Raw genomic sequence first — 57142 nt, forward strand, 5'->3', positions numbered from 1 at the left:
TCATTTATAAATTTGATGTGGCAAAAAATTTAGCTAATGAGTTAAAAAAGCGCGGGGTTGCAAGCGTGCTTTGCGATGATGAGCAAATGCAGCTACGGCTTAAATTTTATGGTATAAACAAAGGTTTTGACGCCATAATAGAGGAAAAAAATGAAAGAAATTTCGATCAAAGTATTGATATTTATAAACTAGGCGTTCAAATTGCGAAATTTTATGTTAAAATATAGCGAATTTTTATGAAAGGTAAAAATTATGAGAAAAGGTTTCACATTAATTGAACTTATTTTTATTGTAGTTATAGTTGGGATACTTGCAGCGGTTGCAGTTCCCCAAACAGAGCGAAATGCCCTAGTCGAAGCGAGCGATCAGCTCGTATCACACATACGCTATACGCAACAATTAGCGATGTATGATAATAAATTTGACGCAAATGACGCTGATTGGTATAAAAGAGCATGGAGGATCCAGTTCCATAATGCTGCTGTGGCTGGTCATGCTACTGGGTGGAGATATACTATTTTTACAGATACTTCTGCTGCTGGTGCTGATGGTAGTTTGTCTGGTAATCCAAATTGTGGTGGTCCAGATTTTGTTTGTGTTGCCAGAGATCCGCAAAATCCAGCTAGACTTCTAACCTCTGGTTTTGCTAATCAAGCTTTTAATAGTAGAGGCGATTTGATGAATAATAAGCTAAATTTACAGGGCAAATACGGCATTACAAATATCGCTTTTGCTGGCGGTTGTGCTAATGTGCAAACAATTTCATTTGATCATATCGGACGCCCAATGGGGCAAGTAAGTAATTCTGCGACGCCGTATGATAGAGTGTTTGTTACTAATTGCACGATCACGCTTACAAACGATGCTGGCGATAGCTCTGTTATAACTATACGCCCAGAAACTGGCTATGTTTCATATCAGCTAGCCGAAGCTGGTTCGACGGCTCAATAGACAAATTAATCAAGGAAAAAGATGAAAAAATACATACTAACGCCTATTTATTATGTCAATGATGTCCCACATATCGGGCATGCTTATACTACGATTATCTGCGATACTATGGCTAGATTTTATCGCTTGCAAGGGCATGAAGTTATCTTCAAAACTGGCACCGACGAACATGGTCAAAAAATCGAAGAAGCTGCCGCAAAACGGGGCAAAACACCGCAACAATACGCAGATGAAATCAGTGCGAAATTCAGAGAATTATGGGATAAATTCGAAATTTCTTACGATATGTATTCAAGAACGACAGATAAAAACCACGAAATAGGCGTGCAAAATGTATTTCGCAAAATGTATGAAAACGGCGATATTTACAAGGGCGAATACGAGGGGAATTACTGCGTTAGTTGCGAGAGTTTTTTCCCGTCAAATCAGCTAATAGACGGCGAATACTGCCCTGATTGTGGCAAAAAAACTAGAATTTTAAAAGAAGAAAGCTATTTTTTCAAACTCAGCGCTTATGGCGATAGGCTCTTAAAATGGTATGAGAGCGATAAGTGTATTTTGCCTTTGGGTAAGAAAAATGAGGTTATAAGCTTCGTAAAAAGTGGCTTAAAAGACCTTTCTATCACACGCACAGGCTTTGATTGGGGAATTAAAATTCCAAGCGAGCTAAAAGATGATAAACATGTGATTTATGTTTGGTTGGACGCTTTAATGGATTATCTCACTTCCATAGGTTATGGTGTAGATAACGCTAAAATGGACTTTTGGGGCGACACGCTTCATATAGTCGGCAAGGATATTTTGAGATTTCACGCTGTGTATTGGCCGGCGTTTTTGATGAGCCTAAATTTGCCTATGCCACGCACTATCGCAGCGCACGGCTGGTGGACTAGGGACGGACGCAAAATGAGCAAAAGCTTAGGCAATGTCGTAAATCCTGCCGAGGTGGCTGAGGCTTATGGTTTGGAGCAGTTTAGATACTTTTTGCTCCGCGAAGTGCCGTTTGGTCAAGATGGCGATTTTTCGCAAAAAGCTATCATTAGTCGCATAAATTCAGAACTTGCAAACGAACTTGGAAATTTATTAAACCGCATTATCGGTATGAGCGCGAAGTATTCGGCAAATATCATAAATTCCAAAGATGTCTTAAAATACTACACAGACGAGATAAATGAGGCAAATGCTTTGATAAGCTCGGCGATTGCTCAACTTGAAGAAGTCGCGACAAATCGCTATTTAGAGGAGCTTTGGAAGGCTCTTGCGTTGGCAAATGGCGCGATTGCAAAATATGAGCCGTGGAATTTGATAAAAAATGGCGAGAGCGAAAAGGCAAATGCGCTTGTGGCGCTTGTAGCCAATATTTTGGCCAAAGTTGCTGTGCTTTTAAGCCCAGCTATGCCAAAAACTGCGGATAAAATCGCCTCTGCGCTGGGATTTAAAATTTCAACTGAAATTTACGAAAAACTCTGTCTTCGTGGCGAGTTATTGGATTATAGCGCGAGTGCGTGCGAGCCGCTGTTTGCGAAGGTAGAAAGCGAGCTTATGAGCAGACCAGAGGCAAGTGTCGGGCCTAAAAAAGATGAAAACGCTGAGGCGCAGATTAAAATCGATGATTTTGCAAAATGCGTGATTAAAGTAGGCAAGGTCTTGGAGTGCGAAAATATCGAGGGTAGCGATAAATTGCTAAGATTTATGATTGATTTAGGCGAGGAAGCTCCGCGCCAAATCATCAGCGGTATCGCTAAATTTTATAATCCAAAAGAAGTAATTGGCAAACAAGTCTGCGTCCTAGCAAACCTAAAACCAGCCAAAATTTTCGGCCACATTAGCCAAGGTATGATTTTAAGCGCGGAAGACGGCAAACTCACGCTTCTTGGCACACATGGCGAAGTAAAAAACGGCGCGCGAGTAGGGTAAGTTTGTGCTGTTTATCTCCCAAATTTCGGCACAAATTTTGCTAAAATTTAGCGCGAATTTACGCATTTTGGCGATTAAACAATGACAAATTTAGCCAATCTAGTCCGCATTGTAAATGGAAAAATGCTAAACCGCCCGAGTGTTTCGGCGGTGGAGAGTTTTTCTATTTGTGCGCATAAAATTCACAAAAAAGCAGCCTTCGTAGCGGTAAATGCGAGCGCAAAAGATGTCGAGACGGCTATTGCAAACGGCGCTTATGCTGTGATTTTTGATAGTGATTTTAAGGTTAGCAACGACGAGGTCGCCTTTATCAAGGTCGAAAATTTAAATGTCGCCTTGCTTAGAATGATTAAATTTTTAGGCGATATTTGGCGTCATCAATTCGTGCTAATTGATGAAATCCAAGCCTCGATTTTGCGCTTCATCAGCGTGCCAAAAAACCTGATTTTTGCCCCAAACACGCTTCACGAGCTTTTTATTCATCTAATCAGCCACGAGCAAAAGCACATTTATTTCACCAAAAATAGTGAATTTTTACAGCTTTTGGAGATTAGCTATCAAAAAATCGAAAAAGATGAAAATTTAAGCGAAACTTACAGCGGGTCGATATTTTATTCGAGTTTTATTTATGATGAAATTTATTATTCAAATTTAGTTTTTCCGCAAATTTTCCTGCCAGATTTGTGTGGAATTTTGAAATTTTTGGGGCGCAAAAATATCGAATTTAGACTTCAAAATTTCAGCGCTCTAAGCCATTTTGAGCCGATTTTCGTGGATAAATTTTTAAATATCACCCCTTTTGGCGAGAGTTACCGCGCCTTTATCATCGAAAGCGATAAAGAGCTTTTTGTGCGCGCGGCGCAGTATTTGCGGGCTAAATTTAGGGATAAAATTTTAATTTGCGCGAGCTGGGACGATGAGTTTGGCGAAACCGCAATCGATTTTAGATTTTCAAAACTAGAAATGCTAAAAACAATCCCAGAGTTTCACTATGCCCTGATTTACGGCAACCGCGCCGATATAGTGAGTTTTTTGAGCCAAAAACCGCGCGAGAAAAATCTGTTTTTTTAAATTTAGGAGGCGTGAATGAAAAGTGTAGAAAATATAGAAAATCTCATTACAAGCAATCCTTGGATTCACAAACTCCACAAGGCTGGGCTTTTGCGCATTATCGCTGAGCCTTGCGATATAGATTTAGAAATCGCTCATATCAGCTATATCGAGGTGAAAAAGCCAAATTCGCAAGCTCTGCTTTTTTTAAATCCGACAAATTCATCTGGGGCGAAATTTGCGCCGGTGCTGACAAATGTTTTTGGGAGTTTCGAGGCGCTAAATTTGATTTTAGGCCGTGAAGTAGAGGAAATCGCAGGCGAAATTGAAGCGCTTTTGAAGCCAAAAAAACCAAAGAATTTTAAAGAAAAAATAGATTTTCTCTCATATCTCGTTTCGCTTCGCAAGGTTTTTACAAAAAGAAAAAAAGTGCAGGGCGAGTGTCAGCAGGTCGTGCATACTGGCGCGGATGTCGATTTGAGCTCGCTTCCTATCCTAAAAACTTGGAAAAACGACGGCGGAGCGTTTATCACTATGGGGCAGGTTTATACGAAAGATTTAAACGGAGATACTCAAAATTTGGGCATGTATCGCTTGCAAGTCTATGATAAAAACCGCCTTGGCATGCACTGGCAAATCCACAAAGACGGCGCGCATTTATATCACGAATACGCGCGCGCTGGGCGCAAAATGCCAGTATCAGTGGCGATCGGTGGCGATCCGCTGTATATCTGGTGCGGTCAAGCGCCACTGCCAAAGGGCGTTTTCGAGCTTTTGCTTTATGGATTTATCCGCAAAGAGCCAGCCTGCCTAGTCAAGTCTATCACAAACGATATTTATGTCCCGCATGATGCGGATTTCGTGATAGAGGGCTTCGTGGAGCCTGGCGAGATGTGCGATGAGGGGCCATTTGGCGATCATACGGGCTTTTATACGCCGATTTTGCCGTTTCCGGTGATGAGAGTGGAGGCTATCACGCACAAGACAAATCCGATTTTTGCCGCCACGGTCGTGGGCAAACCGCCACTAGAAGATAAATTTATGGGATACGCCACGGAGCGCATTTTCTTGCCACTTTTTCGCACGAGCGCGCCTGATTTGATTGATTATCGTATGCCTGAAAATGGGGTTTTCCATAACCTAATTTTGGCTAAATTTCACTCTCGCTACCCAGCGCACGCTAAACAGCTTATGCACGCATTTTGGGGTGTGGGGCAGATGAGCTTCGTAAAACACGCGATTTTTGTGGGTGAAGATGCGCCAAATTTGGGCGATTACAGGGCGCTAACAAAATTTATCCTTGATAGGATTTCGCCTAGATCGCTCACATTTAGCGAGGGTGTGTGCGATCAGCTAGATCACGCTAGCCCAAATGCGTGCTTTGGCGGTAAGCTTGGCGTTGATGTTTCGCAGCCTAGCGCGAGTCCTGCGCCACAGGTGCTTAGCGATGAGGATTTGTTGGAGAGCTTTCATAGTATCAAAAAAGATGTAGTCTCCCTAGCGCAGCACTTTACCGAGTGCAAAAATCCCTTTGTGCTTGTGAATTTGAAAAAATCTTCGAGTGTGAGGGAGACCTTTGAACTGCTTTGCAAGGAAGCTGGGGCGAATTTTAAAATTTTGATTTTCACAGATGAGAAAAACGACCCAAACAACCTGTATATGAGCCTTTGGCGTGTGGTGAATAATATCGACGCTCTGCGCGATGTTTTTATAAATGGCGAGCATATCGGAATCGACGCTACTAGCAAGGGCGCACAGGACGGGTATGATAGGCAGTGGCCGGGCGAGACGCTGTGTTCGCGCGAAGTGCTAGAAACTCTGGTAGCTAGGGGGCTTATCGAGCGCGACGAAGAGTTTTGGCATAAATTTGAGATAGTTTAAATTTGGAGATTGGAAATGTTTGAGAGCATACAGGGATTTTTTAATTCACAGATTACTTCGCTTTTGTTAGAAGCGACGCGAGATACGCTGTATATGACCTTCGTATCGACATTTTTGGCGTTTTTGCTAGGTAGCGTGCTGGCTATCGTGCTGGTACTCACGCGCGCTGGCGGGCTATACGAAAACCGCTCGCTATACGCGGTGCTTGATATCGTGGTGAATATCTTGCGAAGTTTCCCGTTTATTATCCTGCTAATCGTGCTGTTTCCATTTACGAAAATGCTCGTAGGCACGAGTATCGGCACCACGGCGGCGATTGTGCCTCTAACAATCGGTTCTGCGCCATTTATCGCGCGTCTAATCGAAAATGCGTTAGTCGAGGTCGATCCCGGTGTAATCGAGGCTGCGAAGAGCTTCGGGGCGAGTAAGTCACAGATAATCTTCCGTGTGATGTTCGTCGAGGCACTGCCTGCGATAATAAACGCGATTACGCTTACTTTGATTGTGATTATCGGATTTACGGCTATGGCTGGCACGGTTGGTGGCGGCGGACTAGGCGATGTGGCGATTAGGTATGGATTTCAGCGTTTTCGCCCTGATATTATGGCTTATACGGTCGTGATTTTGATAGTAGTCGTGCAGATTATCCAAAGCGTGGGAAATCTGCTATATAAAATCACGAAAAAATAAGGAAATTGCGTTAAGTTTGCTTGTAGAATTTGAGTGAATTTGAAATTGTGAATTTGATTTGTGCTAAATTTGCCCGCAGAATTTGTATTTAAAATTTGCTCGTTGGATTTGAATTTGTGCGTAAATTTAGGTTGATTTGAGAGAAATTTGTGCTGTTTTCATACGCTGTCTTGGCGGGCTGTTCATTTCCGCGCCAAATTTCAAAATTTGATTTAAATTTTAGCTATTTAACTTAAAATTTGAAATTTAGCGCAAATTTGCTTTCAATTTTATCTAAAATTTATAATCCTTTGGGTAAAATCGTATTTCTTATTTTTTGTGGCCCATTCGTCTAGCGGTTAGGACACTGGCCTCTCACGCCGGTAACAGGAGTTCGAGTCTCCTATGGGTCACCAGTTTTAATTTTTAATCATTTCTTCATATTTATGATTAGTTCCTAAACAATAATATTCACGCACTTGTTCTTTTTGCTTTTATATTATAATCATTTTGTTAATTTACAAATTTAAATTTACTTGTTACATAGGTTTAAATTTGATATTTTAAAATATTGGGCAAAGAGAGATGCTTGATTATTTGGGTATAAATTTAGTTTGAAAGTAGTAGTATTTCAAATATTGATAAGGACAACTGTTTTGAAAAAACTAGATAATGAAAAAAATAATATCAGAGGCAAGTTTTTGATTAACTTTTTACTTGCTCATCCGGTGATTTCTGCAATGGTATTTTTTCTACCAAGCGATATTTTAAGTAAAAGTGAATTATGCGCTAATTTTGTGAGTTTTATGAAGCATATTTTTCCGAATATAGAAATATTTGCAAATGTTAGCAAAATGCCACAAGTTACAGAATTTTATGTAAGTGCATTATGGATATGGCTTATTGCATTTTCGCTTTATTTGTGTTCTATATTTTTTTCTATTAATTTAAAATCAGAGCGCATATCAAGCATGATTGAGCCAAAGGATATTTTTATTGTTTTAATAGGCTTAATTTTTGGTTATATGCTACTAAATATTTATTTTACGGCATGGGTTGCACAGGAGCCATTTGGAGTGAGAGATTATGTGTTGCAACTAAATTCTAAATTGAGTAACTATTTTTGGATAATGATTTTTTCGCTGTTTTTTCCTATTGGAATATTTTGTATTTTTATTGGTTTGTTTATGGGAATAATAATTCTATTAAATTTTAAAAATAGTAAAAATTTTAAGAAGTAGAGTATTGGCTATGGTTGTGTTGAAATCATTTCAAATTCACCCATTAACAAAATTAAACAAAAATCACATAAAAATCACATTTTTTCCAAATTTTAAGCAATATTATTTGTAAATATTACATAAATTCAAATTAAATTTATGTAACATTATATACAATTTTACAAACAATTTTTTTTGTTTTGAATTCTTTTTCGAGGAGGCAAAAATGCTTTGGTTTTTCTTTTGTGTAGCGCTTCTGATTGGAGCGTTTTTTACATACGGAAAATTCGTAGAAAGTGTTTTTGGTGCCAGTGCTGAGCGCAAAACTCCTGTGCATGACATGGCCGATGGCGTGGATTATGTCAAAATGTCAGATTGGAAAATCTATCTGATCCAAATCCTAAACATCGCCGGTCTTGGACCTGTATTTGGTCCGATTATGGGTGCGCTTTATGGTCCTGTGGCTATGCTATGGATCGTCATCGGAACGATTGTAGCAGGTGCTGTGCATGACTACTTTTCTGGTATGTTGAGCGTGCGCGCAAACGGTGCTTCTATCCCTACCGTCGTAGGTGTGCAGTTAGGAAACTGGGCGAAACATTTTATGAATATTTTCGCTCTTGTATTGCTCGTGCTCGTTGGTGTTGTTTTCACAACTGGTCCTGCTGGCCTTCTTAAAGGCATTACAGGTATGGAAGCTGGTATTTGGGTAATCATCATTTTTGCTTACTACTTTATCGCGACACTATTTTCAATCGATAAAATCATCGGTAGATTCTATCCGATATTCGGTGCTTTGCTGATTTTCATGTCAGTTGGTCTTACTGTCGGATTTATCGTTAGTGGCAGAAGCTTCTATCCAGAGGGTCTAAATTTCTTCGTAAATATGGATCCAAAAGACCTTCCACTATGGCCATTGCTTTTCGTTACTATTAGTTGTGGTGCGCTTTCAGGCTTCCACGCTACACAATCACCGCTTATGGCTAGATGTATCCAAAACGAAAAATCAGGTAGAATGGTTTTCTACGGCGCAATGATTGGCGAGGGTATTATTGGTCTTATTTGGTGCACACTTGGTCTAAGCTTCTATGAGACCAGAGAGGCTCTTGCAGCAGCTGGTAACCCAGCACAAGTAGTCCATGAGATCTCAAAAACACTTCTTGGACCTGTTGGTGGTATCATTGCGGTTCTTGGTGTCGTTATTTTGCCTATCACATCTGGCGATACTGCGTTCCGTGCGGCTCGTTTGATTATCGCTGATTTTTTCAAAATGCCACAAAGAGATATCGTAAAACGACTTTTCATTGCCGTTCCGCTATTTGCTATCGGTATCGGTCTATCTCAAATCGACTTTGGTATCATTTGGAGATATTTTGGTTGGGCGAACCAAACAACTGCGACTATCATGCTATGGGCAGCGTCAGCTTACCTATATCGCAGAGGTAAATTCTTCTGGGTTACTTTGATCCCAGCGATTTTTATGTCAAATGTCGTAATCGCTTACCTTGTAAATGCGAAAATCGGCTTTAACATGCCTATGACTATCGCGACAGCGGCTGGTATCATCGGCACTATCGTTATCTTGCTACTATTTTTCAGACTCAAAAAAGTTAGCGAAGAATAATCCATAAGGGGCAAATTTTGCCCCTTTTTTAAATTTTATCCATTTTTTAAAATTTGTTCTACTGCACGAGTGAAATCTGCCAAATCGAAGCTTTGCATTAAAATTTGAGCGTTTTTGTAGCTAAATAGTATCCTACCATACCCCCTACGGTCGAATACACTCTCGTAAGTCGTGGTAAAACGCTAATCCCAGCACTTGAATCGCTCTATCTCTGGGCGCAAGCGCAAATGAAGAGCGAGTGAAATTTAGGCTAAATTTACAAATTTAGCCTATCTAAATTTTTCCCAAATTTTAGATAATCCATAATTAATTTATCAAATTTATCCCTTGTTGATTTCGGCGAAAGTATTACAAAATCAGGAAACCAACGCCTTGCTAGTGGCATTAGCATATCATCGCTACTTATGGTAAATTCGACCACTCGCCATAAATTTTCCAAAATTTCATCGGTGATTTTTTGTGAAGCAAAAAATGTCTTTTTCTCGAAAAATTTAACCACTTTTGGCGAGATAGCCACTCGTGCCAAAAACGGCTCGGCTCTGTATCCGTCAAAAAATGTTTCTAAATTTTGTATAAAATTTTCTGTGTATTTGTCGGTATAAAAAGTGTTTTTAAGCAACCTAATCTCATCTATAAAATTTACTCTTAAAACCTCGAAACCGCTGTTTTTATCGCAATCCCTGAGCGTTGCGACAGACCAATTTCCCTTTGAATAAATAAGCTTTAAAATTTTTACATTTTTTAAAATTTCATTATCGTATTTTAAATTTGTATATTTTTTAAATTTAATCGCTTGTTGAAGTTTGGCAAAAATATCTAAATTCGGCGTTTTTTCGTGTGGCGAGCCTTTTATTAAAAAAATTTCGCTTAGCTCTTTTTCGAGTTTTTCATCGACTTTTTTGTGCGCTGAGGGCAAAAATTTACTAAATCCGGGATTTATGATATGGAGCAAATCTATGAGTTTTTCGCTTTCGTTTTGGTATTTGTTGGGGCTGATAAAGGTTTTGAAAAATTCTGTATTTTTGCAGATATAGCTTCCTTTGGCGAGTTTTGCGATAAATTCTTCGCCAAAAATCTCTCGCAGATCTTTTACATATCTTCTGGCTGTGCGGGTTGAAATGCCTGTTTGTAGGGCATAATCCTCGATGATTATCTCTTTTCCGCTAACGAAATCTTTAAGCAATTCCAAAATTTCAAAAACTTTTTTATTTGCCATGAAAAATCCAAATTTAAAAATTAAAAAGAGCGGAAAAATCCGCTCTTTTATTTTACCATAAACCTAGAACTTTCCACCAAATTCCGCCTATTACCGTCCAAATAAACAGATTTATTAGAGTTGTGATAAATCCTAGCCTCCACCACTCGTTTTGGGTGTTATAACCTGCACCAAAGATTATCGGTCCAGGAGCACCGCCGTAGTGGGTGATTGGCATCATGAGATTGCTTGCATAAGCAAACACAAGCGCTACGAAAACAGCAGGAGCTCCCGCTGCGATAGCAACTGCACCAAAAGCCGCATACATCGCAGTAATGTGTGCTGTTAAACTAGCAAATAAATAGTGCGAATAAACATAGATTAAAAGCAAAATTCCCATTATCAAAATCCAGTTTATATCGCCCATACCGCCTGCGACGGTGTCTGAAAACCACTTGATAAAGCCAAGTTTATTTAAACCGCCTGCAAGTGCGATTAGCGCACCCATCCACATTAGCGTATCCCATGCGCCTTTTTCGCCGATGACATCGTTCCACTCTAAAATTTTTAAAGCAACCATAACACAAACCGCTATCATACCGACATTGGTCGCATTTATACCTGTTAGGGTGCCGGTTGCCCATAAAAGCAATGAGCCGATAAAAACGCCTAGCATACATTTTTCACTTTTTTGCATAGGTCCGATTTTTGCAAGTTCGGCTTTTGCGATTTCCTTGCCTTGCGGAAACGCCTTTATTTCAGGCGGATAAATTTTATAAAGCACAAAGGGGATTATTATAAGCGAACAAATCGCAGGAACTATCGCACCAAGTGCCCACAATGTCCAGCTAATCTCCACACCAAATGAGCTTAACGCTAAGCTTGCAATCAGCGGGTTTCCTGCCATAGAGGTTAGAAACATACCATTTGTAATGGTGTTTCCTTGCCAAAGCGTTTGCATAAAATATGCTCCCGCCTTTTTTCTGCTTCCCTCATCAGGCTCAGAACCTAACGCCTTAGCTAATGAATTTACAATCGGAAATAAAATTCCACCAGCCCTAGCACCGCTACTTGGCATAGCAGGGCTGATAACCGCATCACTTATGACGATGGAGTAACCTAGCTTTAAGGTGCTATCTCCCAAAAGCGAGATGATTTTATAAGCAATGCGCCTACCAAGCCCTGTTTTAATAAATCCGCGCGCTATCATATACGCGCTTACGATCAACCAAATAGTCGAATTCCCAAAACCAGCCAATGCTTCTGCTGGTTTCATCGTTTTAGTTAAAATCGTAACCGTAACACCGATAAAGGCAACCGCTCCGATTGGAAGCGGTTGTAAGATAAGACCTAAAATTGTGGCAAAAACTATGGCAAAAAGATGCCATGCTTGATCGCTCACAGCCTCAGGGTGCGGACAAAACCATATAAGTATTCCGACGACAATGACTAGAATTCCTTTTGTAAGCTTATTCATAGCTTATCCTTTTTAATTTATCCGAAGTATTTTTTACTATCTTCGATAACTCTATCTACAAAAGTAGCACTCAATCCGACATATTTTTCAGGTTGCATGATTTCTTCTAAATCTGCTCTTGTGAAATATTTACTAACCTCTTCGCGCTCTAAAAGATCGTCGATTACTGGTTTGCCGTCTGTGAAGGCTTTCATACAAACTTCATAAACGATTTCGTGCGCAGTTAAACGACCAAGCTTTTCGCCTAGGTGTAGCATTACGGCTTCGCTTAGCATTGCGCCTTTTAGTGCATTAAGATTTCTTTTCATATTTTGTGGATAAACAAGTAAATTTTCTAAAATGTCGTTGATTTTTTCAAGCGCACCTGCGATTAAAATAGAGCTTTTTGGAATTGCGTCCCACTCGACCGCCTCGCAACCCCAGTCGCGCTCGTTTTCGCACTCCATAGCCTCTACCATTAAAGGAGCTTGTGCGCGGACAATTTTAGTTAGAGCGATTACGCCTTCGCAAACTTGCGGATTTCGTTTGTGTGGCATAGTAGAGCTTCCTACTTTTCCCATGAAAAACGGCTCTTCAACCTCGCAAATTTCAGTTCTTTGAAGACTTAAAATTTCTCTTGCGATGCGTCCGATTGTCCCTGCGATTATCGCTAGCGTAGATACATACTCAGCCATGTGATCTCTGCTTGGGTGCCATGAAATCACAGGGATATTTAAGCCCAAATCCTCCATCATAAGCTTTTGCATTTCTAAGCCTTTGCCCTCTTGGCTTGCCATAGTGCCGACTGCACCGCTTAATTGACCAACTAAAACTCTTGGAGTAATCTCTTTTAATCTATCAAGGCTTCTGCGAATTTCTTGCGCCCACATTGCAGTTTTAAAACCAAATGTAATAGGCAAAGCGTGTATTACATGCGTTCTACCAGCCATAACTGTGTTTTTGTGCTCGGCTGAAATTCTCAATGCCTCTTTGTAGGTTTTTTCCAAAAGTTTTTTGATAAGCGGCAAAGCTTCTTTGATTTGCAAAACCATACCATTATCCATAATATCTTGGCTTGTCGCACCCCAATGCACAAATTCGCCACTATCGTCATCAAAGACCTTTTTAAATTCTTTTAGCAAAGGAACGATTGTGATAGAGCTTTTGTAGTTTTCACCTATCGCGTCCAAATCTAAAAGCTCGGCTTTGGCAAATTTTGTGATTTGCTCGGCGCGTCTTGGCTCGATAATGCCTAGTTTTGCTTGCGCTCTTGCAAGAGCAGCTTCGGTATCTAGCCATTTTTGCGCTTTGTTTTCGTCGCTGAAAATCTTTCTCATCTCTTCGCTGACGAACATAACTCTAAAAACTCTACTATCTACTACACCTGATGCCATTTTGCACTCCTTAAAAAGAAATTTGTTTTTCTAATTTTCTTGGCAAAATTTTACTGAATAAAAATGTCAGAAATTGTCCGTTTGGATTTTAAAAAATTTGCGTTAGTGAAATTTTGATTTAAAAAAGTGCGCTGTTTTAGGAATTTTCTGAAATTTGGCTAAATTTGATTTATTTAAATTTAAGCCCAAATTTAGGGAATAATTTTAAAAATAGTGTCAAAATTCGTCCGTTTAAATTTAAAAAAAGCCAAATTTTGATTTGGCTAAATTTTAGCGAATTTTACCAGCTTTGGATTTGCGATTTTTTGGTAATCTTTCGCGTCTAAAATCACCGAGTGATCGAGCAAGCCTGCGTTAAATGCGATTTCGTCATATCGCGTAAAAAGCGCAGGGTCGCAGACTAAAACTAGCTTTTCGTGGAAGCTAAACGGCGGCACAGAGCCAAAAACGCAATCACTTAGCTCCAACCCCTCTGCTGGCGATACTAGGCTAGCGCGATTTCGCTCAAACGCCCTTGCTAGCGCACTTAAATCCGCTTGCATATCGGCTGGAAGCACGGCTAGGGCATAGATTTTTTCTCCGCCACCTTTTAGGGTGCAAATTAGAGCCTTTGCGCCCTGTCCAAGCTCGGTGCCTCTTGCTTTGGCAACCTCTGCGCTAGTGCCTACGCTATCGTGAGTTACTACGCGAAATTTCGCCCCGTTAGCCTCTAAAATTTCAACGATTTTATTAAAAATTTTCTCGCTCATTTTCAATCCTTTTTAAATTTTAAAAGCTCAATTTTACCAAAATTTCATAGAGTTTTTGATACTATCGCACGCAAAATTTTAAAGGAAAAATATGAATTATGATGTGATAGTTATAGGCGGCGGACACGCTGGAATCGAGGCTGCGCTAGCAAGCGCGAAAATGGGCGTGCGCACACTTTTGATTACGATTTTAGTCGAGCAATTAGGCGCTGCAAGCTGTAATCCTGCAATCGGAGGCCTAGCTAAGGGGCATTTGGTCAAAGAACTCGACGCTCTTGGGGGTCAAATGGGGCGCACCACCGATGAGTGCGGTATTCAATTTCGCATACTAAACGAGAGCAAAGGCCCAGCTGTGCGTGGTTCGCGCGCGCAAATCGATATGGATAAATACCGCATTTATATGCGAAATTTGCTTTTAAACACGCCAAATTTGGAGCTCACGCAAGAAATCGCAACCGAGATTTTAAGCGAAAATCGTGATGATGAAATCATCGTGCGAGGCGTGAAAACCCACCTTGGCAACGAATACACCGCCAAAAAGGTCGTTATCACCACTGGCACATTTTTAAACGGCCTTGTGCATGTGGGCGAAAGCACCATAGAAGCGGGGCGCGTGGGCGAATTACCATCGAAAAATCTCTCAAATTCGCTCAAATCTTTCGGGCTAAAAATGGGCAGGCTCAAAACCGGCACCTGCCCTAGAATTGATGCAAAAACAATTGATTTTAGCGTCTTGGAGCGTCAAGACGGCGACGAAAATCCAAAGCCATTTAGCTTCCGCACCGAAAATTTCGCGCCAAATCAGCTTCCATGCTACATCGCCTACACAAACGAAAAAACCCACGAGATAATCAGCTCAAATTTCGCCCGCGCGCCGATGTTTACTGGGCAAATTTCAAGCACGGGACCAAGGTATTGCCCTAGCATAGAAACCAAAATTTATGAATTCCCAGATAGAGAGCGCCACCATGTCTTCGTCGAGCCCCAGACTGCGCAGGCTAGCGAGTATTATGTCAATGGCCTTTCGACTTCGCTTCCTTATGATGTGCAAGTAGCATTTATCCGCTCGATTAAGGGCTTTGAAAATGCCAAAATCGTGCGCCCAGGATACGCTATCGAATACGATTATGTCGATCCTACCGAACTCAAACACTCTTTGGAGTGCAAAAAGGTCTCGGGGCTGTATCTTGGCGGACAGATTAATGGCACCACAGGCTACGAGGAGGCTGGGGCGCAGGGGCTTATGGCAGGCATTAATGCTGGTCTTGCTGTGCGCGCCAAAGAGCCGCTAATCTTGCGCCGTGATGAGGCCTACATCGGCGTGCTGATTGATGATTTGGTCACCAAAGGCACGAAAGAGCCATACCGCATGTTCACTTCGCGCGCCGAGTTTAGACTACTTTTGCGCGAGGATAACGCGATTTTGCGCCTTGGCAAATACGGGCATGAAATAGGGCTGATTGATGATGAAATTTATAGCAAAATTTGCAAGATTGAGGGCGAGACGAGGGCTGGCGTGGAGTTTTTAGAGGCCAAAGAACTCACACCAAACAAGGCAAATTTGGCGTTTTTAGCAGAACTTGGTGAAGAGCCGATAAGCCAAAATGTAAGCCTGCAAAAAATCGTAGCCAGAAAGAGCTTTACAAAAGAGAAATTAAAGTCGCTTGATCCGATTTTTGCGGGATTTTGCGATGAGAGTTTGGAGCAAATTTTAGTCGAGTGCAAATACAAACACTACATCGCCGAACAGCGCGCCAGTATCGATAAAATGAAGGATATGCTAAGTGTGAAAATCCCTGCGGACTTCGATTTTCGCGCGGTTAGCGGGCTTAGCAACGAAGTAGTCGAAAAGCTAGAAAAATTTGCTCCGCCGACGCTGTTTGCTGCAAGTGAGATTTCAGGTGTAACACCTGCCGCGATTGATATTTTGCACATTTATATCAAAATGCGTGGGAAAAAATAAAGGAAATGCGAAGCATTTCCGTAAAATAAAACCAGCTAAATTTAAAGCGAAGCTTTAAATTTAGCCACTTCTAAGGTTTTGCAGGGGTGGGGGTTGGTAAGGGGGAAGGGGAGCGACCTCGCAATTCAAGCCCCCTTCCCCCTTACAAAAAATTTCTAAATAAATTTTAAAATTTTAAAAATCGTTCAATGTCAAATTTAAGTAGAATTTTGAATTTAAATTTTACTGGATTGCTTCGAAAACTTCGTTTTCTCGCAATGACAGCAAATTTAGCGTAAGGAATTTTAAAGTCGTAGATTGCCACGAATTTTGCTAACGCAAAATTCTCGCAATGACATATTATACAAATTTTGCCTAATTTGTCATTGCGAGGAAAGGCGTAGCCTTGACGAAGCAATCTACGACTTTAAAATTTAAAGTGCGCAAATTTCGTGTCATTGCGAGTAAATTTCTGGGCAGTGTTTGGGGGTTGCGCTAGCGAAATGTGAAATTTTAAAATTTCAAATTTACCAAATTTAAAATTTATAAAATTTTTTGTGCTTAAATTCCGCGATTAAACAAATTTAAGGACAAAATTTTGAAACACTACAAAGGTTTTGGCAAGCAAATTTTGCTAATGATTATCTTTAACGCCGTTTATAGTGGCGCTGGAATCGCGATTTTGGCGTTTATCAACAAATATTTGCTAGGCGAGGGCGAGAAAACGACCTCGCTAATTTTTATGTTTTTTGGGCTTTTGGTGCTGTTTTTGGCTCTATCAGTCGCTTCGCGCGCCGTGCTTTGCGTGATTGAGAACAACTTCGTCTTCAACCTGCGCTCAAAGGTCATCAAACAGATAATCGATACCAAATTTGAACGCATAGAGGCCGCGTCAAAGGCGAATTTGCTGGCGTCGCTGAGCTCTGATATTTCGCGCCTGACTGACGGATTTATGCGCATTAGCGAGCTAATCCAGGGCGGTATGACGGTCGTGTTCGCTGGAATTTATACGATTTACATTTCGCCGAAAATGTTTTTGTTTTTGTTCGTGTGGATTGGCGCGCTGATGATTTTAAACCAGCTAATCATGCGCAAAGTAATGCAAAATTTCGACGCTTACCGCAAAAACGAGGACGAGCTTTACAAGAACTATTCTAAGGCAATCGAGGGGCACAAGGAGCTCTCGCTAAACATAAAAAAAGCGCGCTATCTTTACGAAAATGAGTTTATCCCAAACGCAAACAATCTGCGCCAAACCTCGCTAAAAGCGCAGGTTTATCAGGCGTTTGCGGGGAATTTTATGAGTGTGATGATGCTAGGCGCTGTGGGCGTGGTGCTGTTTTGGGGGCTAAACGGTGGCGCGCAAGCTCTCGCAAACGCCGTAACAATCGCACTTACGATATTATTTTTGCGCGCGCCACTGATGATGCTCGTTTTCTCTTTCCCGAGCATTTTGCGCGCCAAAATCGCTTACCAAAAAATCGAGGAATTAGGGCTAGATCCGCATGTGGCGGGATTTGAAATCCAAAATTTGCCTGCGTGGGAAAAACTCGAATTAAAAAATGTAAGCTTTACCTATAAAAACGGCAAATTTGGCGTGAAAAACCTAAATTTAGCCATAAATTCGGGCGAGGTCGTGTTTTTAGTCGGCGAAAACGGCAGCGGCAAATCGACGCTGTTTATGATTTTATCTGGGCTTTATGGCGCACAAAGTGGCGAAATACGCGCCGATGAGCGCGCTATATGCGCCGATGAGCTTCGCGCGTATAGCAACAACATAAGCGCGGTTTTTAGCGATTTTTATCTGTTTGATTATATCGTGGGCGATGAAAACACTGCGCGCGAGTGGTTAGAGATCATGGAAATTTCGCAAAAGGTCAGTATCGAAGGAGGCAAATTTAGCACCACAAATCTCTCCGCAGGTCAGCGCAAACGCCTAGCACTCGCGGCTGCGCTAAGCGAGGGGCGTAAATTTATTATGCTCGATGAGTGGGCAGCAGATCAAGACCCGCACTTTCGCGCGCACTTTTACGAGTGCATAATCCCAAGGCTCAAAGAGCGCGGATACACGATATTTGCGATAAGCCACGATGATAAATATTTCGGCGTGGCAGATAAAATTTATAAAATGAGCGGGGGCGAAATTTCGCAAATTCGCTGAAATTTCGCTATAAATTTTGTCGGATTAATTTTTCTTTGATAAAAATTTAATTTTAATTTACAAAATTTAGATTATACTTCACACGCAATTTAACTGAAAGGATCGAAAATGAAAAAAGTTTTCATCGCATGTGCTGCATTAGCGGCAATTAGTTCAAGTGCTTTTGCTGCTGACGGAGAGGCGCTATTCAAAAAATGCGCAGCATGCCACGGCGCAAACGCTGATAAACCTTACCTAGGCGGTAAAGTTCCAGCGCTAAACACACTTGCAAAAGACGATATTATCGCTAGTGTCAAAGGCTACAAAGAAGGCACTGTCGGCGACGGCGGTAAGGGCAAATACGGCATGGCTGGCGTAATGAAAGGCCAAGTCGCAACACTAGATGACGAGTCAATCGCAGCATTGGCTGATTTCATCGAAAGCAAAAAATAATCCCCCTTTTTAATCAATTCTAGCCTGGCGTGTCCCCCCGCGTCAGGCTTTTTTAATTTAATCAAATTTATAATCCTTGAAATTTCGAAATTTGGAGCTTTTATGAGCGATTTAAATTTTATAAACGAGATGAAAAACAAGGCTATCGCCGGTGAGTGTTTAAGCAAAAATGAAGCATTAAATTTAGCCAAAACTAGCGATTTGGACGCACTTTTGAGCGCGGCAAATGAGATTAGGCAAATTTGCTGTGGCGATGAATTTAATTTTTGCTCGATTATAAATGCGCGTTCTGGCAAATGCTCGGAAGATTGCAAATATTGCGCTCAGTCTGCGCATTTTAAAACAGGTTGCGAAATCTACTCGCTTTTGGACATGGCGCCCGTTTTGCAAATGGCAGGGCAAAACGAAAAGGCAAAAGTTCATCGCTTTTCGCTCGTTGCCAGTGGTCGCGGGATAAGCGAAAATGACAAAGATATGCCAAAAATCGAGCAAATTTATCGTGCGCTAAGAGAGCAGACGAATTTGCACCTTTGCGCTTCGTTTGGGCTTGCTTCAAAAGAAGCTTTGCAAAAGCTAAAAGATAGTGGCGTGAAAACCTATCATCATAATTTAGAGACTTCACGCAGGTTTTATCCGCGAATTTGCACCACGCACAGCTATGATGATAGAGTGCAAACTATCAAAAACTGCCACGCTGTCGGGCTTGATGTGTGTAGCGGCGGGATTTTTGGGCTTGGCGAGAGCGTGGAAGACCGCATAGATATGGCGTTTGAGTTGCGAGAACTTGGCGTAAGCTCCGTGCCGATAAACATTTTAATGCCGATTTTAGGCACTCCGCTTCAAAACTGCGCTCCGCTTAGCGAAGAAGAAATTTTACGCTCAATCGCCGTGTATCGCTTTATTTTACCACGCGTTTATCTGCGTTTTGCTGGCGGACGAGTAAAGCTAGGTAAAAGTATCGAAAAAGCGCTAAATTCCGGCGTAAATTCGGCGATTACGGGGGATTTTCTCACCACCACAGGGGACAGCATAAGTGGTGATATGGCGCTTGTTTCTGCGCTTGGATTTAGGATATAAATTTGCGAATTTAAGCTGTTTTTTGTAAAATTTCGCAAAAATTTTGGAGAAAAAATGTTTAACGGACTAATCAGAGAAATCGCCGAAGTTGCTAGTTTTAGCGGAAATTCGCTTCGAATTCGCGCTAAATTTCGCCCTGAGCATATCGGCGATAGTATCGCTATAAACGGTGCGTGTCTTAGCGTAACGCAAATTTTAGCTGACGGCTTTGTCGTGGAGATTTCAAGCGAAACCGCCGCACTCATCGCCACGCAAAATTTCAAAGGTAGAGTGCATATCGAACCTGCTATGCGACTTGGGGATCGCATTGACGGGCATTTGGTGCAAGGACACATCGACGGCGTGGGCGAAATCGCAAAAATCACAAAGCTAAAAAGCGGATATGATTTTTTTATAAATTTGCCAAAAAATTTAATGCCCTTTGTCGCAAACAAAGGCTCCGTGGCAATCGACGGCGTTAGCCTTACCATAAATGAAGTCTTGCCTAACGCAATTCGCCTAACAATAATCCCGCAAACTATGAAAGATACGCTATTTGGCGAGTTTAAAACGGGGCGAAAGGTAAATGTCGAAACCGATCTGCTCGCAAGATACGCAGCGCGAATTTTGGGCTTTGTGGGCGAGAAAAAAGAGAGTTTGTCGTGGGATCAGGTGAATTTGATTTCAAGCCTTTATTAAATGCCTTTAAATTCGGCTTTACCGATAAATTTGGTTTAGCTAACGCAATTTTTAAGGATACTGCGCCGAAAAATTTGAACGGCGAAAATTTGGGAAAATTTGGCAAATTTAACCTTGCTTTTCATGTTGGCGATGATTTTAAAAGTGTGCTAAAAAATCGCTTGAAACTGGCAAATTTGCTGGGTTTAGAGTTGCGAAATTTAATCTTTATGAACCAAATCCATAGCGATAAAATTTGCGTTGTAGATAAAAAATTTATGGCTGAATTTGGGGCGAAATTTGATAAATTTTTTGAACTTGGCAAATTTAAAAGTGAAAATTTGCAAAGCGAATTTGTGAAAATTTTCCCCGAGTGCGACGCAATGATTACAAATTTGCGTGGCGTGGGGCTGTGCGTTATGGTGGCGGATTGTTCGCCTGTTTTGCTGCTCGATGAAAAAAGCGGCGCAGTGGGCGTGGCACACGCCGGTAGAGCTGGGATTACGCAAAAAATCGTAACCAAAACAGCACATAAAATGAGTGAAATTTACGGCACGAAAATTTGCGATTTAAGCGTGATTGTGGGGGCAAATATCAGGGGCAGTTGCTACGAAGTGGGCGAAATGGACCTTGGCGAATTTAATGCCTTTAAGCGTGGCGATAAATTTGATATGAATTTGGCGTTGAAGTCTGAATTTAGCGAACTTTGCATAAAAAAATTCAAATTTAGCAAATTTTGCACTCATTGCGAAAATTCGCTTTACTCATACCGCAGAGAGAAGCAAACAGGGCGTTTTTGCGGGTTTGTGGTAGTGATTTAGTTAAAAGGAATTTAGTGGAAAATTTAGATAGTCAAAAAAGGCGTTATAAAATTCATAGAATTATCAGATATATCTTGTTTTTGCCTTTGGTTTTTGTATTTTCTTGGAGCATATCGGCGACCATAAAAGCGATTATTGGCAAAAATGAAATGTGGATAAATGCGATTTTGTTGATAATTTTTGGTTTGATTTTTGGAATTTGCTTTTGGTTGTTGTTTAAAAGATACAAAAAATTTGGATTTAGCAAGTTATTTTTAAAAAATCCAAATTTGAGTTTAATTCTTTTTGGGATTGAAAATTTATCTTTGTTTGTTGTGTATTTAGCTTTTTTATTTTGGGATTATTTGTATATAGGCTCTGTGGTTATTTGCTGGATTTGTTTGCCTATTTTTGTGGTTGCGTATTTATTTAACGAAAGGAAAAATGTCAGAATATCGTAGGGTGGGCATCCTTGCCCACCAAAAATTATGTGAATTTAAAAATTTAATCAAATTTGGTATCGAAATTATTCTTGTAAATTTAATTATTTTGCAAGTTGCTTTTTTAAGGGGGAAAGGGGCTGACTTGCGAAGCGCCCCTTTCCCCCTTAACAACCCCCATACCCTGCACGCTTTTATCGTGACAAATTTAAAAAAGCTTTCGCTTTTTTAAATTTGATTTTACGAAAAAATTTGCTTACGCAAATTTTTGGATTGAATTATTTTTGCAGATTTAAATTTGAGATTCTTCGCTACGCAAAGCTATGCTCAGAATGACGAAGTGGTGGCAATCTAAATTTGGTCGTGTTATGCCGACGATTTCGCACAAAATTTGCAAAAGATAAGACTTATTGCGTCTATCATTGCAAATTTGGCGTGAAAGCTAGGCTGAATTCCATTGCAAATTTACAAAGCAAAATACTAAAATTTATCTTAATTTCAGAATAATTTCAGTATAATCCACACTTCATTTCACACGCATTTATCCTTATTTAGTTGCAAATTTGGCAAGTTGTGAAAGCAAATTTCACGCCCAAAAAGCCCTAAATTTGCTAAAAAATGCGGAGGAAGAAACTAAATTTCGGGCTAGTCCCACAAGGAGAAAACTCATGGTTACAATGAGAGATTTATTAGAATGTGGCGTTCATTTTGGTCACCAAACACGCCGCTGGAACCCAAAAATGAAAAAATTCATTTTCGGCGAGAGAAAAGGTATCTATATCATAGATTTGCAAAAAACTATCCGCTACTTCCGCTACACTTACAATGTCGTTCGCGATGCAGCAGCTGAGGGCAAAACAGTGCTATTTGTCGGCACTAAAAAACAAGCAGGTGCGACTTTGCGTGAATACGCTGAAAAATGTGGAATGCCATTTGTAAATCATCGCTGGTTAGGTGGTATGCTAACAAATTTCAGCACTATCAAACAATCAATCCGCAAACTAGAAGTCATCGAAGCTATGGAAGAAGACGGTTCAATCAACCTTCTAACAAAAAAAGAAGCCCTAATGCTACGCCGCAAAAAAGAGAAATTAGAGCAATATCTAGGCGGAATTCGCAATATGAAAAGCTTGCCTGATATGATTTTTGTCATCGATGTAGTAAAAGAAAAAATCGCCGTAGCAGAAGCAAACAGACTAAAAATCCCTGTTGTAGCGCCACTAGATACAAACTGCGACCCTGATGTTGTAGATTTCCCAATTCCGGGTAATGATGACGCTATTCGTTCAGTTCAACTTTTCTGCCAAGAAATGGCTGAGGCTATCAATGAAGGAAAAGCGCTAAGAGATCAAGACGGCGAAGTAAGCGAAGAAAAAGCAGAAGTAAGCCAAGAAGAAAAAGATGAAATCGTAGAAGAAGCGATGAGCGAAGAAGATTTCGAAACAGCAGAGGATGCAGAATAATGGAAATTTCAGCACAAATGGTAAAAGAACTGCGCGAAAGCACTGGCGCAGGTATGATGGACTGCAAAAAAGCATTAGTTGAAACAAACGGCGATATGGAAAAAGCCGTAGATCTACTACGCGAAAAAGGTCTTGGCAAAGCTGCGAAAAAAGCAGATCGCCTAGCTAGCGAAGGTCTAGTATGTGTCGAAGTAAATGGCAACGCTGCAACAATCAGCGAGGTAAATTCAGAAACTGACTTCGTCGCAAGAAACCAAAATTTCATTGATTTGGTTAAAAATATCACTATTCATGTCCAAAAAAATAGCATTGAAACAGTAGAAGCGCTAAATGAGAGCGTGATTGACGGCGTAAAATTCGAAGATCACCTAAAAACTCAAATCGCAACAATCGGCGAAAATTTGGTTGTTCGCAGATTTGAAACCATCAAAGCTGGCGCAAACGGCGTAGTCCAAGGATACTTACACTCAAATAGCCGTGTTGGCGTCATCATCGCAGCAGCTTGCGATAGCGAAAAAACTGCCGAAGGCGCAAAAGATCTAATCCGCAACCTTTGCATGCACGCAGCAGCTATGAAACCAAGCGTGATTAGCTACAAAGATTTGGATAAAGAATTTATCGAAAAAGAATTCGCAGCACTTGTGGGCGAGTTAGAAAAAGACAATGAAGAGAGAGTAAGACTAGGCAAACCTTTGCACAAAATCCCAGTATATGGCTCACGCGCTCAAATCACTGATGAGGTTTTGGCAGCTGAGACTGAGAATTTAAAAGCAGAACTTAAAAAACAAAACAAACCTGAGCAAATTTGGGACAAAATTATCCCAGGTCAAATCGATAAATTTATCGCCGATAACACTCAAATCGATCAAAGACTTACGCTTATGGGACAATTTTTCGTAATGGACGATAAAAAAACTATCGAGCAAGTAGTGGCTGAGACAGCCGAGAAACTCGGTGGCAAAATCGAAATCGTAAAATATGTCCGCTTCGAAGTAGGCGAGGGCTTAGAGAAAAAAGTCGATGACTTCGCAGCAGAAGTCGCAGCGCAAATCGGCTAAAAATGACACTTTTAAAGGGCGTTAATCTTACTCATGCGTATGATTATACGCTCTTTAATGATATAAATATTACAATAAATTCAAACGAAAGTAGCGCAATACTCGGTGTTAGTGGGTGTGGCAAATCTACACTGCTTCATATTTTATGCACACTTTTAAAGCCAAATTCTGGCGAAGTTTATTATGAAAATACAAATTTATATTCGCTAAATGCCGATGAAAGGCTTAAAATTCGCAGGCATGATTTTGGCATAATTTTTCAATCACACTACCTTTTTAAGGGCTTTTCTGTGCGCGAAAATATCGAACTTGCTGCAAAACTTACAAACAACAAAATTGATTATGAAATTTTAGAAAAACTAAAAATTACTCAGACTTTATCCCAAAATATCGGCGAGCTTAGCGGTGGTCAGCAGCAGCGCGTCAGTATCGCTAGGGTGCTAAACAAACGCCCACGCATTATTTTTGCCGATGAACCAACTGGAAATTTGGACAAAAACACCGCTAATGAGGTCATGGAGGTGATATTTGATTATATCGCCAAAAATGACGGCGCACTCGTGCTTGTTACCCACGATGAAAGCTTAGCTGGCAAATGTTCGTCAATTTATCGCCTAAATAATCAAAATTTAGCTAAAATATAAGCAATCACTAACCAAAATTATCCTAAAATAGGGAAATTTTTTTTCAAAAAGGCTAAAAATGAAAATTTTACTTGATAGCACAAATGAACAAGTTGCAAAAGTAGTTAATATTTGTTGCGAACGCACACACTCTGATTTAGCGAATTACAGCATTGATGAACAAGATTATGATTTGGTGATAAAAGATTATAGCGAAGAGGATAGCATTTCTCATTTTGATGTCGATAAAACCCTGTTTTTGATCTCCAAAGACGATATTATCGTAGGCGCGACACACACGCTGACTAAGCCATTTGCGCCTGCTGAATTGATTAAATTTATTAGCGGATTTTCATCGGCAAAACCAAATCCTGAGATAAAATCAAAAATGGCACAAGAATTCGCCGATGTCAGCTCGATGATGAAAGAGATCGAGTCAATCGATGAAAATGGCGACAAGGGCGCTGATATGGGAATTGGCCTAGCGCCAATCAATGATAGCGCAGATGAGGAAATAAAAGCTGAAAACCCTGCGCCAAAACCAAAACCAGCCCTAAATATCGATGCTGGCGATACAATCTCTCTTGCTACTAGCGCAGAAGCTAGCGATGAGACGCAAAACGAAGTAAAATCTGAACCTGTAAAAAATGAGCCTTTTAATATCGAAATTCCTGATAATTTAGATGATTTGGTTTTAGAACTTGCTCCTAGCGAGCCAGAAGCTAAACCAAGCGATGAGAGTGTTAGCGAGCCTGCAAACGAGGCCGAAACTACCGCAGAAGCTAGCGTAGAGCCAGCTAGCGAGATAGCTTCTGAAAGCAGCGAAGCTAGCCAAAGCGAGGCTAACACGCAAAATTTCGAAAGTCTTTTAGATGATTTTTATAACTCTGACGATGATGTTCCGCTATCTGCATTAGCTGAAAATATCGATGATGATACGCCGCTTTCCGCTATGATAGATAGCGTAAATGACGATGTTCCGCTATCTGCATTGGCCGAAAATATCGATGATGATACGCCATTAAGTGAAATTTCGTTTGATGACCTTGATGATGATAAACCTTTAAGCGCATTAGCAGATGAAATTTCGCTAGATGATATCGATGATGACATGCCACTAAGTGCTGTTATGGATCAAATTTCAGACGATATGCCACTTAGTGAGATTGCGCAAAATAACGAGCCAGAAGAGGCACAAGAAGAGCAAAAAGAAGAAGTAAAAGAAAAAGCGCAAGAAGAGGCCAAAGAAGAGCCAAAAGAGCAGAGCGAAGATTCATCTGATAGTGATTTTGGGTCGATGTTTTCTTCTATGTTTGATAATGCTAGTGATGATGAGCCAGAGGATAAAGCAGAGGACGAAAAAGAGAGTGAAGCCCCAATCGCGCTAGCTAGCGACACAGAAATTCCTTTGGCAAATGTTTCGTTAGAGCCAGCATTTGAGAGTGTAGAGCACGGCGAGGACGAGGCAAAGGCTGAGCCAGAAGCCCAAATTTCACAAGATGAGATCCTAGATGAGGACGATGAAGAAACTGGCGATGATTTGCTTTTTGACAATATTTTAGCCCTTGAAAAAGATAAAAAAGTCGCTTCCGAGCCTGTTAAAGCGGCAGCGCAAGATGAGAAAAAAGATGAAAAACCAAATTTTGATGATTTGGATTTACCGCAAGTCGCAAGTGGCGTAGAGCTACCTGATATCAAACCAGCTGTCGATGTCAGTGTCGAGCCGACCGCTCAAAGTGAAGTTCCTGCACATGTCGCACCAAAAACTCACGATGAGGTTAATCGAATTTTAGAGCAAGAGCGCAGATTTTTGAGCGTCGATGAGTTAAAAGAGCAGTTACGCTACGATTTAGAGGCAAATATCGCTAGTGTGTTGGAGCAATTCTCTGGCGAGGAAAATATACAAGAAGCACTTAAAGACCTTAGAATCAATATCAATATCTCATTTGAGGATAAATAATTGCTAGGTAAAATTTTACTAGTTTCAGGTCCAAGCGGCAGCGGTAAGAGCACCCTTATAAAGAGGCTTATCGCTGAGTTTGGCACAGATGAGATATATTTTTCTATCAGTTCTACCACAAGAGATATGCGAGATGGCGAAAAAGACGGCGTGAATTACCATTTCATCAGCAAAGATGAATTTCGCCATGGCATAGAAAATGACGAATTTTTAGAGTGGGCGCTCGTGCATGGCAACTACTACGGCACATCGTTAAAAGCCGTGCGAGAGGCGCTAAATTTGGGCAAAATTGTGATTTTTGATATCGATGTGCAAGGTTTCGAAATCGTTCGCCAAAAAATAAGCAAAAACGAGCTTACCACGGTTTTCGTAACCACTCCGAGCCCAGCAGAGTTAGAAAGGCGTCTGCTAGCACGGGCAGATACAGCCTCTGGCGATATCGCCACTCGTTTGCAAAACGCAAAAGACGAGATAAAATATCTCGCGCAATATGATTATTTCGTGATCAACGACGAGCTAGAAAGCGCGTATTTAAATTTTAAATCAATCTACAAAACAATCAGATTAGAAACCGCTAGATGCGATATTTCAGCGGTTATGAAATCTTGGAAATAAGGAGAGACAATGGGCGTTAGCGTTCAACAATTGCTAATTATTTTGGCTATTATAGTGTTGCTTTTCGGAGCGAAAAAAATCCCTGAGCTTGCAAAAGGCGTAGGTAAGGGTATCAAGTCGTTTAAAAAAGAGATGGAAGACGACCCAAAGCTTGAAGAGAGTGTGAAAAAAGAGAGCGAAACTACCAAAGCCGATGAATCTCAAAAGGCTTAGTTTTTGAAAAATTTAGCTATAAACGAAATCTCTCGCGTCCTAGGGCGCGAGGTAATCATCGAAAAACCAAAAGACAAAACCCTAGCTCACTATGCTTCGCCTGTGGCTTTTTCGCTCGCAAAAGAGCTTAGAAAAGCCCCTAAAATCATCGCCCAGGAGCTAGCGGCTAAATTTAGCGATAACGAAATTTTATCAGCAAGTGCGATAAATGGGTATTTGAATTTTCATATAAAACCTAGTGTGCTTGGAAATTTAGCCCAAAATGCGCTAAATTTGGGCGAAAATTTTGCGAAAAATAGCGCAGAGCATAAAGGCGAAAAAATCTTGCTTGAATACATCAGCGCGAACCCAACCGGCCCGCTTCACATAGGCCATGTCAGGGGCGCAGTATATGGCGATACCTTTGCTAAGGTAGGAAACTACCTAGGCAGCGAGGTTTGCACAGAGTATTATATAAACGACGCCGGCAATCAAATCGAATTGCTTGGTATTTCAATGATACTACGCGCGAAGGAAATTTTCGGGCAGAGTGTCGAGTATCCTGAGAAATACTATCGCGGCGAGTATATCGATGAGCTGGTAAATTTAAGCGTAGAGAAATTTGGCAAAGAGATTTTTTATGATGAGGGTAGAGTTTTAGAGCTTGCAGAATTTGCCAAAGACGAGGTTTTGAAAATCATCAAAAAAGATTTGGCGGATTGTGGCATTTCTATACAAAACTGGGCTAGCGAAAAGAGCCTTTATGGCGAGCTTGACGCGACGATTGCCAAGCTTGAAAAAAGTGGCGAAATGTATAAAGAAGATGGCAAAGTCTGGATAAAATCAAGCGCAGTTGGCGATGAAAAAGACCGCGTCGTCATCCGCGAGGACGGCCGTCCGACATATCTAGCGGGCGATATTGTATATCACAATAACAAATTCGAGCGTGGATTTGAGCGATATGTCAATGTCTGGGGCGCAGATCACCACGGCTATATCGCGCGCTTAAAGGCGGCAATCCACTTCCTAGGATACGATGAAAATGCCTTAGAAATCGTGCTTATGCAAATGGTGAATTTGCTAAAAAACGGCGAAGCGTTTAAAATGAGCAAACGATCAGGTACTAGCGTGCTAATGAGCGATGTGCTAAGCGCGATTGGCAAGGATAATTTGCGCTTTATGTTTATTAGCAAAAAGGGCGAAACACCGCTAGAATTCGACATTGACGAGCTTGGCAAGGAAGATAGCTCAAACCCGATTTTTTATATCAATTACGCTCACGCTAGAATTTACCAAATTTTTGGCAAAGCTGGCAAAAATATGAGCGATAGCGAGGTTTTGGGCGCAGATTTTAGCACGCTTGACGAAGCTGGGCTAAATTTGGCTTTTGAGGCGATGACGCTAAATGAGGTTTTAAACGAAGCCTTTGCTAGCAGAGGGCTGCAAAAAATCCCTGATTTCCTTAAAATTTTAGCCGCAGATTTTCACAAATACTACAACGAAAACCGCGTAGTTGGCAGCGAAAACGAAAATGCCAAACTCAAACTTTTTGCCCTTGTCGCGCTTAGTATTCGCACGGCGTTTGGCTTAATGGGGCTAAGTGCGAAAGAGCGCATGTAAATTTTGCCGAATTTTCGGCAAAATTTCATTTCAAAATGAAAAATCCTATCAAAACTCTACTTTATAAAATCAAAAAACCGCTCCCGCCGGGTGCGCGCAAAATCAGCGGAATCATCAGCGATGTGCGTGCCTGCGAGGTGAGGGAGAATTTTTTTGTCGTGATTTTTCATGTAGGAGGGCTTAGGTTTAGCTCGATTTTTGCCAAATGGTGGGCGAAAAATGGCGATTTGATCGATGTGATTTACACCAGAGGCTGGCAGGAGGGCACTTATAGCGCGCTTAGTGTTACTAGCTATTCGACCACGGCTTATTGGGGAAATTGGAACTTGATAAAGCGATTTTGTGGCGTGGTATTTTCGCTACTTTTCGTCGCATTTATGAGCGCAGTCATCGTATCTGGCGTGGAAGAAATCGCGCGGATAGAGTATTTTTACGACAAGCTAGTTTATTTTCTTTTCTTTTGCATTGTCGCAATCGTCTATGGTATGGGCGTGGTAAATGCCTATGTCAAATTTAAAGTATTTTTTAGTTTTATTTACTACAAGCGCAAATCTGATAAATTTTTAAAAGCCCTAAATTTAAGATTTCCATTAAAATAAATTTTAAATTTCAGCCTAAATTTTGATTTTTCGCCTTAAAATAGCTTCCAATCTCGCTGATTAGCACACCTGCGATTATCAAAACAGCGCCTAAAATTTGCCAGCGATTTAGGATTTCTCCACCTACGAAAACCCCCATAATACCCGCAGTTACTGGTTCTAGCGTGAAAAACAGAGCGACTTTAATCGGCGTGGTGTAGCGCTGCATTAAAGCCTGCGCAAAAAACCCAAAAACCGTCCCCACAAGGCAGATAAAAATCATCGCGATGAAAAATTTCGTATCCAGCACAGGCGCGACACTCACGCCACTGACAAAGTAGCTAGCCAATGCGCAAAGTAGGCTAAGCGAGGCGATTTGGACATAGACCATGCCAAAAATTTCGCATTTGCGCACGAAATTCGCCGTCAGCACGATATGAAACGAATACGCGCTCGCGCAAACGAGTGCCAAAATTTCGCCCGCTCCAAAGCCAAGCTCGGTTTGGCAGATGAGATAAAGCCCCGCCACAGCGAAAGCGACGCCGATATAGGCGTATGAGTAGATTTTGTATCCAAACAAAATGCTGGCGATAAATGGCACGAGCGCGACATTTAGCCCCACGATAAAGGCCACCGACGAGCTAGCGGCAAATTTCATCGCAAAGGCTTGGCTTACAAACCCCGCGAACAAAAACAGGCTCAAAACCACGCCATATCGGATTTGCGTGCGCGAGATAGATTTGATTTTGCGCCAAAACAGAGCCGCGATAATCACGCTAGCGATAAAAAATCGCCAAAAAAGCAAGACAAAAACATCGTTGCTCTCTATCGCCCATGCTGTGGGCAAATACCCCAACCCAAAGGCAATCGCCACAAAAATCATGCCGATATCAGCTCTAAATTCCATGCTTAAATTTTTCATAAAGACCCTTTTTGTATTTGGCAAAAATTTAGCAAATTTGGCTTAAATTTGGAATTTTAAAATGTATTTAAATTTACAAAATAATCAAGAATTAATTATAAATTTTCCGCTTCGCAAGCCTGCAACCCTGCGCCGGAATTTGAATTTTGTGGTTGAAATTTTAAATTTCGCCAAATTTCAAGTTTTTGTAAAAATGCAAATTTGGCTAAATTTTGCAAAAAGCTAAATTTAGCCTTTTGCCTTTTCTTCGCAAGCTTTTATCGCTTCGATGATAGCTGTGGCAAAGCCCATTTTTTCGAGTGTTGCGACCATTTCTATGGTGGTGCCTCCCGGCGAGCAGACCTCGTCTTTGAGTGCGCGCGGGTGGGTTTTGGTGCGAGCGCATAGGCTAGCTGAGCCAAGCACGGCATTAGCGATGATATCGTGCGCCATTTCGCGCGTTATCCCACCGCGCACAGCCCCGTCACTAGCGGCTTCGATTAGGTTAAAAATCATCGCTGGCAAGCTTCCGCTAATGGCTGTGAAAATCGCAAATTTGCTCTCATCAATCTCGTAAGTCTGCCCAAATGCGCTAAAAATTTCCCTGATTTTGGCTTTTTCGTCCTCGCTAACTTTGCTAAAACACAGCGCAGTATTTCCAAGCGAAATTTTAGCGGGAGTATTTGGCATGGCACGAACGATTTTTTGCGCCCCGCAAAGCTCGCCAATGCGTGATATGCTAAAATTTGGCGCAAGCGAGATTAAAATTTTATCTTCCAAATTATATTTTATTTTTTCTAGGACGCTCTCATAAACGGCAGGTTTTATCGCCAAAATAATAATATCGGCAAAATTTGCAAGCACTGCCTCATTTTTAGCGGATTTTATGCCTAGTTTTGCGCAGAGCTTCTCGCCTTTTTCCCTGCCATAAACGCAAATTTTATCCTTTGCAAATTTCGCCCCCACGAGCGCCTCTATCATTGCCCCGCCCATATTTCCTGCGCCTATAAATCCTATTTTCATCGCATTTTCCTTATCTGATTTGTCCCTCGCCACGCACGATGTATTTCGTCGTAGTGAGTGCCTCCACGCCCATTGGACCGCGCGCGTGAAGCTTTTGTGTGCTTATGCCGATCTCGCCACCGAATCCAAACTCGCCTCCGTCGCTAAATCTAGTCGAAGCGTTGGCATAGACGACTGCGCTATTGATTTCGTTTAAAAATTTTTCGATATTGGCGGAATTCTGGCTTAAAATCGCTTCTGAGTGCGCACTGGAATTTTCGTTGATAAACTCAATCGCTTCGGCGGTGTTTTTTACGATTTTAACAGCCATTATTAGCGATAAAAACTCCGTCCCAAAGTCGCTAGAATCCGCTTTTTTGGTGTTTGCGAAATTTGTAAATTTCGCGTAAATTTTCTCGTCTAGGCGAAATTCTACTTCGTTCATTTCCTTTAATAAAATCGGTAAAATTTGCTTTGCGATATTTTCGTGCAAAACTAAGCATTCTAGGGCGTTGCAGACACTTGGGCGCTGGGTTTTTGCATTTTTGATAATCTCTACTGCCTTGCTTAAATTTGCACTTTCATCGACGAAGGTATGGCACACGCCAGCCCCTGTGATGATGACTGGGATTTGCGCATTTTGCGTGATGAAATCTTTGAGATTTTTGCCACCACGCGGGATTAGCACATCGATCCACTCTTTTAGCTGGATTAGTTTTAGCACATCTTCGCGCTCTTTGGATTTTATGAGTGATACTGCGCCGCTAGGCAGGCCAAATTTCTCTCCCACACGGCAAAAAATTTCGCTTAGGCAGATGTTTGAGGCAAGAGCGCTAGCTGAGCCTCGCAAGATTATCGCATTGCCCGCTTTTAGCGCGAGTGCGGCGGCGTCTATGCTGACATTTGGTCTGCTTTCATAAATCATAGCGATTACGCCAAGAGGCACGCGCACTTTGGCGATACTCATGCCGTTTTGGTGTCGCCAGCCTCCCACGATCTGCCCGATTGGATCAGGAAAATTGGCTAACTCTTTTAAAGCCACGCTCATTGCGCTAATCCTGCTATCATTTAGCGTGAGCCTATCAATGAGAGCCTCGGAGATACCATCTTCGCGCGCGTTTTTTATGTCGATTTGGTTTTGCTCTTTTATAAACTCTTTTTGAGCGATTAGCTCATCAGCCACGCCAAGCAAAATTTGATTTTTTTGCTTGCTACTTAGCTTTGCGACCTCGTTGCTTGCGCGTTTTGCGCGTTTTGCTAATTCTAAAATTTCCATAATCTATCCTAAGACAATATTGTTTGCATGCACGATATAATCATCGCTCACGCTAGGTAAAATTTTCTCATATTCGCTCGATTTTTTCCCCATAATCAGCGAAATTTCAGAGGCGCAGTAGTTTGCGATACCGCGCGCGATACGCTGTGAATCCGCGCCCAGTATTTCGATGACATCGCCTCTTTCAAATTCGCCACTCACGCCCACAATTCCCACACCTAGCACGCTTTTGCCGTTTTTTATGGCTTTGCATGCGCCCTCATCAAGGCTGATTGCGCCACGCACATTGGCACCATAAGCGAGCCAGTATTTTTTCGCACTAATGGATTTTTCCTCTTTGCAAAAAATCGTTCCGACCTCCTCGCCAGCGATGATTTTGGCTAAAATTTTACTCTCTTTCCCATTTGCGATTATCATATTTGCACCGATTTTATTAGCCATTTTAGCAGCACCAAGCTTCGTTGCCATACCACCAGTGCCAAATTTCGACCCCACATCGCCTGCCATTTTAAGGGTATTTTCGTCAATAAAATTTACGATTTTTATCAGTTTTGCGTCAGGGTTCGTGCTAGGGTTTTTATCATAAAGCCCGTCGATATCGCTTAAAAGCACGAGCAAATCAGCGTCGATTAGCCCGGTTACTAGCGCGCTCATTGTGTCATTATCGCCGATTTTGAGCTCATCGCCACTGACTGGGTCGTTTTCGTTGATGATAGGGATAATGCCTTGCGAAAGCAGGGTGGTAGCGACATTTCGCGCACTTAGATAGCGCGCGCGGTCGCTAAAATCAATGCGCGTCAGCAAAAGTTGCGCGATAATCTCATCATGCGCCCAAAAAAGCCTCTCATACAGGTGCATTAAAGCGACCTGTCCCACGGCGGCTAGGGCTTGTTTGGCGCTTAGCTCTTTTGGTTTTTGCTCGATTTTTAGTATGCCCATACCAGCCCCGACCGCGCCAGAGGTTACTAGCACGACCCCAAAGCCCTGTTTTTTGAGTTCGCAAATTTGAGCCACGAGCGATTTGATAAAGCCCTCATTTAGCGAGCCATCGCTGTGAGTTAGGGTGCTGGTGCCTACTTTGATGACGATTCGTTTGGTGTTTTTTAGTAGATTTTTTCTCATTTTTTGCCTTTTGAAATTTTGGTATTTTACCTAAATTTAGCCATTTTTCGCCAAAAATCGTTCTAAAATTATCATCGCTGCGACGCTGTCAAATTTCTCATTTACACCGCCTTTTTTCGTGCTTTTTAGCGCGAATTCCTTCGCCTCGACACTAGAAAAGCTCTCGTCTTGGTAGCAAATTTCGCCATTAAATTCTAAAAGCGAGACAAAATGCTTTATGCGACGCTCCATTTCTTCTTCGCTAGCACCGCCTTTGGGAAGGCCAACGACGAGCTTTTGAGCCCCTCTTGTGCGCAAAAACTCGCTAGCTTCCCTGGCTGCTTGGTTGCGGTTTTTGCGCAAAATAGGCTTGCTAGGAAGGGCTAGCGCGCCATTTGGGCTGATTGCTACGCCGATTCGTTTAAGTCCCACATCGAAAGCTACTATCAAATTTAATCCTTTTTTTGGGTTACGCAAGCGAAATTTTCGTCGCTTCTATTATGATTTTTCCCTCTAATTCGTATTCGTAAATGCGTTCGCCAAATTTCATCAATGCTTCATCTAAGCTCGAATTTAGCGCGACAAAATCCAAAATTTCGTCGCTGTGCGAAAAGAGATTTTTTGGTTTTTCTTTTCCGCTAAATTTAGCCACAAATTTATCCAAATCGCTAATTAGCGTGGCGTCTTTTTTAGCCAAAAGCTCGTTGGTGCCGATACTCTCGTCGATTCTGTGTGGCAGGACAAAGACAGGAATCCCAAGCTCTCTTGCGATACGCGCGCTTTGAAGCGAGCCTGATTTTGGCTCGGCTTGGGCTACGATTAGGGCTTGGCAGAGGGCTACAACTATGCGGTTGCGCTCTAAAAATTGAAAATTTCGCGCAGGCGTGCCGTCTTCGTATTCGCTCAGTGCAAGGGCATTAGCGTAAATTTTGCGTATCATATCCTCGTTTTGTTTGGGATAAATTTCATCTAGCCCGTTTGCAAAAACAGCAATCGTGCGCGAAAACGCGCCCTCATGCGCCGTGATATCGCAGCCAATTGCAGCCCCTGAGACCACGCAAATACCAGCGTTTGAGAGTTTTTGGGCTAATTTTGTGATTAAATTTTTGGTGTAAATGCTCATTTTGCGAGAGCCTACGATTGCGATTTTTGGCATATCTAAAAGCTCTAAATTTCCCTTGTAATACAGGGTTTTAGGCTCTGTTTTGCCAAGGCGAGATAGGGCGGGGATTTTGAAATTTAGCTCATTTGTAGTATTCATAAATTTCGCCTAGATAGATGACTTCGACGCCGTTTAAAATATCTGCGCTATTTTCAAGAGCGGTGAAGGTGGATTTTTTGGGGTGGCCGATAGCTATGGCAAAGCCCCTTTTCTGCGCGATTTGCACGGCTTTTTGTAGCATTTGGTGCACAGCTTTTACCTCGTCAGTGTTGTCGATAAAAACATCTCTATAAACATAGCGCAAATTTTGCCTTTTAAGCTCGTCGGGAGCCTTGGTCTGCGCGCTCGTGCGAGAATCAACGAAATAAAAATCGTATTTTTGCATGGCTTTGATTAAATTTCGCATCGAGGTCGAATTTGCCGTAAATTTCGAGCCTGTGTGGTTGTTGATAAATTTAGCGTGCGGGAAATCGGCTCTGATTTGCGCTAGAAAATTTTCGATTTCTTTGTAGCTATCGCCCACTTTTAGCGCCTTTACATCGTGAGCGAAGACTTCTGCCTCCATTGGCAGGTGAATTGCGAAATTTTGCAAATTCTTAGCCAGAGCCGGGGTGCTTTTGTAATTTTTCGCCGGCGGGAAAATCGATGGCGTAACCTTTATCGGCAGAGCCTTGATACGCGCTATTTGCGCACTTGTGGAGATATCGTCCATTATGATAGTTAGTTTTGGTTTTGAGCCTTTTGGCAGGGTTTTGGCTGGTTTATTGCTAGGGGCTGAAATTTTTGGCTCTGTTTTTTCCTGCGATTTTGGCGTGATTTTGCCTATACTTTGGGCTGCGATTTTGGCTAGTTCTTCCTCGATAATTTCTTCTTTTGTTTTTGAAATTTGGGTTAAATTTTGCTCTTTTATCTCAGGCAAAATTTGGGGCGCAGGTTTTGCCACGCTCAAATTTTTATCTTTTTGAATTATGGGTTTTGAAATTTCGCTTTTGTTCTCATCGCGTGGGAGTTTAAGCGCAATTTTTGGCTCGTCTTTGAAAAATTTATTTAGCACGGCATACGAAAGAGCGGCGCAGGTAAAGCAAAAAATTGCGATTAAAATGTATTTTATGAAATTTGGATTGAAATTTAATAAGGGCGCATTTTTGCGCCCTTTGGTGCGTTTTTTAGCCAAGATTAGTTTTTATCTTTGTCAATGATTTTGCCGCTTGCGATCCATGGCATCATACCACGAAGTCTTTCGCCTGTTTTGGTAATCAGCGCGTTTGCGGTCATATTGCGCTCTGCGTTCATTTTGACATAGCCGGCTTGGCGCTCTAAAATGAAGTTTTTCGCAAAAGTTCCGTCTTGGATCTCTTTTAGGATTTTTTTCATTTCGGCTTTTGATTGTTCGTTGATGACGCGTGGTCCGCTGACATAATCGCCAAATTCAGCTGTGTTTGAGATAGAGTATCTCATATCAGCCATACCGCCTTGATAGATCAAATCTACGATTAGTTTCATTTCGTGTAAGCACTCGAAATACGCCATTTCTGGGGCATATCCAGCCTCTACTAGGGTCTCAAAACCAGCATTTATGAGCGAGCATAGACCACCGCACAAAACTGCTTGTTCGCCAAATAGGTCTGTTTCGGTCTCGTCTTTAAATGTAGTCTCGATGATACCGCTTCTGCCGCCGCCAATCGCACTAGCATAGCTTAGAGCGATCTCTTTTGCCTTGCCAGAAGCATTTTGCTCTACTGCGATTAGATCAGGGATTCCACCGCCATTTACAAATTCATTGCGCACAGTGTGTCCTGGGGCTTTTGGCGCTATCATAATTACATCTATGTTTTTTGGAGCTTTGATTTGTCCGAAGTGGATATTAAATCCGTGAGCAAACGCGATCGCTGCGCCGTCTTTTAAATTTGGCTCGATTTCGTTTTTGTAAATTTCAGCTTGAAATTCATCTGGGGTTAGTATCATTATGACATCTGCCTCTTTTGTCGCATCAGCTACGCTTAATACTTTAAAACCCTTGTCCTCGGCCTTTTTCCAGCTTGCGCCACCTTTTTTTAGTCCGACTACTACTTCTACGCCACTATCGCGTAAATTTTCAGCGTGAGCGTGACCTTGTGATCCAAAGCCAATCATAGCCACTTTTTTTGAGCGAATTAAATTTAAATCGCAGTCTTTGTCGTAATACACAGTAATTGCCATGAGCCATCCTTTTCAAAAAAAATTTTGCGTGATTTTAGCGCAAAAATGCTTTTATGTAGCTTTTTTGTGATATTATAAACGCAAAATTTATGAACGGAAAATGTAGATATGCAAAGCTTTATTAGCGAAAAAATCGCTTCAATGCCTAAATTTAACGATAAAATTTTAAAAATTTTAAGCTCATTTGACAATGCTAGTAGCGATGATGAGATTATTTTTCAGATTATGAATAACCCAGAATTTGAGAGTAGGATACTAGACTACGCATTTAGCACTTTTGCGCAAATCAGCATGGAAAAAACCCTTCCAAACGCCTTTAAATTTTACGGACGAGAGGGGGTTAGGGCGCTATTTTTGTTTAGTATTTTTAAGGGTAAATTTGAGCTAAATTTCGAGTGTTATAAGACAGATCGCGCTAAATTTAATGAAATTTCGCTAAAAAGACATTTGTTTTTGAAAGAGTGGATTAAATTTTACCCAGAGATTTCGCCTGATATCCTATCTAGCGTGATTTTAATGGATTTTGGTAGGGTTTTTATCAGCGAGTATATCGCTAAGCACGATAAAAACAGCGAGTTTTATCTGCATATCAAAAACTGCCTTTTCCCGCAGGATTTCACCGATGTGGAAATGCGATTTACCGGTATGAGTAGAGAGAGCGTGGGAGAGGTTTTGTTTAAGCATTTTGGGCTAGAAAAAATCGCCAAAGACATATATTTTTCTGATTTAATCGATGAAGCGCCATTTGAGAGTGCGAGGCGATACGAAATGCTAAAAGTAGCCAAAACCGTAATGGGGATCTATCACTGCTTCGATGAGCGCAGTATCGATAATACGCTAAATTTGCTAGTGGAATTTGGTTTGGAGCAAGAAGCGTTTTTCGAAGCTAAAATAAGGGCTGGATTATGAAGGAATTTTTAAGCTCGCTTAGCCTTGGAGTGGTGGAAAAAAATCTAAATTCTGACCAAAAAGAGCTAGTGCGAAATTTGCTAAATTTAGGCGCATTGAGCTCTCACAAAGGCAAAATTTATCTAAATAATAGCTATGTTTTTGGCAGGCTCGATATCGCGCGCGATGGGACTGGGTATTTGCAAAGCTACGATGATAGATATAAAAAAGATTTGATAATCGAAAATAAATACCTAAATGGCGTGCATTTAGGCGACATAATCCTAGCAAAAATTATAAATTCTAAAAAATCTAGAATTCATGCAAAAGTGCTAATGTGCGTGAAACCTGCCTTTTCTTCAAGCGTGGTTTATACAAAGAATTTCGGGCGCGAAATTTTGGGCGTAAATGTCAAAACTTCTCTTGCAAACCCGCTCAAAGCCACGCAAAAATCGCTTAAAATGCTTCCACCTGGTACGCTTTTGAAAATTGATAATTTAAGCAATGAAATTTGCGAAGTTTTAGGGAATTTAGACGATCCGTGGGTCGATGAGAAAATTTCGCTTGCGATTTATAACAAAAACGACGAATTTAACGAAGCCTGCAAGGAACAAGCTCTTAGCTTTGGCTCGTTGGTCGATCCCACGCTTTACCCTGAGCGCGTGGATTTGCAAAATTTGAGCTTTTGCACGATTGATCCAATCGACGCCAAGGACTTTGACGACGCGATTTATTATGATAAAAAAAATCGCATAGTCTATGTCGCAATCGCCGATGTGAGCGAGTATGTCAGCGAATACTCGCCGATTGACAAGGAAGCGAAAGTGCGCGGGTTTTCGATATATTTCCCTCATAAATCCGTCCCAATGCTTCCGCGCGAGCTTAGCGAAAATATCTGCTCGCTAATGCCGAATTTACCGCGATTGGCATTTGTTTTTAAAATTTGCCTTGATGAAAATTTGAGCGTGATTAGCGAGGAGCTAATTTCAGGCATAATCAAATCAAAAAGGCGTTTTAACTACGATGAGGTCGATGAGATTTTGCGCACAAAAAGTGGCTGCGAGAGCGAAATACTAGACTGGCTACTCCCGCTAAATGAGCTTTGCGAAAAACTTAGAGCGCAAAGATTAAAGCACGGATTTGACTTTCGCACAAAAGAACTTCGCATGAGTATCGATGAGGCGGGGCTTTTGAAATCGACTAGATTTGAGAGCGATACACCCTCGCACAAGCTAATAGAAGATTGTATGCTTCTAGCTAACAAAGCCGCCGCAAAGCGCATAGAAACGGGCGTTTTCCGCAATCACGGTGCGGCTGAATTAAAGAAAATTTTCGCTTTGTTGGACGATTTGGCGCTGTTTGGAATAGACGCGATTTATAAGCCAAATTTGGCAAAAATGATAGGCGAAATCCAAGCCCAAGCTGACGCGCTTGGCATGCGAGAAGAAGTCGATAAACTCATAATCAAAGCGCAAAAACGCGCCGAATACGGCTCGATTTCACGCGGCCATTTTGGGCTTGGTTTTGATACATACACTCATTTTACAAGTCCGATTAGGCGGTATTCAGATCTGATTTTACACAGGCTTTTAAAGGCGCAAAGCAGGGGCGATGAGAAATTTTATAATTACCTGCTTTTAAACATAGACGCGACTTGCGAGAGGCTAAATGAGCTAGAAAGAGAGGCCGATAAGGTCGCATTTGACTTTATGGATCGTAAATTTGCGCGCTGGGCGAGAGAGAATTTAGGGGCTAAATTTCGCTGTTATATCGACGAAAATGCAAATGTCGTAACTGCCAAACTCGATGATAAATTTAAGGGTGCGAAAATTTTTATTACAAATTTTACTGGTGATATTTTAACGCCAGTTTTGGTCGAAATCACAGACGCAAATATCGCAAGTGGCGTGATTATGGGAAGAGTGGTGAAAAAAATATAATGTATAAAAGAGATTTTGACGCTAGGATTGCTTCTGGAAATGTGGCGAATTTTATCTTGCTTCGAGGCGTAGATGACTTTCAAAATGAGCTTTATGCTTGGAGATTAAAGCAAATTTATGGGGCCGAAAATTTTATGAGTTTGTATTTTGGCGAGTATGAATTTAGCGTGGCAAAGAGCTTTTTGGAGCCATCGCTTTTTGGCGAGAGCAACACACTTCATATAAAAACTGGCTCGTGTATAAAAAAAGATGAAATCCGCCGTTTGATTGAATATTGCAAAAACGACGAAAACAACCATTTAATCTATGAATTAAACGAGAGCGAGGGTGCGGCAAGTAGCGATTTTGTGCGGGAGTTTGGCGGAAATGAGGTGAGGTTTTTCCGCCCAAGTAGTATGAAGGAAGCCATGGGATTGCTAGCGCAAAAGTGCGAAATGGTGGGGATTTTCGCAAACAGCGCCGCGCTAAATAGAATTTATCAAATTCACAACGAAAACCTAAATTTAAGCGCAGCCGAGATTGAAAAATTCGCAAATTTGGGGATTGAGCTAAATTTGGAAAATGTAAATGATATGGTCTATGGACTAAGCGAGATAAGCTACGAGGAGCTTTTCGATAAAATTTTTACCCTTAGCGATTTTCGCAAGGATTTTTATAGATTGGCTCAAAATGGCGGATACAACGATATGGAGCTGATAAATCAATTTTACAGATTTTTGCATAGAATTTTTAGGCTTCATATCTCGATAAAAACCGCGAATAATTCCGATTTTAAGGTGATTTTCGGATATACTCCGCCGCCAAATATCGCAAACAAGCTAAAAACATACGCCCAAAGTTTAAATGAAAATTTATTTCGCAAAATTTTCATACATTTAAATAAACTCGAATTTGCGCTAAAAAGCGAGAAAAATTTAATCAAAGACGAGTATTTGCTCGCCTCACTTTTGGAATTGCAAAGAATTTTATCAAAGAAAAACTAGGCTAAAAAGCAAAGATTAAGTCAAAATTTTGTAATATACAGGTTGCATTTTTTGCAAAATCCTTGCCCGCAGATTACATTTGCGAGCTAAAAATCCATAAGGAGAATTTATGAGAAATTACGAGGTTTTATTCATTGTCAAGCCTACGCTGACTGATGATGAAGTAAAAACAAAAGTTGATTTCGTTAAAGAAATCATTACAAAAAATGGCGGAAATATCGCTTCTGTCATCGAAATGGGCGCACGCAAACTTGCCTATAAAATCGATAAATATGAGCGCGGTGTTTATTTTGTCATTTACTTTACTGCCGAGCCAAGCTTGATCGCTGAGCTAGTTAGAAATTTGCGTATCACAGAGGATATCATTAGATTTTTGACTGTGAAATATGAGACAAAACGCGAGGTTTTGGCATGGGAAAAATTAAGCAAAGGCATTAAACTTAGCCCAGCTAAAAAAGAGCGCGAACCACGCGTAGCACCTGAGGCAAAAGAGCAAGCAGAGCAAACCGCTGAATAAAAGGATTTTAGATGTTTAATAAAGTAGTTTTGGTTGGAAATTTAACTCGCGATATAGAGCTTAGATATTTACAAACTGGCACCGCAATCGGTAAAACTGGCATTGCTGTAACTCGTAAATTTAATAGCGGAAATGGCGAAAAACGCGAAGAGACTTGCTTTATTGACATTGATTTTTGGGGACGCACAGCAGAAATCGCAAATCAATATTTAAGAAAAGGCTCAAAAGTGCTAGTTGAGGGGCGTTTGAAGCTCGATCAATGGCAAGACCAAAATGGTCAAAACCGCTCAAAACACAGCGTAGTGGTAGAGTCTATGGAAATGCTAAGTGCTCCACAAGGTGGAAATGGCGGAAACAATAGCTACGGCGCAAATAGTGGTGGATATGGTGCAAATAGCGGTAATAGTTATGGTGGCGGATACAATCAACACTCAAACTACTCTAACCCAAATCGCCAAAGCTCTGGCGGATATGGTGCGAACCAAACCGCACAAAGTCACTATGAAGCACCAAAAAAAGAGAGCTATGAGAGCCAAATTCCAGAATATGATGTTGATTCGGACAAATATGACGAAGGCAACGATACAATTCCATTTTAATTAAGGAAAAACAATGGCAGAAAAAAGAAAATATAGCAGAAAATATTGCAGATTTACAGAGGCTAAAATCGAATTTATCGATTACAAAGACACAGGGTTACTAAAATATTGCCTTTCAGAGCGTTTTAAAATCATGCCAAGACGCCTAACTGGCACTAGCAAAAAATACCAAGAGATGGTTGAGAAAGCAATCAAACGCGCTCGCCAAGCAGCTCTTATCCCTTATGTCGTAGATCACAACGAAGTCGTTACAAACCCATTTGAAAATCTATAATTTTTCTTAGGCTAGGATTTTTCCTAGCCTATTTTTTTTCTCTTTTTTACTCTACTTTCAAAAAGTCTTTATCTATTTTTAGCTGTTTTACTAGATCCAAAATAGCGTAAATTTCATCGTGGAAATACGGCATATCTAGTTTGAAAAAGTTAAATTTCAAATCATTTAATGCTTTTTGCGAATTTGCATTTTTGCGCAAAAATACGAAATGTGCCTCTTCTTTGTCGATTAAATTTAAATAAGCAATCGCAGTTGAGTCTGTGCGCAAAATCTCGCTATCAATTAGCACGATATCAGCCTTGTAAATGCGGTCTGCTAGGTGTGTTTTGAGATTTTCCCAGGTGTTGTTTGGCACTACATTGCAACCCGTGCTATCTAAAAAATCCTTCAAATCATCGAAAATTTCTTTATCTTTGTGTGCGATTAAAATTTGATAATTGTATTTTTTGGCCCTTAGTCTGTTTTCTTGCTCCAAATACGAGCATTGAGCGTGCAATTTGATATGGGTTCCGCCATTATCATTGCTTAGCTCCGCGATTTTGCCGACATCGCCTATGCTTTGTTTGGCTTTGGAAATGTATGGGTCGTTTATGACTTTACCGCTTATGAGGGCGGTTTTTAGGTTGTGGATATATGTGGTGCGGATCTCTTTTTTGACGCTGATATCGACTAAGAGTTGCATCCTTGATAGACCTGGCTTATCATCTCGCACGGAAAATACGATTTTTATAAGGGTAGGGTCTTTGACATTTTGCAAGAAAAATAGGCAGATATGGTAAATCGCATTTGAGAGATTTATCACATATCCGTCATAATAGCGTGGCGCGTCTGGCGGGAATTTGATAAAGACCGAGCTATCGTATCTGCTACACTCTTCGAATAAAATTTCACTTTGAAATTTAAGCGGCTTTAAGATATCGACTTGATTTATTGGGATAATTTTCTTTTTTACAGGTTTTATTTCGACCGGCTCTTTTTTAGGGAAAATATCGCCCTTATACGCTCTGCGCCTAAGTGCCTTGCGAAATACGATTCTATACACCAAAACTAATGCCAAAAGCCCTAAAATCCCAAGTAACGCGTAATCTTTAATCATAGTATTATCATCCCGTCGCCATAAGAATAAAATCTATACTTTTGCTCCACTGCTTCGCGGTAAATTTCAAGGGTCTTTTCAAGGCCGATGAAGCTAGCAACCAGCATAATTAAAGTAGATTTTGGTAAGTGAAAATTTGTAAGCAGATAATTTTGCCTAATAGGCGGATTATTTGGGTGCAAAAACAGCTCGCAAGCCCCACATCTCGCGCCATTTCGTGCGAAATTTTCCACGGTTCTAGTAACCGTGGTGCCTACACCTAAAATTTTTTTATCGCTTTTTAAAATATCAGCCGTATCTTGCGCAATGCTGTAAAATTCGGAGTGCATTTTATGCTCTCTTAAATCCCTTGCCTCAACCGGCTTAAATGTCCCAGCGCCCACATGCAGGGTAATGTAGTAAATCCCGTGATTTGCTCTAAGCGCGCGTAGCATTTCCTTGCTAAAATGCAGGCTCGCAGTCGGAGCCGCCACAGCCCCTGCCTCGCGCGCGAAAATGCTTTGATACCAGCTCTCATCGTCTTTGGTGTCTTCGCGCTTGATATATGGCGGTAGCGGGACATGGCCGATTTCATCAGTGAGAGCGAAAATTTCGTGTGTGCCAAGCGCGCGATTATCACGGCTAAACTCCACCACTCTAAGCCCGTCTTCACAGCACTCTACGACCCGCGCGCGCAAATTTTTATCAAAGATTAGCTCGCTACCCACGCTTACTCGCCCTCTGATATATGCGCTAAATTTATTATCATTTAACGGCGAATTTAGCAAAAGCTCAATCTTGCCGCCGCTTGATTTAGCTCCGAAAATTCGCGCTTTTATGACCTTGGTATCGTTAAAGATAATCTCGCAAGGTGGCAAAATTTCGGCCAAATCGCCAAATTTAAGGTGTGAAATTTTATTTTTTTCTCTCTCATAAACCAAAAGCCTTGCGCTCTCTTTTGGCATTAGTGGGGCGTTTGCGATTAAATTTGGTGGCAGGTGGTAATCATAGCTATCTACTAAATTTAGATCCATTACGCCTCTTTTACTGCGCCTTGTGCGCTTTTCTCGCTCTCTTCGTCCTCGTCTGCCTCGTCCTCGTCATCATCGTCGGCTTTGTATGGATTTATCATTTTTGCGATGAGGATTGAAAGGGCGTAAAGCACGATTAGCGGACCAGCTAACATAAATTGGCTCAAAACATCAGGCGGTGTCATAATCGCTGCAAAAACGAAGATTATAACGATCGCAAAGCGGAAAAAATCGGTCAAGCTTTTGTTTGTGATAAGCCCTAGTTTGGCTAGGAAAAATGTAACTACTGGAAGCTCAAAACTAATGCCAAAAGCCACAACTAATTTTGTGAAAAACCCGACATATTGCCCTATTGCAAGCATTGCAGCATAGTCTGCCCCACCAAAATTTATCAAAAAGTAAAACGCAACTGGAATTACGAAATAATAACAAAACGCAGCCCCTAAAAAAAACATCACACTAGCGCTTAGCACAAATGGAATTACATATTTTTTTTCGTTATCATACAGCCCTGGGGCGACGAAAAGCCACGCTTGCCAGAAAATTATCGGCATAGAGAGCAAAAGCGAGGTAAAAAACGAAACCTTCATCGCTGTAAAAAAGGTTTCGCCAAGTTGGGTAAATACGACTTTGCCGTCATCTGGAAGGACTTTGACGAGTGGGGCTTTCATAAAATCTAAGATTATTTCCCAATAATTAAAGCATACGACAAACATAAGAATTACCGTGATTACGCAGATAACTAGGCGTTTGCGAAGCTCGGCAAGGTGTGGTTTTAACTCTTCGAACATATTTTACTCTTTTGAATTTTGTGTTGGATTTGAATTTTGCGCCTGCGGGTGCGCTTCTGGCTGCGCCTCTGATTGTGGCTGCGTCTGCGCTTGCGCCGAATTTGGCGTAGAATTTTGCGCTAAATTTTGCGTAGAATTTTGCTTAGAATTTAGCGAATTTTCCGCTTCATTTAGCGTGGTATTAACAGAGCTTTCTATATCGCTTAGCCCTGCATTTAGCGTATCTTTGACAGAATTTAGCCCGCTTTTTATCTCGTCAAGCTCCTCGAAGGTAAGCTTTTTGCGCATGGTTTCTGTGGTTTTGCTAATGCTTTCTTTGTATTTTTTGGCGTCCTCTTTGAGCTCGGCTATGCGGACTTCTTGGTCGAAAGTGGCCTTTGCGTCGTTGATTGATTTTTTGATGACTTTGAAGTATTTTGCAATCTCAACTAGCGCGCTAGGGAGCTTTTCAGGGCCTAGGGCGATGACTGCGACAATTAAAATTATCGTAATTTCAGGGAAACTGATACCAAACATTAAAATTCCTAAACAAAAAGATTGCGTATTTTAGCTAAAACTTCATTAATCTTAAATTTAATGCTCGCTCACAAATAGGGCGATTTCGTCGGCTAGCAAGAAATTTGGATTGTAAAAAACGCCGTTTTTGAAATCCAGCTTGCCCTCTGCGCTTAAAATTTGGGCGTTTTTAAGCTCTCTTTCGCGCAAAATTTCGGCCCTCACGCCCAAAAACGAGCGAAATCCAAGGAAAATTTTCTCCAAAATTTTATCCTCTAAGCTTAAATTTTCCACGCTTTTTGCAAGCGGGTTTTGTATGTATTCCTCGATACTGCCTGCGCCACTGTATCGCACAAATCCGCTCGTGCCCACAGCGTGCGCGCCAAATCCAGCGTAATCCTCGCCACTCCAATACGCCACATTGTGCGCGCAACGCCTGCCAGGCTGGGCGAAATTTGAAATTTCGTATTGCGTAAAGCCAAGCTCGCTAGCTTTTGCAAAGAAAAATTTAGCCAAATTTTCATCATCTTTGGCAAACTCTGCGCGCGCCCAAAAAACGGCGTGCCAGGCTCCAATGTAAGGGCGTATGCGCTTAGATGCGAAACCCTCGCGCGCGCAAACTGCGCAAGCTCAAATTCTAAATTTTGCTTATCATCAAATTTGCTAGCATAAATCAAATCCAAATTTATATTTGAAATTCCTGTGTTTTTGGCGTTATCCACGGCTTCGAAAATTTCATTTTTTCCGTGCGTGCGACCTAGAAATTTGAGTTTTTCATCATTGAAACTTTGCGCGCCAAAACTTATGCGATTTACGCCAAATTTTCGCATTTGCTCTATCCATTTGGGCTTGGCAGAATTTGGGTTTGCCTCGGTTGTAATCTCGGCGTCTGGGGCAAAATTTGGCGAGAGTTTTTCAAAAATCTTTTCATAATACTGCGCCGATACCATACTTGGCGTGCCGCCGCCGATAAAAAGGGTTGAAATTTTGAAATTTTTATTTTTTTTAATGAAATTTGAAATTTCTAAATCCAGCGCGTCAAAGTAGTTTTTAGCTAATTTAAATGCGTCCATGCGTGAGCCAAATGCGCAATACGGGCACTTTGAAGTGCAAAACGGGATATGAATATAAATATGCAAAATTTCTTCCTAGCCAAATTTAAAGGGCGAAATTTAGCAAAAATTCTTTGAATTTTAGCCAAATTTATACCTATTTTCGCTAATATTTTGCAAATTTTTTTCAAAGAGCTAATATGGAGAAAAATTACAGACCAAATGTCGCGGCTATCGTGCTTGCGCCTTCGTATCCGTTTAGTTGTGATGTGCTTATCGCCCAGCGCAGTGATATACGCGGGGCTTGGCAGTTTCCCCAAGGCGGTATCGACAAGGGCGAGACGCCAAAAATGGCGATTTTACGCGAGCTAAAAGAAGAGATAGGCACAGATGATGTCGATATCATAGCCGAGTGTCCGCAGTGGCACAGCTACGATTTTCCGGAGGCTGTGGCGCAAAAAATGCGCCCATGGGACGGGCAAATGCAAAAGTATTTTTTACTAAGATTAAAAAGCCTAAAAGGGCTTGATATCAAAACGCATAAGCCTGAATTTGATGATTTTAAATTTGTAAATGCAAATCAAGTTTTAAAGCATGTAAATCACTTCAAAAAGCCGATTTATGCGCTTGTTTTAAAATATTTTAAAGAGGAGGGATACCTTTAATGCTTATAGTTCAAAAATACGGTGGCACTAGCGTAGGCACATTAGAGCGCATAGAAGCGGTTGCCGAGCGCGTGATAAAGACTAAAAACGAAGGCCATGATTTAGTCGTAGTTGTATCTGCGATGAGTGGCGTTACAAATAGATTGGTCGAATATGGAGAGTATTTTACAAAAGATCTAAACACTCGCGAAATGGATATGATGCTAAGTGCTGGCGAGAGGGTTACTAGCGCGCTTTTAGCCCTTGCGCTAAATGCGAAAGGCTACCCTGCGGTGGCGTTTTCTGGCAGACAGGCTGGTATCGTAACCGATACAATGCACACCAAAGCTCGCATTAGCTTTATCGATCCGACTAATATGAATAAAGCCATAAAAGAGGGTAAAATCGTCGTAGTAGCGGGATTTCAAGGCATTACCGAAGAGGGCGATATCACTACTCTTGGCAGAGGTGGAAGCGATTTATCTGCTGTGGCGATAGCTGGGGCGATAAATGCTGATACATGCGAAATCTACACTGATGTCGATGGGGTTTATACCACAGATCCACGCATCGAACCAAAGGCTAAAAAACTCGATAAAATCAGCTACGAAGAGATGTTAGAGTTAGCTAGCATGGGGGCTAAGGTTTTGCAAAATCGTAGCGTAGAGTTAGCCAAAAAGCTTAAAGTAAATTTGGTAACTAGAAGTAGTTTTAATAACAACCAAGGAACACTAATAACAGGAGAAGAAAATATGGAAGACGCAGTAATCAGCGGAATAGCATTAGATAGAAATCAAGCAAGAATCACAATCAGAGGCGTAGATGATAGACCGGGCGTTGCGGCTGAGATTTTTTCATCTTTGGCGCAAAAAGAGATAAATGTAGATATGATAGTCCAAAATATCGGCATTGACGGAGCGACAAATTTAGGCTTTACGATTCCACAAAACGAAATGGAACCAGCCTTAGAAATCATGCGCTCAGTAATTTCTAATCCAAAATGCGTAATCGAAAGCGATAACGAGGTCGTAAAAGTCTCAATCGTGGGTGTGGGTATGAAAAGCCACAGTGGTATCGCTTCGCTAGCGTTTCGCACACTAGCAGCCGAGGGTATCAATATCCAAATGATCTCAACTAGCGAGATTAAAATTTCGATGATTGTGGCTGAAAAATACGGCGAGCTAGCAGTTAGAGCCTTGCATAAAGCATATAATTTGGATAAATAATGCAAGATTTATACACTTGGAGCGCTAAAACTCTGCAAAACGAGCGAGATATGGAGTGGCTCGAAAATCGCAAAGAGCACTGGATACCGCTATTAGCGACAAAAATGCGTCTGCTATATAGCGGGTATTCGTTTGTGGTGATGTGCGATGATGAGAGAAGGTGGTTTGGCGAATATATCGTCAGCAAGATAAACGATAGCAAAAACACCAGACCGCTTCTGCCATTTTTCAAGTTTTCATCGCTTTATAACCAAGAGATTACCTCCCAAGAACAGGTCGCTTTGCTAAATGATATGCTCTCGCTCTCATTTAGCAACGGCTTCATTTATTTTTACATAGGCAGGGGTGATCACGCTTATGCCAAAATAGCCAAAAGCCATGAGGACAGCTATTTGTGGCTCATCGACGAGGCATTGCCAAACAGCTTTCAGCTAAGCGAAAATGATGAGAGCCTAGATATCAAACTGCTTCAACTCTTTAAAATTTTAAACAAAAGTATCGACGCGGTGCTTTTTGGTGAAGTTGTGCTTTGAAACTCATTAATCAAATTTTTATAACGAACGATTATGCGGGTTTTAAAGCAAAAATTCTATCTGAATTTTCCCCTAAAAATTTGCGCTTTTTCGAAAGCGATGAGCTCAAAATCGACGAAGCTAGAAAGATAATCGACGAGGCCTATATCGCCGAGGTAGAGAACAAAATCATCGTAATTAGCGCGGTTAAATTTCGCGACGAGGCGCAAAACGCGCTTTTAAAAATCCTAGAAGAGCCACCGCGCAATACCATATTTTTCCTCGTTGCGCCTTCGATTACGCTTTTATTGCCGACGATTAGATCTAGGCTAATGGTGCAAAATTTGCTTGGCGAGAAAAAGCGCGAGCGCACGGGGCTAAATTTGCGAAAAATCGATTTGAGGCAGATTGATGCGTTTATTAACGAGTGCATAAACAAAGAACGCGTTGGCTCGCTCGATAAATTCGCCCTAAAATCGCTTGTCATGCAACTTGTCATCGAGTGCTTCGAAGCTGGGATTAAATTTAGCCAAGCCGAGCTAGAACACATAAACAAGCTCGTCTATCTCGTCGAACATAACGCCAAATCCCACGCTGTATTGCCACCGCTATTTTTGATAATCAAAGGCAAATAATGAAAATTTTTAAAATTTCAAATAGTGCCGATTTTATGGCACTTTGCGCGCGCATTAATTGCACAAAAGAGGGTGCGAAAATTATGCGCAAAAAATCAAATTTGAACTTTTTTTATATCAAAGATTTGCGCACCCCTGCGGCAAATATCTTAAAGCAAGATGCCCTTAGCATAGGCGCAGAGCTCGTAACGGCTGAGCATGTGATCACAGGCGGGGCAAACTCAGACGCGCTTTTGATTGCAAACGATAAGCAGGTTGAAATTTTGTCAAAAAAAGAGAAAGTGCAGGATTTTGGGCTAAAAAATTTGGCGCAGTTTTTGGGGGCAAATTTCAAAAAACCCAAAATTTGCGAGATTATGGGGGTTTTAAATCTAAATTTCGATAGTTTCAATCCCGCTTCTCGCACCCAAAATTTAACCGAAGCAATCGCAAAAATCGAAAAGATGATTGAAGATGGAGCCGATTATATCGACATTGGCGGGGTTAGCTCGAAGCCAGGGAGCGTGTATTGTGGCGGGAAGGAAGAGTTTGCGCGCATAAATGGCGTAATAAGCGAAATTTATAGGCAAAATTTACACAAAAAGGTCAAATTTAGCCTTGATAGCTTTGATGAATACTGCGCCCGTTTCGCGCTAGATCACGGATTTAGCCTTATAAACGATATTAGCGCAAATTTAAATTTAATCAGTGTTATCAAAAATTACGGCGCGAAATACTGCCTAATGCACATGCAAAACTCGCCCCAAAATATGCAAAACTCGCCACATTACGATGATTTGCTTGGCGAGATTGATGAATTTTTCGCGCGAAATTTGGCGCAAATCGTCCAGCTTGGCGTGGAAGATGTGATTTTGGATGTGGGGATTGGCTTTGGCAAAACGGCTGAGCAAAATTTGATTTTAATCAAAAATTTAGAGCATTTTTTGCACCACGAAAAACCGCTTTTGGTGGGGGCTAGCAGAAAAAGCGTTATTGATTTTTACCATAAATCAAGCGTGGAAGAGAGATTGCCCGGGTCTTTGTATTTGCATTTGATGGCAGCGCAAAATGGCGCAAGTATCATCAGGGTGCATGATGTGAAAGAACACAGGCAAATGCTGGATTTAAAATCGGCTTATGATAAAATTTTGTTGTGAAAATGGCTAAATTTTATTAGAATTTTATCCAAATTTAGCAATACTTATCAGCTTAAATTTCACAAGGAGGGAATATGAGAAAAATTTGTGTTGGTGTCGCTGCGTTAGCGATGTTTGCAGGTAGTTTGAGTGCGAAAGAATTTATCAATATCGGCACAGGTGGAATGACAGGGACTTACTATCCTGTGGGCACTGCGATTTGTCGCCTTGTAAATACCGATAAAAATTTTAAATGCTCAGTTCAATCCACAGGCGGTTCGACATACAATGTCAATAATGTCCTTAAAAAAGAGCTAAATTTCGGCTTCGTTCAAAGCGATGTCGTTTATGACAAATACAATGGCAAGGGCAAATTCGAGGGCGAGCCAAACAACAAACTTCGCTCAGTTATTTCGATTTATCCTGAGCTTTTGGCGTTTGTAGTCGCACGCGATAGCGGAATCAAGGCTTATGCTGACATAGATGGCAAAAAGATAAATTTAGGAAATCCAGGTAGCGGAAACGAAGTAACAAGCACTTTGATTTTTAATGAATACGGCATTGATTTAGCTAAAATGGCGCAACGAAGCGTGCTAACCGTGCAAGAGTGCCCAATGGCGCTAAAAGATAAGAAAATCGACGGATATTTCTTTATGGTGGGACACCCAACTGCAAATATCATCGATGTAGCGACATCTATGAGCGTTGATTTGGTTGGTATCGATGAAGCCACAGCTGATAAAATCGTAGAAAAATACCCATATTTCGCAAAAGGCGTGATTCCAAAAGGGCTTTACGAGGGGATTGATTACGATACTACGACGATTGGCGTAAAGGCTGTGTTAGTCGCTGATGAGAGTGAGAGCGATACAGCTGTAAGAGCAATCGTAAAGGCTATTTTAGATAATTTTGACGAGTATAAACAGCTCCACCCTGCGCTAAATTTGGTTAGCAAAGAATCCCTGATCGAAGGTCTTAGCGCACCACTTCACCCAGCGGCTGAGGCGGTATTTAAAGAAGCTGGAATTTTAAAATAAGGCAGTAGATGAAAAAAGACGAGCAGGTATTAGAGGTAAAAAGTAGAGAATTTTCGTCGAAAAAGCTATTTTGGCTTGTGACGCTAGTGTGCTTTGCGTGGGCTGTTTTTCAGCTTTATATCGCGTATTTTCCGATAAATGGCACGCGCGCTAGATCTATCCACTTAGGTTTTGCGATTTTTATCATTTTCGCTCTTTTTCCTGCTCGTTCGCACTCTAAGGCGCATTTTTACATACCATTTTATGATTATATTTTGCTGGCTGTTGGCACATTTGCGATACTTTATCCTGCGATTGATTTTTACGGGATTGCGCAAAGACCAGGCGATTATTTGCAAAGAGATGTAGTAATTGCGTTTTTAGGAATTTTTGTTTTATTCGAAGCTGGGCGCCGTATGATGGGTCTAGCGCTTCCGATAATTGCATTTTTATTTTTGCTGTATTGCTATTTTGGTCAGTATATGCCAGATGTCATCGCGCACCGCGGCGCAAGTATCGAAAAGCTAGCTGGCCACATGTTTCTTACCACAGAGGGCGTTTTTGGCGTGCCTGTGGGGGTTAGCACAAATTATATTTATCTATTTGTGCTTTTTGGTTCGCTTTTAGAGCGCGCTGGTGCGGGGCAGTATTTCATAAATGTAGCGTTTGCGCTTTTGGGTAGATTTCGTGGCGGACCAGCTAAGGCTAGCGTTATTGCTAGTGGGCTAACTGGCATGGTTAGCGGAAGCTCGACTGCAAATGTCGTTACCGTGGGAACCTTTACGATTCCGCTTATGAAAAAAGCAGGACTTAGCCCAGTCAAAGCAGGCGCAATCGAGGTCGCAGCTGGCGTAAATGGCCAACTCATGCCACCTATCATGGGCGCGGCCGCCTTTATCATCGCGCAGTTTTTGGGTATGGAATACACGCACATTATGATTGCTGCGCTAATTCCTGCGTTTGCGTGCTATGCGGGGCTATTTTTTATCGTGCATTTAGAGAGCTGTAAGCTAGGGCTTAAAGGAAATTCAAACTACAAAAGAGTTTCAAAACTAAAACTAATTTTGAGCGGAATTCACTTTTTAATTCCGATTATGGTGCTTTTATACACACTTTTAATTTTGAAGCAAAGTGCCTTTGCAGCGGCGTTTAATGCGATTGGCGTGCTATTTATCATAATGGTTTTGCAAGAGCCAGTTCGCAAACTAATCTACAAAGAGCAAATTCTAAGGCAAGATTTTATCCAAGGTTTTAGCGATATTTTTTGGGCTATGGTCGCAGCGTCGAAAAACATGGTAACAGTCGCAGTTGCAACTGCGTTAGCTGGTGTCATCATCGGCTCTATTTCGCTAACTGGTCTAGGAGCTGTGCTATCTGATTTAGTCGAGGCTGTGGCTGGGGATAATATTTTGTTGATTTTGCTAATGACGGCGATAATGAGCCTGATTTTAGGCATGGGGCTTCCGACTACGGCGAATTATATCGTGGTTTCAAGCCTAATTGCGCCTGTGATTTTGATTTTAGCTGATAGAAATGATTTGCTTGTGCCTGCGATTGCGGTGCATTTGTTTGTGTTTTATTTCGGAATTTTAGCCGATGATACTCCGCCTGTGGGAATTGCAGCGTATGCCGCCGCAGGTATTGCAAAGGCAAACCCTGTAATCGTGGGCGTGCAGGGATTTATTTATGATTTGCGAACAGCGATTTTGCCGTTTGCGTTTTTTTTCAACAACAAACTTCTTTTAATCGAGTCAATCACAACCCCAATGGATCCAAAGGGCATTACATGGATCTCAGATCCCGCCCAAATCGCGCTTATTTTTGCTAGCGCGCTCATTGGTATGTTTGCGTTTAGCTCCGTGCTTCAAGGCTGGTTTGTGAAAAAATGCAACGCCTTAGAGCGCGTGCTGCTACTATGCGTCGTGCCACTAATGCTCGTGCCAAATATGTGCGTGAGATATTTCGATTTCATCAGTAGCGAATATATCTGCTATGGGGCTGCTTTGGCGATTTATGTGGGGATTTTTGCGTGGCAGTGGTTCGCAAAACCAGAGGGCAAGCAAGCTTAAATGAAAAATTTCAAATGGCAAATTTCAAAGCAGTTAAAAACTGCAATGAGGCAGAAAAATATCGATAATTTTAGCCTTGTTGATTTGGTTGAGGCCCTCTACGACGAGGCGCACCCAGGTCATAGCGAGGATATGAGAGCAGAGGTGTTTGCTATACTTGATGAATATAATCCAAATTTAGATATCGAAATTTTTGATATGGTTTGCAGGGCTTTGGGTATCAAAATCACACTCGGGTGAATTTGATATTTTTGTGAATTTTAAAATTTAAAAATGGGGTCAAATTTGACCCCATTGTGCTTTTTAAAGCAGAGTTAGAAAGTTATTTCTATGATTTCATAAGGCTTGGTGAAGCTTTCGTCCTTGACTTTGAGCAGGTTTTGAAGCTGTGGCGCTAGGACATAATAGACGATTTTGACATCGACGGTGTAGGTGTTTTGTGGCATAGTTACGCTAAATTCTCTGCTCTCCCCAGCGTTTAATCTCGTATCTTCCTTCAAAGTTTTTGCGGCATACGATAGGGTTTCATCGCCTTTGCTGTCTGTATAGATCGCACGAAGCGCGCCTAAATTTTGCGTTGATAAAATTTTACCGAGCCTGTCTTTAAATCTGACATGCACTTCAACCGAACGCCCGCTAAATCCTGTCGGAACCTTGTGAGTGGTTAAATTTTTTAAATTTATCACCGCTTTGTCGCCGCCTAAGCGATTAAATCTAAGCTCAATCGCCTCTTTTAGGATATCTGAGTTGCGCGCGCCGTTGAAAAAGTGAGATCTGATATCTCTGATAACCGCACCCTCCCTAGGTGCGCCAGGGGCGATGATTTTTTTGGTCGATTTGCCCATGTGGCAATCCACGCAAAGTTTGGCGTTTTGCACGCCTGCGCCCTCAGCTTGTGTGTTATAAATCGAAAGCTTAGATTTGCCGCCTTGTCCTTGGTGGCAAGAGTTGCAAAGCTCGTCGTTGTTTTGGAAAAAATCTCGTTTTTGGCTTTGGTGATACAGCGCGTCAGCCTCGCTCACATCGTATGGGCCAGTCACATAATCCTCACTCCACGAGAAGCTTTTGTATCCAGAGATACTCGGATCGCTTTGGTCTGGTTTGATTTTATCGACATTGTGGCAAATGTAGCACGAAATGCCGTTTTTGACATCTTCGCTTTTGGTAAATTCTTTGACCTTGTCTTTCTCGCCAAGATCAAGCGACAGCGCCACGCTCATCGATACATCTAGCTCTTTGATTTTCATTTTTGCGTTGTGGCATTGACCGCATGATAGCGTTAGACTCTCTTCTAAATTTCCCGTTTCTTTGGCGATTAATGAAATTGATTTTTTGTAAAGTTCGTTAGAATCCTCGTGTGATAGCGCGTGTAGGGATTTGACCCATGCTTCATGCACATCGCTGTGGCAGGTGGCACAGACATTTGGATCAGCGAAATCAGCCTCGGCGGCAAACAAAAATGAGAAACCTAGTCCCAAAAGCCCTAAAAATTTAAACCTCATAATCTCCCTCCAAATCGAAATTTAGGCTATTCTAGCAAAAGAATTCTTAAAATTTTATATTAGTCAAATTACACTTTTTAGATAAATTTAATATTTTATTTATCCGAATTACGCTAAATTTCGACGAATTTTTGGAGGTTGAAATTTGAAATTTTTAGAGCAATTTAGCATTATTTTAGGAATTTCTCTGTGCGCTGAAATTTTATCCAAACTTATCCCGCTTAGCATACCAGCTAGTATTTACGGGCTGATACTTATGCTTTTGGCTTTGATTTTTAGGGTGGTTAAAATCTCGCAAATCAGGGAGAGCGCGTCGTTTTTCATGCAGATAATGCCTGTGATTTTTATCCCAGCAGGGGCTGCTATCATCGTAGCTGGCGATGTTTTGATGGCGAATTTTTGGGCGATAATCGTGATTGTGGTGATTTCTACGATTTTGGTAATGGGTGCTAGCGGATTTGTAACGCAGATTTATTACGAAAAAACGCTAGAAAAAGAGCGCAAAAAGCTCTACGAGGACGAAAAATGAGAGAGATACTTATAAATTCGGCGTTTTTTGGCGTTTTTTTGTGTTTGATTTCGTTTCAGGCTGGAATTTATCTGAAAAAACGCTTCAAACTAGCGATTTTCAACCCGCTTTTGGTGGGGACGATTTTGACGGTCTTAACCCTCGTGCTAGTGGATATCCCATACGATAAATTTAACGCCAGCGCCGCGCATGTGAGCTTTTTTCTCACGCCGATTACGGTGTGTTTGGCGGTGCCATTATATGAGCAACTCTCGCTCTTGCGCAAAAATTTCGTTGCGATTTTTGCGGGGCTGTTTGCGGGCGTGCTGGCTGGGACTTGCAGTATTTACGCGCTGGCTTTGATTTTTGGCATAGACCATGCGCTCTATGTGACACTGCTACCCAAATCCGTAACCGCGCCCATTGGCATGGGTATTAGCGAGAGTTTGGGCGGAATCGTAAATTTGACCATGTCGTGCATAATAGCAACAGGGATTTTAGGAAATATATTTGGAGAGGCGATTTTAAGGCTATTTCGTATAAAAAAATCCGTAGCAAAGGGCATTGCGCTTGGGTGCGCAAGCCATGCTATGGGGACAGCAAAAGCCCTTGAAATCGGAGATATCGAGGGCGCAATGGCGTCTTTGGCGATGGCTGTAACTGGGCTTTTTACCGTGGTTGGGGCCAGTATTTTTGCAAACTTCATTTAAGGAAATTTTATGGTAATCACAATCGCTAGACAAACAGGGGCAGGTGGGCGCGAACTAGCCCAAAAATTGGCAGCTAGGCTAGGATACACTTACCTCGAAAAGGCGGATTTGCTCAAACGAGCTGATTCTTTGGGGTGCTTTGAGATGATGTATGAATTCTACAACGAAATGCCCATAAATATGCTCTTGCACGCC

At 41.4% G+C, this 57142-nt stretch carries 61 protein-coding genes and 1 tRNA gene (2 of these 62 cut by a window edge); 42 read left to right on the forward strand and 20 right to left on the reverse strand.

From position 1 onward, the window contains the following. The 10 genes from OFN67_RS00305 to OFN67_RS08045 form a co-directional block, all read left to right on the forward strand. Positions 1–227 carry the final stretch of a hypothetical protein gene (locus tag OFN67_RS00305; RefSeq protein WP_270868373.1) on the forward strand. 982 nt of this gene lie to the left of the window's left edge, so only the last 227 of its 1209 coding nucleotides appear in the window; its start codon lies beyond the left edge, outside the window; it ends in the stop codon at positions 225–227. A 25-nt stretch (positions 228–252) separates the two neighbouring features. After that, positions 253–951, forward strand: a complete 699-nt coding sequence (locus OFN67_RS00310) for a pilus assembly FimT family protein (RefSeq protein ID WP_270868372.1) — start codon at positions 253–255, stop codon at positions 949–951. A 21-nt stretch (positions 952–972) separates the two neighbouring features. Beyond that, positions 973–2868, forward strand: coding sequence for a methionine--tRNA ligase (metG, locus tag OFN67_RS00315; RefSeq protein WP_270868371.1), 1896 nt, complete (start codon positions 973–975; stop codon positions 2866–2868). Between the two features lie 81 nt (positions 2869–2949). Then, positions 2950–3939, forward strand: a complete 990-nt coding sequence (locus OFN67_RS00320; RefSeq protein ID WP_270868370.1) for a hypothetical protein — start codon at positions 2950–2952, stop codon at positions 3937–3939. A 15-nt stretch (positions 3940–3954) separates the two neighbouring features. After that, on the forward strand, positions 3955–5799 hold the full coding sequence (locus tag OFN67_RS00325; RefSeq protein WP_270868369.1) for a menaquinone biosynthesis decarboxylase: 1845 nt from the start codon (positions 3955–3957) through the stop codon (positions 5797–5799). A 15-nt stretch (positions 5800–5814) separates the two neighbouring features. Beyond that, positions 5815–6489 carry a methionine ABC transporter permease gene (locus OFN67_RS00330; protein WP_270868368.1) on the forward strand — a complete coding sequence of 225 codons (675 nt, stop codon included), beginning with the start codon at positions 5815–5817 and terminating at the stop codon, positions 6487–6489. A gap of 320 nt (positions 6490–6809) precedes the next feature. Beyond that, a tRNA-Glu gene (locus OFN67_RS00335) sits at positions 6810–6884 on the forward strand. A gap of 240 nt (positions 6885–7124) precedes the next feature. Beyond that, entirely contained in the window at positions 7125–7709 is a 585-nt protein-coding gene (locus tag OFN67_RS00340) for a hypothetical protein (RefSeq protein ID WP_270868367.1), read from the forward strand. 205 nt (positions 7710–7914) lie between these two features. After that, positions 7915–9312: a carbon starvation CstA family protein gene (locus tag OFN67_RS00345; RefSeq protein WP_270859151.1), complete on the forward strand. Its 1398-nt coding sequence runs from the start codon at positions 7915–7917 to the stop codon at positions 9310–9312. Positions 9313–9449: 137 nt separating this feature from the next. Beyond that, complete coding sequence (locus OFN67_RS08045) at positions 9450–9554, forward strand: winged helix-turn-helix transcriptional regulator (protein ID WP_443101022.1); 105 nt, start codon at positions 9450–9452, stop codon at positions 9552–9554. 14 nt (positions 9555–9568) lie between these two features. Here OFN67_RS08045 and OFN67_RS00350 read toward each other — a convergent pair whose 3' ends face one another. The 4 genes from OFN67_RS00350 to OFN67_RS00365 form a co-directional block, all read right to left on the reverse strand. Next, positions 9569–10528, reverse strand: coding sequence for a helix-turn-helix transcriptional regulator (locus OFN67_RS00350; RefSeq protein ID WP_270868366.1), 960 nt, complete (start codon positions 10526–10528; stop codon positions 9569–9571). 52 nt (positions 10529–10580) lie between these two features. After that, a complete protein-coding gene (locus OFN67_RS00355; RefSeq protein WP_270868365.1) occupies positions 10581–11984 on the reverse strand; it encodes an anion permease in 1404 nt (467 codons plus the stop codon). Positions 11985–12001: 17 nt separating this feature from the next. Further along, entirely contained in the window at positions 12002–13357 is a 1356-nt protein-coding gene (gene purB / locus OFN67_RS00360) for an adenylosuccinate lyase (RefSeq protein ID WP_270860740.1), read from the reverse strand. 263 nt (positions 13358–13620) lie between these two features. Continuing rightward, positions 13621–14106 (reverse strand): YbaK/EbsC family protein, encoded by a 486-nt coding sequence (locus OFN67_RS00365; protein WP_270868364.1) that lies wholly within the window; start codon positions 14104–14106, stop codon positions 13621–13623. 91 nt (positions 14107–14197) lie between these two features. On the opposite strand from OFN67_RS00365, the gene mnmG reads away from it, so the two are divergent. From mnmG to OFN67_RS00395, 6 genes are all read left to right on the forward strand, one after another. After that, positions 14198–16069: a tRNA uridine-5-carboxymethylaminomethyl(34) synthesis enzyme MnmG gene (gene mnmG / locus OFN67_RS00370; protein ID WP_270868363.1), complete on the forward strand. Its 1872-nt coding sequence runs from the start codon at positions 14198–14200 to the stop codon at positions 16067–16069. A 577-nt stretch (positions 16070–16646) separates the two neighbouring features. Next, complete coding sequence (locus tag OFN67_RS00375; protein ID WP_270868362.1) at positions 16647–18209, forward strand: cyclic peptide export ABC transporter; 1563 nt, start codon at positions 16647–16649, stop codon at positions 18207–18209. A 108-nt stretch (positions 18210–18317) separates the two neighbouring features. Next, positions 18318–18641 carry a c-type cytochrome gene (locus tag OFN67_RS00380; RefSeq protein ID WP_270859129.1) on the forward strand — a complete coding sequence of 108 codons (324 nt, stop codon included), beginning with the start codon at positions 18318–18320 and terminating at the stop codon, positions 18639–18641. A 102-nt stretch (positions 18642–18743) separates the two neighbouring features. Further along, a complete protein-coding gene (gene bioB, locus OFN67_RS00385; RefSeq protein WP_270873911.1) occupies positions 18744–19718 on the forward strand; it encodes a biotin synthase BioB in 975 nt (324 codons plus the stop codon). A 54-nt stretch (positions 19719–19772) separates the two neighbouring features. Beyond that, positions 19773–20396 carry a riboflavin synthase gene (locus OFN67_RS00390; protein WP_270868359.1) on the forward strand — a complete coding sequence of 208 codons (624 nt, stop codon included), beginning with the start codon at positions 19773–19775 and terminating at the stop codon, positions 20394–20396. Continuing rightward, on the forward strand, positions 20360–21196 hold the full coding sequence (locus OFN67_RS00395; RefSeq protein WP_270868358.1) for a polyphenol oxidase family protein: 837 nt from the start codon (positions 20360–20362) through the stop codon (positions 21194–21196). The genes OFN67_RS00390 and OFN67_RS00395 overlap by 37 nt, the downstream gene beginning before the upstream one ends. A gap of 52 nt (positions 21197–21248) precedes the next feature. Here OFN67_RS00395 and OFN67_RS00400 read toward each other — a convergent pair whose 3' ends face one another. Continuing rightward, positions 21249–21443, reverse strand: a complete 195-nt coding sequence (locus OFN67_RS00400; protein ID WP_270873912.1) for a hypothetical protein — start codon at positions 21441–21443, stop codon at positions 21249–21251. Between the two features lie 176 nt (positions 21444–21619). Between OFN67_RS00400 and OFN67_RS00405 the strand changes: the two genes are divergently transcribed. The 9 genes from OFN67_RS00405 to OFN67_RS00445 all read left to right on the forward strand — a co-directional run bounded on the left by OFN67_RS00405 (position 21620) and on the right by OFN67_RS00445 (position 29745). Further along, the gene (locus OFN67_RS00405) at positions 21620–21847 is read left to right on the forward strand and encodes a hypothetical protein (protein WP_270868356.1); all 228 of its coding nucleotides are present in this window, start codon (positions 21620–21622) and stop codon (positions 21845–21847) included. Between the two features lie 436 nt (positions 21848–22283). Then, positions 22284–23078, forward strand: coding sequence for a 30S ribosomal protein S2 (gene rpsB, locus OFN67_RS00410; protein ID WP_270860623.1), 795 nt, complete (start codon positions 22284–22286; stop codon positions 23076–23078). Further along, on the forward strand, positions 23078–24136 hold the full coding sequence (gene tsf, locus OFN67_RS00415) for a translation elongation factor Ts (protein ID WP_270868355.1): 1059 nt from the start codon (positions 23078–23080) through the stop codon (positions 24134–24136). The genes rpsB and tsf overlap by 1 nt, the downstream gene beginning before the upstream one ends. A gap of 2 nt (positions 24137–24138) precedes the next feature. After that, on the forward strand, positions 24139–24780 hold the full coding sequence (locus OFN67_RS00420) for an ABC transporter ATP-binding protein (protein ID WP_270868354.1): 642 nt from the start codon (positions 24139–24141) through the stop codon (positions 24778–24780). A 58-nt stretch (positions 24781–24838) separates the two neighbouring features. Further along, on the forward strand, positions 24839–26719 hold the full coding sequence (locus OFN67_RS00425; protein ID WP_270868353.1) for a hypothetical protein: 1881 nt from the start codon (positions 24839–24841) through the stop codon (positions 26717–26719). Then, entirely contained in the window at positions 26720–27334 is a 615-nt protein-coding gene (gene gmk / locus OFN67_RS00430) for a guanylate kinase (RefSeq protein WP_270868352.1), read from the forward strand. Positions 27335–27343: 9 nt separating this feature from the next. Next, complete coding sequence (locus tag OFN67_RS00435) at positions 27344–27547, forward strand: twin-arginine translocase TatA/TatE family subunit (RefSeq protein ID WP_270859118.1); 204 nt, start codon at positions 27344–27346, stop codon at positions 27545–27547. A 3-nt stretch (positions 27548–27550) separates the two neighbouring features. After that, the gene (gene argS / locus OFN67_RS00440) at positions 27551–29146 is read left to right on the forward strand and encodes an arginine--tRNA ligase (RefSeq protein WP_270868351.1); all 1596 of its coding nucleotides are present in this window, start codon (positions 27551–27553) and stop codon (positions 29144–29146) included. A gap of 35 nt (positions 29147–29181) precedes the next feature. Continuing rightward, positions 29182–29745, forward strand: coding sequence for a hypothetical protein (locus OFN67_RS00445; protein WP_270868350.1), 564 nt, complete (start codon positions 29182–29184; stop codon positions 29743–29745). A 10-nt stretch (positions 29746–29755) separates the two neighbouring features. Here OFN67_RS00445 and OFN67_RS00450 read toward each other — a convergent pair whose 3' ends face one another. The 8 genes from OFN67_RS00450 to ilvC all read right to left on the reverse strand — a co-directional run bounded on the left by OFN67_RS00450 (position 29756) and on the right by ilvC (position 37365). Further along, complete coding sequence (locus OFN67_RS00450) at positions 29756–30646, reverse strand: DMT family transporter (protein WP_270868349.1); 891 nt, start codon at positions 30644–30646, stop codon at positions 29756–29758. A 228-nt stretch (positions 30647–30874) separates the two neighbouring features. Continuing rightward, positions 30875–31648, reverse strand: a complete 774-nt coding sequence (gene proC, locus OFN67_RS00455; RefSeq protein ID WP_270868348.1) for a pyrroline-5-carboxylate reductase — start codon at positions 31646–31648, stop codon at positions 30875–30877. A gap of 10 nt (positions 31649–31658) precedes the next feature. Next, positions 31659–32906 carry a glutamate-5-semialdehyde dehydrogenase gene (locus tag OFN67_RS00460; protein WP_270868423.1) on the reverse strand — a complete coding sequence of 416 codons (1248 nt, stop codon included), beginning with the start codon at positions 32904–32906 and terminating at the stop codon, positions 31659–31661. Then, complete coding sequence (gene proB, locus OFN67_RS00465) at positions 32907–34025, reverse strand: glutamate 5-kinase (protein ID WP_270868347.1); 1119 nt, start codon at positions 34023–34025, stop codon at positions 32907–32909. A 36-nt stretch (positions 34026–34061) separates the two neighbouring features. Continuing rightward, entirely contained in the window at positions 34062–34454 is a 393-nt protein-coding gene (gene ruvX, locus OFN67_RS00470; protein ID WP_270868346.1) for a Holliday junction resolvase RuvX, read from the reverse strand. Between the two features lie 19 nt (positions 34455–34473). Then, positions 34474–35265, reverse strand: coding sequence for a DNA-processing protein DprA (locus tag OFN67_RS00475; RefSeq protein ID WP_270859111.1), 792 nt, complete (start codon positions 35263–35265; stop codon positions 34474–34476). Continuing rightward, positions 35249–36340 carry a divergent polysaccharide deacetylase family protein gene (locus OFN67_RS00480; protein ID WP_270868345.1) on the reverse strand — a complete coding sequence of 364 codons (1092 nt, stop codon included), beginning with the start codon at positions 36338–36340 and terminating at the stop codon, positions 35249–35251. The genes OFN67_RS00475 and OFN67_RS00480 overlap by 17 nt, the downstream gene beginning before the upstream one ends. Before the next feature lie 2 nt (positions 36341–36342). Further along, positions 36343–37365, reverse strand: coding sequence for a ketol-acid reductoisomerase (gene ilvC, locus OFN67_RS00485; RefSeq protein WP_270859109.1), 1023 nt, complete (start codon positions 37363–37365; stop codon positions 36343–36345). Between the two features lie 108 nt (positions 37366–37473). On the opposite strand from ilvC, the gene OFN67_RS00490 reads away from it, so the two are divergent. The 6 genes from OFN67_RS00490 to rpsR all read left to right on the forward strand — a co-directional run bounded on the left by OFN67_RS00490 (position 37474) and on the right by rpsR (position 42566). After that, positions 37474–38274, forward strand: a complete 801-nt coding sequence (locus tag OFN67_RS00490; protein ID WP_270868344.1) for a hypothetical protein — start codon at positions 37474–37476, stop codon at positions 38272–38274. Beyond that, the gene (locus tag OFN67_RS00495) at positions 38271–40193 is read left to right on the forward strand and encodes an RNB domain-containing ribonuclease (RefSeq protein WP_270873913.1); all 1923 of its coding nucleotides are present in this window, start codon (positions 38271–38273) and stop codon (positions 40191–40193) included. The genes OFN67_RS00490 and OFN67_RS00495 overlap by 4 nt, the downstream gene beginning before the upstream one ends. Further along, positions 40193–41176, forward strand: a complete 984-nt coding sequence (locus OFN67_RS00500) for a hypothetical protein (RefSeq protein ID WP_270873914.1) — start codon at positions 40193–40195, stop codon at positions 41174–41176. The genes OFN67_RS00495 and OFN67_RS00500 overlap by 1 nt, the downstream gene beginning before the upstream one ends. 109 nt (positions 41177–41285) lie before the next feature. After that, positions 41286–41693, forward strand: a complete 408-nt coding sequence (gene rpsF, locus OFN67_RS00505) for a 30S ribosomal protein S6 (protein ID WP_270859105.1) — start codon at positions 41286–41288, stop codon at positions 41691–41693. An 11-nt stretch (positions 41694–41704) separates the two neighbouring features. Then, positions 41705–42292 carry a single-stranded DNA-binding protein gene (locus tag OFN67_RS00510; protein WP_270873915.1) on the forward strand — a complete coding sequence of 196 codons (588 nt, stop codon included), beginning with the start codon at positions 41705–41707 and terminating at the stop codon, positions 42290–42292. 13 nt (positions 42293–42305) lie between these two features. After that, positions 42306–42566, forward strand: coding sequence for a 30S ribosomal protein S18 (gene rpsR, locus OFN67_RS00515; RefSeq protein ID WP_270859103.1), 261 nt, complete (start codon positions 42306–42308; stop codon positions 42564–42566). Positions 42567–42612: 46 nt separating this feature from the next. Here the strand turns inward: rpsR and OFN67_RS00520 are convergent, their stop codons facing one another. The 6 genes from OFN67_RS00520 to hemW are packed head-to-tail and all read right to left on the reverse strand — an operon-like array spanning position 42613 to position 47097. Continuing rightward, positions 42613–43662, reverse strand: a complete 1050-nt coding sequence (locus OFN67_RS00520; protein ID WP_270868341.1) for a hypothetical protein — start codon at positions 43660–43662, stop codon at positions 42613–42615. After that, a complete protein-coding gene (queA, locus tag OFN67_RS00525) occupies positions 43659–44675 on the reverse strand; it encodes a tRNA preQ1(34) S-adenosylmethionine ribosyltransferase-isomerase QueA (protein WP_270868340.1) in 1017 nt (338 codons plus the stop codon). Before queA ends, OFN67_RS00520 begins: the two co-directional genes overlap by 4 nt. Beyond that, on the reverse strand, positions 44675–45463 hold the full coding sequence (gene tatC, locus OFN67_RS00530; protein WP_270868339.1) for a twin-arginine translocase subunit TatC: 789 nt from the start codon (positions 45461–45463) through the stop codon (positions 44675–44677). Before tatC ends, queA begins: the two co-directional genes overlap by 1 nt. A 3-nt stretch (positions 45464–45466) precedes the next feature. Continuing rightward, positions 45467–45979, reverse strand: coding sequence for a Sec-independent protein translocase protein TatB (gene tatB, locus OFN67_RS00535; protein WP_270868338.1), 513 nt, complete (start codon positions 45977–45979; stop codon positions 45467–45469). A 57-nt stretch (positions 45980–46036) separates the two neighbouring features. Beyond that, complete coding sequence (locus OFN67_RS08040) at positions 46037–46312, reverse strand: hypothetical protein (RefSeq protein ID WP_333720412.1); 276 nt, start codon at positions 46310–46312, stop codon at positions 46037–46039. Then, a complete protein-coding gene (gene hemW, locus OFN67_RS00540; RefSeq protein ID WP_333720413.1) occupies positions 46240–47097 on the reverse strand; it encodes a radical SAM family heme chaperone HemW in 858 nt (285 codons plus the stop codon). Before hemW ends, OFN67_RS08040 begins: the two co-directional genes overlap by 73 nt. Before the next feature lie 113 nt (positions 47098–47210). Between hemW and OFN67_RS00545 the strand changes: the two genes are divergently transcribed. From OFN67_RS00545 to OFN67_RS00580, 8 genes are all read left to right on the forward strand, one after another. Then, a complete protein-coding gene (locus OFN67_RS00545) occupies positions 47211–47675 on the forward strand; it encodes an RNA pyrophosphohydrolase (protein ID WP_270859098.1) in 465 nt (154 codons plus the stop codon). After that, complete coding sequence (locus tag OFN67_RS00550) at positions 47675–48880, forward strand: aspartate kinase (protein ID WP_270859097.1); 1206 nt, start codon at positions 47675–47677, stop codon at positions 48878–48880. Before OFN67_RS00545 ends, OFN67_RS00550 begins: the two co-directional genes overlap by 1 nt. Next, positions 48880–49413 carry a HobA family DNA replication regulator gene (locus OFN67_RS00555; RefSeq protein WP_270868336.1) on the forward strand — a complete coding sequence of 178 codons (534 nt, stop codon included), beginning with the start codon at positions 48880–48882 and terminating at the stop codon, positions 49411–49413. Before OFN67_RS00550 ends, OFN67_RS00555 begins: the two co-directional genes overlap by 1 nt. Beyond that, positions 49410–50027, forward strand: coding sequence for a DNA polymerase III subunit delta' (locus OFN67_RS00560; RefSeq protein ID WP_270861888.1), 618 nt, complete (start codon positions 49410–49412; stop codon positions 50025–50027). Before OFN67_RS00555 ends, OFN67_RS00560 begins: the two co-directional genes overlap by 4 nt. Further along, entirely contained in the window at positions 50027–51163 is a 1137-nt protein-coding gene (folP, locus tag OFN67_RS00565) for a dihydropteroate synthase (RefSeq protein WP_270868335.1), read from the forward strand. The genes OFN67_RS00560 and folP overlap by 1 nt, the downstream gene beginning before the upstream one ends. 74 nt (positions 51164–51237) lie before the next feature. Then, on the forward strand, positions 51238–52179 hold the full coding sequence (locus OFN67_RS00570) for a TAXI family TRAP transporter solute-binding subunit (RefSeq protein WP_270868334.1): 942 nt from the start codon (positions 51238–51240) through the stop codon (positions 52177–52179). Between the two features lie 8 nt (positions 52180–52187). Beyond that, a complete protein-coding gene (locus OFN67_RS00575) occupies positions 52188–54227 on the forward strand; it encodes a TRAP transporter permease (protein ID WP_270868333.1) in 2040 nt (679 codons plus the stop codon). Beyond that, on the forward strand, positions 54228–54467 hold the full coding sequence (locus OFN67_RS00580; RefSeq protein ID WP_270868332.1) for a hypothetical protein: 240 nt from the start codon (positions 54228–54230) through the stop codon (positions 54465–54467). It abuts the gene before it with no gap. A gap of 74 nt (positions 54468–54541) precedes the next feature. Here the strand turns inward: OFN67_RS00580 and OFN67_RS00585 are convergent, their stop codons facing one another. After that, entirely contained in the window at positions 54542–55729 is a 1188-nt protein-coding gene (locus OFN67_RS00585) for an ammonia-forming cytochrome c nitrite reductase subunit c552 (protein ID WP_270868331.1), read from the reverse strand. 145 nt (positions 55730–55874) lie between these two features. Between OFN67_RS00585 and OFN67_RS00590 the strand changes: the two genes are divergently transcribed. The 3 genes in view from OFN67_RS00590 to OFN67_RS00600 are tightly spaced (at most 9 nt apart) and all read left to right on the forward strand, a layout consistent with a single transcriptional unit that may run on beyond the window. After that, on the forward strand, positions 55875–56258 hold the full coding sequence (locus OFN67_RS00590) for a CidA/LrgA family protein (protein ID WP_270861882.1): 384 nt from the start codon (positions 55875–55877) through the stop codon (positions 56256–56258). Then, the gene (locus OFN67_RS00595; RefSeq protein WP_270868330.1) at positions 56255–56947 is read left to right on the forward strand and encodes an LrgB family protein; all 693 of its coding nucleotides are present in this window, start codon (positions 56255–56257) and stop codon (positions 56945–56947) included. The genes OFN67_RS00590 and OFN67_RS00595 overlap by 4 nt, the downstream gene beginning before the upstream one ends. 9 nt (positions 56948–56956) lie before the next feature. After that, on the forward strand, positions 56957–57142 hold the 5' end (the start) of the coding sequence (locus OFN67_RS00600; protein ID WP_270868329.1) for a cytidylate kinase-like family protein. 390 nt of this gene lie beyond the right edge of the window; only the first 186 of its 576 coding nucleotides appear in the window; the start codon lies at positions 56957–56959; the stop codon falls past the right edge of the window.

Origin of the sequence: Campylobacter sp. JMF_11 EL3 (assembly GCF_027736965.1) — a bacterium.
Classification (GTDB): Bacteria; Campylobacterota; Campylobacteria; order Campylobacterales; family Campylobacteraceae; genus Campylobacter_B.

Bases quoted from the DNA above. Each gene is read 5' to 3' on its own strand.
- OFN67_RS00310 (WP_270868372.1), top strand. From the start codon at position 253: ATGAGAAAAGGTTTCACATTAATTGAACTTATTTTTATTGTAGTTATA.
- metG (WP_270868371.1), top strand. From the start codon at position 973: ATGAAAAAATACATACTAACGCCTATTTATTATGTCAATGATGTCCCA.
- OFN67_RS00320 (WP_270868370.1), top strand. From the start codon at position 2,950: ATGACAAATTTAGCCAATCTAGTCCGCATTGTAAATGGAAAAATGCTA.
- OFN67_RS00325 (WP_270868369.1), top strand. From the start codon at position 3,955: ATGAAAAGTGTAGAAAATATAGAAAATCTCATTACAAGCAATCCTTGG.
- OFN67_RS00330 (WP_270868368.1), top strand. From the start codon at position 5,815: ATGTTTGAGAGCATACAGGGATTTTTTAATTCACAGATTACTTCGCTT.
- OFN67_RS00345 (WP_270859151.1), top strand. From the start codon at position 7,915: ATGCTTTGGTTTTTCTTTTGTGTAGCGCTTCTGATTGGAGCGTTTTTT.
- OFN67_RS00350 (WP_270868366.1), bottom strand. From the start codon at position 10,528: ATGGCAAATAAAAAAGTTTTTGAAATTTTGGAATTGCTTAAAGATTTC.
- OFN67_RS00355 (WP_270868365.1), bottom strand. From the start codon at position 11,984: ATGAATAAGCTTACAAAAGGAATTCTAGTCATTGTCGTCGGAATACTT.
- purB (WP_270860740.1), bottom strand. From the start codon at position 13,357: ATGGCATCAGGTGTAGTAGATAGTAGAGTTTTTAGAGTTATGTTCGTC.
- OFN67_RS00365 (WP_270868364.1), bottom strand. From the start codon at position 14,106: ATGAGCGAGAAAATTTTTAATAAAATCGTTGAAATTTTAGAGGCTAAC.
- mnmG (WP_270868363.1), top strand. From the start codon at position 14,198: ATGAATTATGATGTGATAGTTATAGGCGGCGGACACGCTGGAATCGAG.
- OFN67_RS00380 (WP_270859129.1), top strand. From the start codon at position 18,318: ATGAAAAAAGTTTTCATCGCATGTGCTGCATTAGCGGCAATTAGTTCA.
- bioB (WP_270873911.1), top strand. From the start codon at position 18,744: ATGAGCGATTTAAATTTTATAAACGAGATGAAAAACAAGGCTATCGCC.
- OFN67_RS00390 (WP_270868359.1), top strand. From the start codon at position 19,773: ATGTTTAACGGACTAATCAGAGAAATCGCCGAAGTTGCTAGTTTTAGC.
- OFN67_RS00405 (WP_270868356.1), top strand. From the start codon at position 21,620: ATGTCAGAATATCGTAGGGTGGGCATCCTTGCCCACCAAAAATTATGT.
- rpsB (WP_270860623.1), top strand. From the start codon at position 22,284: ATGGTTACAATGAGAGATTTATTAGAATGTGGCGTTCATTTTGGTCAC.
- tsf (WP_270868355.1), top strand. From the start codon at position 23,078: ATGGAAATTTCAGCACAAATGGTAAAAGAACTGCGCGAAAGCACTGGC.
- OFN67_RS00420 (WP_270868354.1), top strand. From the start codon at position 24,139: ATGACACTTTTAAAGGGCGTTAATCTTACTCATGCGTATGATTATACG.
- OFN67_RS00425 (WP_270868353.1), top strand. From the start codon at position 24,839: ATGAAAATTTTACTTGATAGCACAAATGAACAAGTTGCAAAAGTAGTT.
- OFN67_RS00435 (WP_270859118.1), top strand. From the start codon at position 27,344: ATGGGCGTTAGCGTTCAACAATTGCTAATTATTTTGGCTATTATAGTG.
- OFN67_RS00445 (WP_270868350.1), top strand. From the start codon at position 29,182: ATGAAAAATCCTATCAAAACTCTACTTTATAAAATCAAAAAACCGCTC.
- OFN67_RS00450 (WP_270868349.1), bottom strand. From the start codon at position 30,646: ATGAAAAATTTAAGCATGGAATTTAGAGCTGATATCGGCATGATTTTT.
- proC (WP_270868348.1), bottom strand. From the start codon at position 31,648: ATGAAAATAGGATTTATAGGCGCAGGAAATATGGGCGGGGCAATGATA.
- proB (WP_270868347.1), bottom strand. From the start codon at position 34,025: ATGAGAAAAAATCTACTAAAAAACACCAAACGAATCGTCATCAAAGTA.
- OFN67_RS00475 (WP_270859111.1), bottom strand. From the start codon at position 35,265: ATGAATACTACAAATGAGCTAAATTTCAAAATCCCCGCCCTATCTCGC.
- ilvC (WP_270859109.1), bottom strand. From the start codon at position 37,365: ATGGCAATTACTGTGTATTACGACAAAGACTGCGATTTAAATTTAATT.
- OFN67_RS00490 (WP_270868344.1), top strand. From the start codon at position 37,474: ATGCAAAGCTTTATTAGCGAAAAAATCGCTTCAATGCCTAAATTTAAC.
- OFN67_RS00495 (WP_270873913.1), top strand. From the start codon at position 38,271: ATGAAGGAATTTTTAAGCTCGCTTAGCCTTGGAGTGGTGGAAAAAAAT.
- OFN67_RS00500 (WP_270873914.1), top strand. From the start codon at position 40,193: ATGTATAAAAGAGATTTTGACGCTAGGATTGCTTCTGGAAATGTGGCG.
- rpsF (WP_270859105.1), top strand. From the start codon at position 41,286: ATGAGAAATTACGAGGTTTTATTCATTGTCAAGCCTACGCTGACTGAT.
- OFN67_RS00510 (WP_270873915.1), top strand. From the start codon at position 41,705: ATGTTTAATAAAGTAGTTTTGGTTGGAAATTTAACTCGCGATATAGAG.
- rpsR (WP_270859103.1), top strand. From the start codon at position 42,306: ATGGCAGAAAAAAGAAAATATAGCAGAAAATATTGCAGATTTACAGAG.
- OFN67_RS00520 (WP_270868341.1), bottom strand. From the start codon at position 43,662: ATGATTAAAGATTACGCGTTACTTGGGATTTTAGGGCTTTTGGCATTA.
- queA (WP_270868340.1), bottom strand. From the start codon at position 44,675: ATGGATCTAAATTTAGTAGATAGCTATGATTACCACCTGCCACCAAAT.
- tatC (WP_270868339.1), bottom strand. From the start codon at position 45,463: ATGTTCGAAGAGTTAAAACCACACCTTGCCGAGCTTCGCAAACGCCTA.
- tatB (WP_270868338.1), bottom strand. From the start codon at position 45,979: ATGTTTGGTATCAGTTTCCCTGAAATTACGATAATTTTAATTGTCGCA.
- OFN67_RS00545 (WP_270859098.1), top strand. From the start codon at position 47,211: ATGGAGAAAAATTACAGACCAAATGTCGCGGCTATCGTGCTTGCGCCT.
- OFN67_RS00550 (WP_270859097.1), top strand. From the start codon at position 47,675: ATGCTTATAGTTCAAAAATACGGTGGCACTAGCGTAGGCACATTAGAG.
- OFN67_RS00555 (WP_270868336.1), top strand. From the start codon at position 48,880: ATGCAAGATTTATACACTTGGAGCGCTAAAACTCTGCAAAACGAGCGA.
- folP (WP_270868335.1), top strand. From the start codon at position 50,027: ATGAAAATTTTTAAAATTTCAAATAGTGCCGATTTTATGGCACTTTGC.
- OFN67_RS00570 (WP_270868334.1), top strand. From the start codon at position 51,238: ATGAGAAAAATTTGTGTTGGTGTCGCTGCGTTAGCGATGTTTGCAGGT.
- OFN67_RS00575 (WP_270868333.1), top strand. From the start codon at position 52,188: ATGAAAAAAGACGAGCAGGTATTAGAGGTAAAAAGTAGAGAATTTTCG.
- OFN67_RS00580 (WP_270868332.1), top strand. From the start codon at position 54,228: ATGAAAAATTTCAAATGGCAAATTTCAAAGCAGTTAAAAACTGCAATG.
- OFN67_RS00585 (WP_270868331.1), bottom strand. From the start codon at position 55,729: ATGAGGTTTAAATTTTTAGGGCTTTTGGGACTAGGTTTCTCATTTTTG.
- OFN67_RS00595 (WP_270868330.1), top strand. From the start codon at position 56,255: ATGAGAGAGATACTTATAAATTCGGCGTTTTTTGGCGTTTTTTTGTGT.